The organism is Veillonella absiana, assembly GCF_032970865.1.
Classification (GTDB): Bacteria; Bacillota; Negativicutes; order Veillonellales; family Veillonellaceae; genus Veillonella; species Veillonella absiana.
Genome location: NZ_JAWJZB010000009.1, coordinates 57,672 through 114,459 on the forward strand (window position 1 = coordinate 57,672; position 56,788 = coordinate 114,459).

The 56,788-nt window shown below is 41.2% G+C and carries 67 protein-coding genes, 14 tRNA genes and 2 pseudogenes (2 of these 83 only partly in view); 8 read left to right on the plus strand and 75 right to left on the minus strand.

Going from position 1 to position 56,788, the window contains the following annotated elements:
* A protein-coding gene (rpsD, locus tag RVY80_RS08150; protein ID WP_295193762.1) for a 30S ribosomal protein S4 crosses the window boundary here: on the plus strand, positions 1-426 show its 3' portion. The gene continues 162 nt to the left of window position 1, outside the view; only the last 426 of its 588 coding nucleotides appear in the window; its start codon lies beyond the left edge, outside the window; it ends in the stop codon at positions 424-426.
* Between the two features lie 141 nt (positions 427-567).
* On the opposite strand, the gene RVY80_RS08155 is transcribed toward rpsD, so the two are convergent.
* On the minus strand, positions 568-714 hold the full coding sequence (locus RVY80_RS08155; RefSeq protein ID WP_295193760.1) for a hypothetical protein: 147 nt from the start codon (positions 712-714) through the stop codon (positions 568-570).
* Between the two features lie 43 nt (positions 715-757).
* On the opposite strand from RVY80_RS08155, the pseudogene RVY80_RS08160 reads away from it, so the two are divergent.
* Positions 758-871: pseudogene (locus RVY80_RS08160) on the plus strand (YnfA family protein); the annotation flags it as partial.
* A 170-nt stretch (positions 872-1,041) separates the two neighbouring features.
* Here the strand turns inward: RVY80_RS08160 and panB are convergent.
* From panB to RVY80_RS08225, 13 genes are all read right to left on the minus strand, one after another.
* The gene (panB, locus tag RVY80_RS08165; protein ID WP_295187702.1) at positions 1,042-1,866 is read right to left on the minus strand and encodes a 3-methyl-2-oxobutanoate hydroxymethyltransferase; all 825 of its coding nucleotides are present in this window, start codon (positions 1,864-1,866) and stop codon (positions 1,042-1,044) included.
* A 395-nt stretch (positions 1,867-2,261) separates the two neighbouring features.
* Positions 2,262-2,337: transfer RNA gene (locus RVY80_RS08170), tRNA-Val, on the minus strand.
* Between the two features lie 4 nt (positions 2,338-2,341).
* Positions 2,342-2,416 (minus strand) — tRNA-Glu (locus tag RVY80_RS08175).
* A gap of 7 nt (positions 2,417-2,423) precedes the next feature.
* Positions 2,424-2,499, minus strand: a tRNA-Lys gene (locus RVY80_RS08180).
* Positions 2,500-2,504: 5 nt separating this feature from the next.
* Positions 2,505-2,579, minus strand: a tRNA-Gln gene (locus tag RVY80_RS08185).
* A gap of 34 nt (positions 2,580-2,613) precedes the next feature.
* A tRNA-Asn gene (locus RVY80_RS08190) sits at positions 2,614-2,689 on the minus strand.
* Between the two features lie 5 nt (positions 2,690-2,694).
* Positions 2,695-2,769 (minus strand) — tRNA-Gly (locus RVY80_RS08195).
* 300 nt (positions 2,770-3,069) lie between these two features.
* Positions 3,070-3,957 (minus strand): nickel pincer cofactor biosynthesis protein LarC, encoded by an 888-nt coding sequence (gene larC / locus RVY80_RS08200; RefSeq protein ID WP_317330197.1) that lies wholly within the window; start codon positions 3,955-3,957, stop codon positions 3,070-3,072.
* Positions 3,958-4,089: 132 nt separating this feature from the next.
* Positions 4,090-5,157, minus strand: a complete 1,068-nt coding sequence (locus RVY80_RS08205) for a nicotinate-nucleotide--dimethylbenzimidazole phosphoribosyltransferase (RefSeq protein WP_295187696.1) — start codon at positions 5,155-5,157, stop codon at positions 4,090-4,092.
* On the minus strand, positions 5,154-6,191 hold the full coding sequence (locus RVY80_RS08210) for a nicotinate-nucleotide--dimethylbenzimidazole phosphoribosyltransferase (RefSeq protein ID WP_317330198.1): 1,038 nt from the start codon (positions 6,189-6,191) through the stop codon (positions 5,154-5,156). The genes RVY80_RS08205 and RVY80_RS08210 overlap by 4 nt, the downstream gene beginning before the upstream one ends.
* Before the next feature lie 186 nt (positions 6,192-6,377).
* Complete coding sequence (locus tag RVY80_RS08215) at positions 6,378-7,274, minus strand: prephenate dehydrogenase (RefSeq protein ID WP_317330199.1); 897 nt, start codon at positions 7,272-7,274, stop codon at positions 6,378-6,380.
* Between the two features lie 28 nt (positions 7,275-7,302).
* A complete protein-coding gene (locus RVY80_RS08220; RefSeq protein ID WP_317330200.1) occupies positions 7,303-8,646 on the minus strand; it encodes an MATE family efflux transporter in 1,344 nt (447 codons plus the stop codon).
* 235 nt (positions 8,647-8,881) lie between these two features.
* Positions 8,882-9,388, minus strand: coding sequence for a hypothetical protein (locus RVY80_RS08225; protein WP_317330201.1), 507 nt, complete (start codon positions 9,386-9,388; stop codon positions 8,882-8,884).
* 279 nt (positions 9,389-9,667) lie between these two features.
* On the opposite strand from RVY80_RS08225, the gene RVY80_RS08230 reads away from it, so the two are divergent.
* Positions 9,668-10,615: a LysR family transcriptional regulator gene (locus RVY80_RS08230; protein ID WP_317330202.1), complete on the plus strand. Its 948-nt coding sequence runs from the start codon at positions 9,668-9,670 to the stop codon at positions 10,613-10,615.
* Between the two features lie 94 nt (positions 10,616-10,709).
* Here the strand turns inward: RVY80_RS08230 and RVY80_RS08235 are convergent, their stop codons facing one another.
* The 53 genes and pseudogenes from RVY80_RS08235 to hcp form a co-directional block, all read right to left on the minus strand.
* Positions 10,710-11,582: a 2-oxoacid:ferredoxin oxidoreductase subunit beta gene (locus RVY80_RS08235; protein WP_317330203.1), complete on the minus strand. Its 873-nt coding sequence runs from the start codon at positions 11,580-11,582 to the stop codon at positions 10,710-10,712.
* A 1-nt stretch (position 11,583) separates the two neighbouring features.
* Entirely contained in the window at positions 11,584-13,335 is a 1,752-nt protein-coding gene (locus RVY80_RS08240; protein WP_317330204.1) for a 2-oxoacid:acceptor oxidoreductase subunit alpha, read from the minus strand.
* Between the two features lie 345 nt (positions 13,336-13,680).
* Entirely contained in the window at positions 13,681-14,466 is a 786-nt protein-coding gene (truA, locus tag RVY80_RS08245; RefSeq protein ID WP_295187672.1) for a tRNA pseudouridine(38-40) synthase TruA, read from the minus strand.
* Entirely contained in the window at positions 14,463-15,263 is an 801-nt protein-coding gene (locus RVY80_RS08250) for an energy-coupling factor transporter transmembrane component T family protein (RefSeq protein ID WP_295187669.1), read from the minus strand. The genes truA and RVY80_RS08250 overlap by 4 nt, the downstream gene beginning before the upstream one ends.
* Positions 15,264-15,420: 157 nt before the next feature.
* Positions 15,421-16,260 (minus strand): annotated as a pseudogene (locus tag RVY80_RS08255) (energy-coupling factor transporter ATPase); the annotation flags it as partial.
* Positions 16,251-17,093: an energy-coupling factor transporter ATPase gene (locus RVY80_RS08260; protein ID WP_317330205.1), complete on the minus strand. Its 843-nt coding sequence runs from the start codon at positions 17,091-17,093 to the stop codon at positions 16,251-16,253. The pseudogene RVY80_RS08255 and the gene RVY80_RS08260, both read right to left, overlap by 10 nt.
* 656 nt (positions 17,094-17,749) lie before the next feature.
* Entirely contained in the window at positions 17,750-18,085 is a 336-nt protein-coding gene (gene rplQ / locus RVY80_RS08265; protein WP_295187663.1) for a 50S ribosomal protein L17, read from the minus strand.
* Between the two features lie 12 nt (positions 18,086-18,097).
* A complete protein-coding gene (locus RVY80_RS08270) occupies positions 18,098-19,090 on the minus strand; it encodes a DNA-directed RNA polymerase subunit alpha (protein WP_317330206.1) in 993 nt (330 codons plus the stop codon).
* A gap of 80 nt (positions 19,091-19,170) precedes the next feature.
* Complete coding sequence (gene rpsK / locus RVY80_RS08275; RefSeq protein WP_295187657.1) at positions 19,171-19,560, minus strand: 30S ribosomal protein S11; 390 nt, start codon at positions 19,558-19,560, stop codon at positions 19,171-19,173.
* Between the two features lie 19 nt (positions 19,561-19,579).
* The gene (rpsM, locus tag RVY80_RS08280) at positions 19,580-19,948 is read right to left on the minus strand and encodes a 30S ribosomal protein S13 (RefSeq protein ID WP_295187655.1); all 369 of its coding nucleotides are present in this window, start codon (positions 19,946-19,948) and stop codon (positions 19,580-19,582) included.
* Positions 19,949-19,970: 22 nt separating this feature from the next.
* Positions 19,971-20,084, minus strand: a complete 114-nt coding sequence (rpmJ, locus tag RVY80_RS08285) for a 50S ribosomal protein L36 (RefSeq protein WP_007391661.1) — start codon at positions 20,082-20,084, stop codon at positions 19,971-19,973.
* Between the two features lie 26 nt (positions 20,085-20,110).
* Positions 20,111-20,329: a translation initiation factor IF-1 gene (gene infA / locus RVY80_RS08290; RefSeq protein WP_295187652.1), complete on the minus strand. Its 219-nt coding sequence runs from the start codon at positions 20,327-20,329 to the stop codon at positions 20,111-20,113.
* Positions 20,330-20,351: 22 nt separating this feature from the next.
* Entirely contained in the window at positions 20,352-21,122 is a 771-nt protein-coding gene (gene map, locus RVY80_RS08295) for a type I methionyl aminopeptidase (protein ID WP_317330208.1), read from the minus strand.
* Between the two features lie 2 nt (positions 21,123-21,124).
* Positions 21,125-21,688 (minus strand): adenylate kinase, encoded by a 564-nt coding sequence (locus RVY80_RS08300; protein WP_295187648.1) that lies wholly within the window; start codon positions 21,686-21,688, stop codon positions 21,125-21,127.
* Positions 21,689-21,699: 11 nt separating this feature from the next.
* Positions 21,700-22,962: a preprotein translocase subunit SecY gene (gene secY, locus RVY80_RS08305; protein ID WP_317330210.1), complete on the minus strand. Its 1,263-nt coding sequence runs from the start codon at positions 22,960-22,962 to the stop codon at positions 21,700-21,702.
* 1 nt (position 22,963) lies between these two features.
* Positions 22,964-23,407, minus strand: a complete 444-nt coding sequence (gene rplO, locus RVY80_RS08310) for a 50S ribosomal protein L15 (protein ID WP_317330211.1) — start codon at positions 23,405-23,407, stop codon at positions 22,964-22,966.
* A gap of 22 nt (positions 23,408-23,429) precedes the next feature.
* A complete protein-coding gene (gene rpmD / locus RVY80_RS08315; protein WP_295187641.1) occupies positions 23,430-23,609 on the minus strand; it encodes a 50S ribosomal protein L30 in 180 nt (59 codons plus the stop codon).
* Between the two features lie 14 nt (positions 23,610-23,623).
* Complete coding sequence (rpsE, locus tag RVY80_RS08320) at positions 23,624-24,127, minus strand: 30S ribosomal protein S5 (protein ID WP_295187638.1); 504 nt, start codon at positions 24,125-24,127, stop codon at positions 23,624-23,626.
* A gap of 18 nt (positions 24,128-24,145) precedes the next feature.
* Positions 24,146-24,526: a 50S ribosomal protein L18 gene (gene rplR, locus RVY80_RS08325; protein WP_295187635.1), complete on the minus strand. Its 381-nt coding sequence runs from the start codon at positions 24,524-24,526 to the stop codon at positions 24,146-24,148.
* 17 nt (positions 24,527-24,543) lie between these two features.
* Positions 24,544-25,089 carry a 50S ribosomal protein L6 gene (gene rplF / locus RVY80_RS08330; protein ID WP_295187633.1) on the minus strand — a complete coding sequence of 182 codons (546 nt, stop codon included), beginning with the start codon at positions 25,087-25,089 and terminating at the stop codon, positions 24,544-24,546.
* Between the two features lie 24 nt (positions 25,090-25,113).
* A complete protein-coding gene (gene rpsH / locus RVY80_RS08335) occupies positions 25,114-25,500 on the minus strand; it encodes a 30S ribosomal protein S8 (RefSeq protein WP_295187630.1) in 387 nt (128 codons plus the stop codon).
* Between the two features lie 32 nt (positions 25,501-25,532).
* Positions 25,533-25,802: a 30S ribosomal protein S14 gene (gene rpsN, locus RVY80_RS08340; RefSeq protein WP_295187628.1), complete on the minus strand. Its 270-nt coding sequence runs from the start codon at positions 25,800-25,802 to the stop codon at positions 25,533-25,535.
* Positions 25,803-25,818: 16 nt separating this feature from the next.
* Positions 25,819-26,358: a 50S ribosomal protein L5 gene (gene rplE, locus RVY80_RS08345; protein WP_295187625.1), complete on the minus strand. Its 540-nt coding sequence runs from the start codon at positions 26,356-26,358 to the stop codon at positions 25,819-25,821.
* Between the two features lie 24 nt (positions 26,359-26,382).
* Positions 26,383-26,703 (minus strand): 50S ribosomal protein L24, encoded by a 321-nt coding sequence (gene rplX / locus RVY80_RS08350; RefSeq protein ID WP_295187622.1) that lies wholly within the window; start codon positions 26,701-26,703, stop codon positions 26,383-26,385.
* Between the two features lie 21 nt (positions 26,704-26,724).
* Positions 26,725-27,093 carry a 50S ribosomal protein L14 gene (gene rplN / locus RVY80_RS08355; protein ID WP_295187619.1) on the minus strand — a complete coding sequence of 123 codons (369 nt, stop codon included), beginning with the start codon at positions 27,091-27,093 and terminating at the stop codon, positions 26,725-26,727.
* Positions 27,094-27,116: 23 nt separating this feature from the next.
* Complete coding sequence (rpsQ, locus tag RVY80_RS08360) at positions 27,117-27,377, minus strand: 30S ribosomal protein S17 (RefSeq protein WP_295187616.1); 261 nt, start codon at positions 27,375-27,377, stop codon at positions 27,117-27,119.
* A gap of 39 nt (positions 27,378-27,416) precedes the next feature.
* Positions 27,417-27,620, minus strand: coding sequence for a 50S ribosomal protein L29 (gene rpmC / locus RVY80_RS08365; RefSeq protein ID WP_295187613.1), 204 nt, complete (start codon positions 27,618-27,620; stop codon positions 27,417-27,419).
* Positions 27,610-28,047 carry a 50S ribosomal protein L16 gene (gene rplP / locus RVY80_RS08370; RefSeq protein ID WP_295187610.1) on the minus strand — a complete coding sequence of 146 codons (438 nt, stop codon included), beginning with the start codon at positions 28,045-28,047 and terminating at the stop codon, positions 27,610-27,612. Before rplP ends, rpmC begins: the two co-directional genes overlap by 11 nt.
* Positions 28,047-28,715, minus strand: coding sequence for a 30S ribosomal protein S3 (gene rpsC, locus RVY80_RS08375; RefSeq protein WP_295187607.1), 669 nt, complete (start codon positions 28,713-28,715; stop codon positions 28,047-28,049). Before rpsC ends, rplP begins: the two co-directional genes overlap by 1 nt.
* A gap of 18 nt (positions 28,716-28,733) precedes the next feature.
* A complete protein-coding gene (gene rplV / locus RVY80_RS08380) occupies positions 28,734-29,069 on the minus strand; it encodes a 50S ribosomal protein L22 (protein ID WP_295187604.1) in 336 nt (111 codons plus the stop codon).
* Positions 29,070-29,082: 13 nt separating this feature from the next.
* Entirely contained in the window at positions 29,083-29,364 is a 282-nt protein-coding gene (rpsS, locus tag RVY80_RS08385; RefSeq protein WP_295187601.1) for a 30S ribosomal protein S19, read from the minus strand.
* 23 nt (positions 29,365-29,387) lie between these two features.
* A complete protein-coding gene (rplB, locus tag RVY80_RS08390; protein ID WP_295187599.1) occupies positions 29,388-30,218 on the minus strand; it encodes a 50S ribosomal protein L2 in 831 nt (276 codons plus the stop codon).
* 26 nt (positions 30,219-30,244) lie between these two features.
* Entirely contained in the window at positions 30,245-30,529 is a 285-nt protein-coding gene (gene rplW, locus RVY80_RS08395) for a 50S ribosomal protein L23 (RefSeq protein WP_295187596.1), read from the minus strand.
* Positions 30,529-31,152: a 50S ribosomal protein L4 gene (gene rplD, locus RVY80_RS08400; protein ID WP_317330213.1), complete on the minus strand. Its 624-nt coding sequence runs from the start codon at positions 31,150-31,152 to the stop codon at positions 30,529-30,531. The genes rplW and rplD overlap by 1 nt, the downstream gene beginning before the upstream one ends.
* A 29-nt stretch (positions 31,153-31,181) precedes the next feature.
* Positions 31,182-31,823 (minus strand): 50S ribosomal protein L3, encoded by a 642-nt coding sequence (rplC, locus tag RVY80_RS08405; protein WP_295193445.1) that lies wholly within the window; start codon positions 31,821-31,823, stop codon positions 31,182-31,184.
* A gap of 12 nt (positions 31,824-31,835) precedes the next feature.
* Complete coding sequence (gene rpsJ / locus RVY80_RS08410; RefSeq protein ID WP_004695100.1) at positions 31,836-32,147, minus strand: 30S ribosomal protein S10; 312 nt, start codon at positions 32,145-32,147, stop codon at positions 31,836-31,838.
* A gap of 181 nt (positions 32,148-32,328) precedes the next feature.
* Positions 32,329-33,519: an elongation factor Tu gene (gene tuf / locus RVY80_RS08415; RefSeq protein WP_317330224.1), complete on the minus strand. Its 1,191-nt coding sequence runs from the start codon at positions 33,517-33,519 to the stop codon at positions 32,329-32,331.
* A 294-nt stretch (positions 33,520-33,813) separates the two neighbouring features.
* Positions 33,814-33,890: transfer RNA gene (locus RVY80_RS08420), tRNA-Met, on the minus strand.
* Positions 33,891-33,897: 7 nt separating this feature from the next.
* A tRNA-Thr gene (locus RVY80_RS08425) sits at positions 33,898-33,973 on the minus strand.
* 29 nt (positions 33,974-34,002) lie between these two features.
* Positions 34,003-34,078, minus strand: a tRNA-Met gene (locus tag RVY80_RS08430).
* Between the two features lie 6 nt (positions 34,079-34,084).
* Positions 34,085-34,169: transfer RNA gene (locus RVY80_RS08435), tRNA-Tyr, on the minus strand.
* Between the two features lie 8 nt (positions 34,170-34,177).
* Positions 34,178-34,253, minus strand: a tRNA-Thr gene (locus tag RVY80_RS08440).
* A 364-nt stretch (positions 34,254-34,617) separates the two neighbouring features.
* Positions 34,618-35,412: an undecaprenyl-diphosphate phosphatase gene (locus RVY80_RS08445; RefSeq protein ID WP_295187533.1), complete on the minus strand. Its 795-nt coding sequence runs from the start codon at positions 35,410-35,412 to the stop codon at positions 34,618-34,620.
* Between the two features lie 174 nt (positions 35,413-35,586).
* Positions 35,587-36,051, minus strand: a complete 465-nt coding sequence (gene brxF / locus RVY80_RS08450) for a BREX-3 system P-loop-containing protein BrxF (RefSeq protein ID WP_295187530.1) — start codon at positions 36,049-36,051, stop codon at positions 35,587-35,589.
* A gap of 23 nt (positions 36,052-36,074) precedes the next feature.
* Entirely contained in the window at positions 36,075-37,463 is a 1,389-nt protein-coding gene (locus RVY80_RS08455; protein ID WP_317330228.1) for a hypothetical protein, read from the minus strand.
* Positions 37,463-38,113: a hydrogenase nickel incorporation protein HypB gene (gene hypB, locus RVY80_RS08460; protein ID WP_295187526.1), complete on the minus strand. Its 651-nt coding sequence runs from the start codon at positions 38,111-38,113 to the stop codon at positions 37,463-37,465. Before hypB ends, RVY80_RS08455 begins: the two co-directional genes overlap by 1 nt.
* Positions 38,114-38,230: 117 nt before the next feature.
* Positions 38,231-38,572: a hydrogenase maturation nickel metallochaperone HypA gene (gene hypA / locus RVY80_RS08465; protein ID WP_317330230.1), complete on the minus strand. Its 342-nt coding sequence runs from the start codon at positions 38,570-38,572 to the stop codon at positions 38,231-38,233.
* Positions 38,550-39,398, minus strand: coding sequence for a bifunctional 5,10-methylenetetrahydrofolate dehydrogenase/5,10-methenyltetrahydrofolate cyclohydrolase (locus tag RVY80_RS08470; protein WP_295187737.1), 849 nt, complete (start codon positions 39,396-39,398; stop codon positions 38,550-38,552). Before RVY80_RS08470 ends, hypA begins: the two co-directional genes overlap by 23 nt.
* 143 nt (positions 39,399-39,541) lie before the next feature.
* Positions 39,542-41,500: a penicillin-binding transpeptidase domain-containing protein gene (locus RVY80_RS08475; RefSeq protein WP_317330232.1), complete on the minus strand. Its 1,959-nt coding sequence runs from the start codon at positions 41,498-41,500 to the stop codon at positions 39,542-39,544.
* A 46-nt stretch (positions 41,501-41,546) separates the two neighbouring features.
* Positions 41,547-42,968 (minus strand): CCA tRNA nucleotidyltransferase, encoded by a 1,422-nt coding sequence (locus tag RVY80_RS08480; RefSeq protein WP_310746170.1) that lies wholly within the window; start codon positions 42,966-42,968, stop codon positions 41,547-41,549.
* A 183-nt stretch (positions 42,969-43,151) separates the two neighbouring features.
* Positions 43,152-44,027 (minus strand): L-serine ammonia-lyase, iron-sulfur-dependent, subunit alpha, encoded by an 876-nt coding sequence (gene sdaAA / locus RVY80_RS08485; protein WP_295187519.1) that lies wholly within the window; start codon positions 44,025-44,027, stop codon positions 43,152-43,154.
* Between the two features lie 8 nt (positions 44,028-44,035).
* Positions 44,036-44,698 carry an L-serine ammonia-lyase, iron-sulfur-dependent subunit beta gene (sdaAB, locus tag RVY80_RS08490; RefSeq protein ID WP_295193430.1) on the minus strand — a complete coding sequence of 221 codons (663 nt, stop codon included), beginning with the start codon at positions 44,696-44,698 and terminating at the stop codon, positions 44,036-44,038.
* A gap of 217 nt (positions 44,699-44,915) precedes the next feature.
* Entirely contained in the window at positions 44,916-46,481 is a 1,566-nt protein-coding gene (hcp, locus tag RVY80_RS08495; RefSeq protein WP_317330242.1) for a hydroxylamine reductase, read from the minus strand.
* Positions 46,482-47,009: 528 nt separating this feature from the next.
* On the opposite strand from hcp, the gene RVY80_RS08500 reads away from it, so the two are divergent.
* Entirely contained in the window at positions 47,010-47,735 is a 726-nt protein-coding gene (locus RVY80_RS08500; protein WP_317330243.1) for a Crp/Fnr family transcriptional regulator, read from the plus strand.
* A gap of 131 nt (positions 47,736-47,866) precedes the next feature.
* Here the strand turns inward: RVY80_RS08500 and RVY80_RS08505 are convergent, their stop codons facing one another.
* From RVY80_RS08505 to RVY80_RS08520, 4 genes are all read right to left on the minus strand, one after another.
* Entirely contained in the window at positions 47,867-49,585 is a 1,719-nt protein-coding gene (locus RVY80_RS08505) for an LPO_1073/Vpar_1526 family protein (protein ID WP_317330245.1), read from the minus strand.
* 12 nt (positions 49,586-49,597) lie between these two features.
* Positions 49,598-50,149 (minus strand): TIGR01440 family protein, encoded by a 552-nt coding sequence (locus RVY80_RS08510; protein WP_317330247.1) that lies wholly within the window; start codon positions 50,147-50,149, stop codon positions 49,598-49,600.
* A gap of 167 nt (positions 50,150-50,316) precedes the next feature.
* Entirely contained in the window at positions 50,317-50,874 is a 558-nt protein-coding gene (locus tag RVY80_RS08515) for a Fe-S-containing hydro-lyase (RefSeq protein ID WP_317330249.1), read from the minus strand.
* Between the two features lie 23 nt (positions 50,875-50,897).
* On the minus strand, positions 50,898-51,740 hold the full coding sequence (locus tag RVY80_RS08520) for a fumarate hydratase (RefSeq protein ID WP_295187503.1): 843 nt from the start codon (positions 51,738-51,740) through the stop codon (positions 50,898-50,900).
* 598 nt (positions 51,741-52,338) lie between these two features.
* On the opposite strand from RVY80_RS08520, the gene RVY80_RS08525 reads away from it, so the two are divergent.
* From RVY80_RS08525 to RVY80_RS08540, 4 genes are all read left to right on the plus strand, one after another.
* Positions 52,339-52,414 (plus strand) — tRNA-Asn (locus RVY80_RS08525).
* Between the two features lie 7 nt (positions 52,415-52,421).
* Positions 52,422-52,496, plus strand: a tRNA-Glu gene (locus tag RVY80_RS08530).
* A 3-nt stretch (positions 52,497-52,499) separates the two neighbouring features.
* Positions 52,500-52,575: transfer RNA gene (locus RVY80_RS08535), tRNA-Val, on the plus strand.
* A 209-nt stretch (positions 52,576-52,784) separates the two neighbouring features.
* Positions 52,785-53,645 carry a hypothetical protein gene (locus tag RVY80_RS08540; protein ID WP_295187500.1) on the plus strand — a complete coding sequence of 287 codons (861 nt, stop codon included), beginning with the start codon at positions 52,785-52,787 and terminating at the stop codon, positions 53,643-53,645.
* Between the two features lie 202 nt (positions 53,646-53,847).
* Here RVY80_RS08540 and atpC read toward each other — a convergent pair whose 3' ends face one another.
* The 4 genes in view from atpC to atpA are tightly spaced (at most 16 nt apart) and all read right to left on the minus strand, a layout consistent with a single transcriptional unit that may run on beyond the window.
* On the minus strand, positions 53,848-54,255 hold the full coding sequence (gene atpC / locus RVY80_RS08545; protein WP_317330252.1) for an ATP synthase F1 subunit epsilon: 408 nt from the start codon (positions 54,253-54,255) through the stop codon (positions 53,848-53,850).
* A gap of 3 nt (positions 54,256-54,258) precedes the next feature.
* Positions 54,259-55,683, minus strand: a complete 1,425-nt coding sequence (gene atpD / locus RVY80_RS08550; protein ID WP_310746254.1) for a F0F1 ATP synthase subunit beta — start codon at positions 55,681-55,683, stop codon at positions 54,259-54,261.
* Positions 55,684-55,699: 16 nt separating this feature from the next.
* A complete protein-coding gene (atpG, locus tag RVY80_RS08555) occupies positions 55,700-56,554 on the minus strand; it encodes an ATP synthase F1 subunit gamma (protein ID WP_295187494.1) in 855 nt (284 codons plus the stop codon).
* Between the two features lie 3 nt (positions 56,555-56,557).
* A protein-coding gene (gene atpA, locus RVY80_RS08560; protein WP_295193873.1) for a F0F1 ATP synthase subunit alpha crosses the window boundary here: on the minus strand, positions 56,558-56,788 show its end. The gene runs 1,308 nt beyond the window's last position; the window shows 231 of its 1,539 coding nt (coding positions 1,309-1,539); its start codon lies beyond the right edge, outside the window; the stop codon is at positions 56,558-56,560.

A 56,788-nucleotide genomic window follows, 5' to 3' on the forward strand; every position in this document is an offset into this window, starting at 1 on the left:
TACAACTTGCTAGAACGCCAGTTCGTACGCTACTATGATAAAGCGAAAAAAATGCAAGGCATCACTGGTCAAAACATGTTGATTCTTTTAGAATCCCGTCTTGACAACCTTGTATACCGCATCGGCTTCGGTAACTCCATTCGTCAATCCCGTCAAATGGTAAACCATGGTCACGTTTTGGTTAACGGCCGTCGTGTAGATATTCCTTCCTACAGCTGCAAACCAGGCGATGTAATCGAACTTCGTGAAGCTTCCCGCGACAACGAAATGTTCAAAGTGAACTTCCAAGAACTTCGTTCTTTCGAACTTCCTTACATCGAAAAAGATCTTGAAAACTTCAAAGGTACATTCACTCGCCTTCCAGCTCGTGAAGAACTTCCAATTGAAGTTAACGAAACACTTATCGTCGAATTGTACTCCAAATAATTCGAGATACTACGGAGAACACGTATTTTATACGGTTCTCCGTTTTTTATTTGCCTTAAAATGTAGCCACCGCAAAATATAAACACTACTAAGCACGAATCAGCAATGAAATCCATATGCCCATGACTTCAGCTCGTAGGTTTATCTTATTATCCCTCGTTTCATTAATATCCATACCAGAGCAGCACCAGTAACAAAGGCCTTAATCGCCTCTTTATCAAACTCTATTAAACTTATTATGCATATAGCTAATATTACAATTACTATATCTTTCCACATTACTTTCATATCTGTATCTCCTTTGTTATAATGAAAGTATCAGAAAAGCCCGCTCTCCATCCTTTGGGGTTGGCTCATCGATGGCATTCACCCCGATACCTACGACATCATCGGTGGCATCGTATCACTAATCGGTGTCTATATCATCATGTACGCTCCAAGATAAAATAATTGACCAAAGACATCCTTAAAAGGAATTCTTTCAATGTCAGATCTAGCAAGTCTAATATCAAAGAATTCCTATTCATGGATGTCTTTTGTATTTTCAAGTCTATATTTGTTTTAATTTAGTCTACACATCTATAGTACACACGACTACAGGCCTTATGTATATCATTAATATAAGCGCTCTAATTCCTGACTACCCTTAAAACTATGTTCTATCGTCGGAAATTCATTTGCTTTCACCGCATCACAATAATCCATAATCCCATTCTTGATTTGCGTACCAATGTCACCAAAACGTTTTACAAATTTTGGTTGAAACCCTTCAAACATACCTAACGCATCTTGATACACTAGTACCTGTCCATCGGTATCAACTCCAGCACCAATACCTATCGTCGGTATAGCAATTTCATCCGTAATCCTCTTGGCTAAACCACGTGGTACACATTCTAAGACAAGAGCAAATGCACCGGCCTCTTCTAAGGCATTCGCATCAGCCAGTATTTGTTCTGCTTGCTCAACTGTGTTTCCCTGTACTTTAAAACCGCCAAAGGCGTGTACTGATTGTGGCGTTAATCCAAGATGACCCATCACTGGAATTCCTGAGTTCACAATAGCGCGAACTTGATTAAGAACACTAGATCCACCTTCCAATTTTACCGCTTGAGCGTGAGCCTCTCGCATCAATCGCCCCGCATTTCTCACAGCCTCCTCAACAGAAATGTGATAACTCAAAAATGGCATGTCCACCACTACCAAGGCATCTCGCGTCCCTTTAGCGACAGCTGCACCATGATGAATCATATCCTCCATGGTCACCGACACCGTGTCTTCATACCCTAGCATCACCATTCCTAGCGAATCACCTACGAGTAGGCAATTAACTCCGGTCTGATCAAGCAGCTTGGCCATTGAATAATCATAGGCCGTAATCATGGTGATTTTCTCACCACGTCGTTTCTGATCTTGCAATGTTACAATTGTGTTTTTCATACAGTATCCTCCTATTTGGTAGAATCCGTTGAATACGACAAAGCTCGCATTCCACCACATATTTTAGAACACTCGATACTAACTGTCTATACCCCTTATAATGAAAGTTTGACATAACTCATCTCGCCTGTGGGCCACCCCACAGGCTGTCCGGCAAGCCCCTCGATGGGGCCTGCCGGGCCCCGCGTGCCTCAAACACTTTTTAGTAAATAACCCCATCCATATAGTTTTTCAGTGACATTCGGCACTGCCGTCAGGAACAAAAAACTATATGGATGGGGTTTTAGTAAAATCTCCTAGCAAAAACATTCGGCTTTGCCGTCCGGAGCAAGGGAACCTAGTGGGCCTTTCACACAACAAAAAAAGAGAACATCTTGAAGATGTTCTCTTAAATCTGGTGGACGATGACAGGATCGAACTGCCGACATCCTGCTTGTAAGGCAGGCGCTCTCCCAGCTGAGCTAATCGTCCATGTTGGTGACCCGTCCGGGAATCGAACCCGGGATACCGCCGTGAAAGGGCGGTGTCTTAACCGCTTGACCAACGGGCCGTGTAATTGGTGACTCACCCGCGACTCGAACGCGGGACACCCTGATTAAAAGTCAGGTGCTCTGCCAACTGAGCTAGTGAGTCATGTTTGGCAGGGGTAAAAGGATTCGAACCTTTGAATGACGGAGTCAGAGTCCGTTGCCTTACCGCTTGGCGACACCCCTATGAAGGAGTAGCCGTTTGGCCGCAAATAAAAAATGGCTCCTCGAGTAGGACTCGAACCTACGACCGATCGGTTAACAGCCGATTGCTCTACCAACTGAGCTATCGAGGAATGTATGGAGCGGGAAACGAGATTCGAACTCGCGACCCCCGCCTTGGCAAGGCGGTGCTCTACCGCTGAGCTATTCCCGCATACACAACTGTTTAATAGTGTAGCACCATTTCCAGTCACTGTCAAGGCCTTTGTTATTTGCTCCCGACTGCTTTATTATAATAACAAATCATACATGTAGTGTCAACACTTTTTTACAAACTTTTTGCATAAATTACACATAAACAGAAAATAGTGCGGTATAACTGATGTAATTATACAAATTCATCTGTATACCAGCACTATATTCATTTAGAAAATTATTTTTTCTATTATGCCCAGATATATGATTCTAGATTACCAATAGATATTCAATCAGAAATCTATATGTCTTACTTGTATTATACTTCTTCAATGGCAACAGCCAATACATTTGGAATTTCTAGTTCCATAGAACCAACGCCAATACCAAACTTCTGGCTCTCCATAATTTTAGAACGCACTTCTTCTAGCTCCATAAATGGATCAGACCATGCGCCTACTGTTTTTACAATGGTAGCACCTGTCGGGGTAACTAGTTCGCCTTCAATATCCGTTTGAAAATACGGAATTTCAGCCAATAACGCTTCCGTAGCAGGTGTCGGGATATCCATGATACCATGAGCGCATTGAACCTTGCCCTGGCCCACATGTAGTGGCGAAAATACCACTTCATCAATACCATGGAACTCAAGACCGATCATAGTACCTACGATATCTATGATGCAATCAATGGCCCCTACTTCGTGAAAGTGCACTTCTTCCAAGTTGGAATTATGTACCTTCGCCTCTGCTAGGCCCAAATTCAAGAATGCTTCAATAGATTTTTCTTTCACCCAAGGAGACAATTTACTCTTTTCAATAATTTCTTTAATTTCTGTAAAACCGCGATGTTCATGATGATGCTCATGTGTATCATGGTCAGCATGTGTATCGTGTTCATCATTATCTCTGTGCTCGGCACCATCAACATGGTGTCCATGCTCTTCACTTCCATCATGTTGGTCGTCATGTTCACCCACATGATGTTCGTCATGGTGATGATGATCGTAGTGCAGTAATTCTACATTAAAATACGTTCCAGGGATACCATTTTTCACCTGTTGTTCATCGATGAGTTTGTACCCATCAAGGTTCAATTTTGCCAAATGAGCACGTAGGTAAGACGGCGACATGCCCAAATTAATAAGAGCCCCCACCATCATGTTACCGCTGATACCAGATGCACATAATCCATATAATCGTTTCATAATTATCCTTTCAACAGATTGGCCGGTCGAGCCGAGCCACTTAATCCAATAGAGTGGTGTTAGAATATCCGCACAAAACGGAATTTCAACACCACTCTAATTATAACATGCATACCAGCCTGTTTAATGTACTTAATTTTTATTCACCTGACGCTCGTTGCCAGGACCATTTTCAGCAGCATGTACATCTGCCTCAACAAATGTTTTCATATCGTTTAACATATGCATAGATGCATCGATGAGTGAAAGCCCCATCGTAGCACCAAGGCCTTCGTCAATATTGAGACCATAATGCAAATATGGTTTCACACCTAAATAACGGCATTGTGCTTGATGAATGAGTTCATCATACACAGACGATGGAAACACATACTCCCGCACTAGTGGATTAACGGCTTGTGCGGCCAGCACAGCTGCACCCGTTATAGCATTATCAAATACGACAACCATACGATGGCTAGCAGCACCTAACACAAAGCCTGTTAATACAGAAATATCAATACCACCTGCAACATGCAAGAGATGCTCAATATTATCTGTGCTCACGTCAAAAGGATCCACAAAGGAATGGATATGTGTGGCACGTTGTGCCACCGTCGGACCACAATCGGTTTCCGCCAAGACACTCTCGTACGTATCGCCAGTAATGGTCGCTGTTACCACGAGAGCATCTAGGAGAGACCGTTCCCCTACATTACCAAGGGCTACTGCTTGTACTCCCTCTTCGTGCATTTTGTCCGCATAGGCAAAGCCTAATTCAATAGCTCGAGCGGTTGCTTCCTCAGATAACGTTGGTGCTACGCCAAAGAAATGGGAACCATTACGAATTTTCGCTTGTTCAATGTATTCCAAATGAGATGTATCAGATTCAAGTCCCGCATCAACAACATGAACGGTAGCATTCAACTTAAATCCTGCCCCCTGTGTGGCTGTGGTACCTGCATTAAAACGTTCGATGATAGGGAAACTTTCACTACCGTGTTGGAAATTTTGAGGACCATCCACCAAATGATCAGCGCCCACAACGAATATACCATATTTCAAATTCGCTGGCTGTGGCGTTTCCAAAATACCCGCAATACGTTCAGCCATCGCCTCTAGCTGTGCCAAGCTGTAAATTGGTTTCGTTAAATTATCGATACGAAGTCGGCAAGCCTCCATGGCCTCCTTGTCTAATGGTGCAATGTTAAATTGTCTCATTGTTGACCTCCTCGTAATGCGATGTACATATGAACAGCTAAGTCGAGCATCCCCATTTGAACGGAGCCACCAGAGGCTTCACCAAGACATAGTCCTAAGTCCACATACGCAGACAGGCCTAGATTTTCTAGAGAGGCCTTAGCTGCTTTTTCAGCCGACAAATGCGAGGCCATCACATACTCTAAGCTGGCCGGCACAAGATTTTTCGCTACCAATGCGCAAGCACTCGTATTGAACCCATCGATGATAACTAAAGATTTTGTCGCTGCCGCACCTAAAATTACTCCTACGATACAAGCAAATTCAAAGCCCCCTACAGAGGCCAAAATACCCAAACCATCATTTTTATCGATGTGTTCATATTTTACCAACGTATCATGAATGATGCGTTGTTTTACTTTCAATCGTTCGTCGGAAATATTACTGCCTCGGCCAGTTGCTTCCTCAGCAGTGAGGCCTGCAAATTTAGCCGTCATTAACGCGCTAGATGTCGTATTGGCAATACCCATTTCGCCAACGAGGAACACATTATATCCTTGTGCCACCTTTTCTTGGACCAATGCAATACCTACCTCGATACCTTCAATGGCCTGTTCACGCGTCATAGCCGGTTCTTCTAGGAAATTCTTTGTCGCCATACCTAGTTTATGAGATCGCAAACCAGGCACCCAAGACATATCGGCGGCAATGCCCATGTCTAGGATTTCCATGTCGGCACCACAATAGTTAGCCAATGCATTTGCACCGGCACCTTTGGGAATCAAATAGTTCTGCGTCATCCCCACCGTTGTTTCCATTGGGTATGCACTAACCCCCATGCGCGCCACCCCATGGTCTGCAGAGGCAATGACCATACAAGGTTTTGGAATGGATACCTCCACCTGCTCCGTCGCTGCCGCATATTGTGCCACTACAGACACCAAACGACCGTAACCACTAGCCGAACTAGCCTCATCCCAGCGTTCTGCAACTATATGTTCAATCTCTTTATTTCTCTCTACAATGGACTGACAGGTATCTTGAAATAATTCCATGTGACCTCCTTAATGTATCGAATTAACGACAAGAATAATGGTGAAAGTCTCGTCTCTCACCGAATCGTTCAACTAATCTATCAACCTAATATATACTACTTGGCCCTAGCGTAACAGCATCGGGCCCAGTCTTTCAATTATGAATTTTCGGCAGTTATAAATCTAATAAAGTCAGACATCGATATTCTATTCTAGATTAGCATCATTAACCTGACCAGTCAAATATGGCAAGCGCTCGCGTATCTGTTTAGCACGGCCAAGATATTCCTCTATAGCTGCCCCATCATCATCACGAGCTAATAGTTGACGAACGTGGTTCACCTCTTGTTCCATCAACTCGAGAGACTGTAATACATTTTTGCGATTTCCAAAAATAATCTCCTTCCACATACTTGGCAAACCACCTGCGGTACGTGTGCTATCACGGAATCCGCCAGCAGATAAACGCATGCGGAACTCACCTAACTCATCGCCACCAACCACTACGGTCATAATAGAGGCCATCAAATGTGGCATATGACTCACCATGGCTAAAAATGCATCGTGATCTTTCATTTGTACTCGTTCAATACGAGAGCCAATGGATTGCCCCATATTGGCTAATTCATCAGCCACTGCCGCATCATAGCATGATGCCTCAGGATCATCGAGAACAATCCATCCCATCTTTTGGAATAAATCCTTCGTAACCACCTCATAGCCGCCCTTTTCAGAGCCCGCCATGGGATGGGTAGATACAAAAATAACCCCGTCTGGAATATGCTGATATACAGATGCCACAAAATCATCCTTCGCACTAGACACATCGGTTACAATTTGTCCTGATGTAAATAAATGCGCCTTTTCAGCAAAAAATTTTGCATTCGTTTCTGGTGGTAATGCAAATACTACGATGTCAGATTCACGAATCACGTCATCTACATTTGTCCACGCTTTACTGACTGCTTTATCAGCTAAAGCCATATCACAAATTTCTTGACGCCTCGCATACCCTACTACCTCATAGTCTGTGTAGGCCTTTAATGCCAACGCTAGCGAACCGCCTAATAAACCTAACCCTATGATGCCTACAGTTTTACTCATGTTCTTCTCTTTCCTCTATAAAAATTTATTACTCAATAAGTCGTTTATTTTTCCATTTGCCACTTTGCCAACGATAAATAAATAATAATCCTCGTAAAATTTCATCTGTCGCCATGGCAATCCAAATACCTATTAACCCCCACCCCCAATGGATGCCCAATAGGTAGGAAAACGGAACTGCGCAGAGCCACATTCCAAAGATGCCAACTAGCATTGGTGTGCGTATATCGCCAGCAGCCTGCAAACAGCCAACCATAACGATGTTTACGGCTCGGCCTAATTCGAGGAATATTTCCACAAATAACACCTTATGTGCTAGCTCTAGCACTTCTGAATCCGTTGTAAATATGGATAGCACTGGCGTGCTGAATATGTAGAAAAATATGGCTAGCCCCACGTTGATGCAGATAGCCAGCACCATAGATTCCCACACGCGCTTGGTGACCTCCTCTTGGCGTTTGGCGCCCATGAGGAATCCTACGATAACTTGCGATGCATTGCTAAGCGCAATCGTATATACATAGCACAACATGGCAATGATATACACATAGACCTTCGTGTTGATAACGGCAAGGCCCAATATATTGACCATCTTCATAATCGTCGTCTGTGAAAGCTGATATGATAGCGTTTCCCCGCCCGATGGTACACTGATATTCAAGATTTGTTTCAATGTAGATTTTGGGAACGGACGTAGATAGGAAGTATTTGCTTTCACCGTCAACAATGTTCTAAACAAGTAAATAATGATGCCTAGGCCCACCAGTTTGCTGAGCCAAGTGGATATGGATACACCAAATACGCCAAGGCTCGGGATTGGGCCGGCACCGAAGATGAATACATAGTTCGTCGCGATATGAATGATGTTCATCACTAACGCCACATACATGGTGACACGCGTCAACGAATGTCCACGGAAAACGGCCACAAATGTGTAATACAATGCCTGTATGGGCAATCCAGCGGCCACGATGGACGTATAGAGCGTCGTATCATGCATGATTTCCGGCGGTACACCAAGCCAAGTGAATATCCATTGATCACAAGTGATATAAAATACGGAGGCCACCGAACTGAACACAAAGCTGAACGCCAGTGCGACGGAGCACACCTCGGATAATTTTGATTGATTACGAGCGCCTAAATATTGAGCTATCAATATGGTCGTTGCCGTACTCATCACGATGATAAGCATAATAAATATATTTAAAATTTGATTGGCATTAGCCACAGCGGCCACAGACTCAGATGAATAATGACTCATCATGAGCTGATCAATATTACCGACCAGCATTTGTAAAAATACCTCGATAAATATGGGCCAACTAAGGGTCCAAATGGACAAGCTAATGCCCTTTTCATGTTGATGCATAGAGGCTCCTTAGTTTTACTACAATGGTTTAATTATAGCACATTAGGAGTATTTATGTAGGGTTATAGGGGGGTAATGCCAATTTGCTATCCTAAGTTATTTATACATACCTTCAGCAAAAAGGTACTATATAGTATTAAACAGCTAATATATACGTCAGAAAGGCCAGCTAGCAAACTAGCTGACCTTCCAGGACTACTTTATTATATAGAAACTTTTACAAGTTACTACCACATTATGCAACTTTTCGTTTTGTACGGAACACCGTCAAACCAACACCTAGGGCCACTAGCATAATCGCTGCACCAACACCTACAGTGAGAGACATACCAGTCATCAACCACAACGGTGTCAAACCTACAAAGGCATCTTTCCAAGACATCAATGTGGAGTATACACCATGAGTATCACCTGCATGGGATTGAGAATCTGGATCTACTGCACGAACTAGGGCTAAGCCTGTAGATGTATTACCAGTAGCTGCACCGAAAGCCATAACTGCTTTTTCAAACCATTCATCTTTACAGAAACGGCTAGCACAGAATAGGATCAATGGTACAGTTAATACTACTAATACAACAGAGTAGATAGCAATCGCTACTGCGTAAGAAGAAATAAATTCGATGTCAATTGTTGCCATAGCAGAGAAAATTACTAGTTCAAGTAAGAAACCACTTATTAAACTAATCATTTTCAAATCTACATATTTTTCCCATTTCATGAGTTGGATAAATTTCAACATAATGGCACCACCCACAACGCCATGAAGTACGCTAAGCCATTGTATCTGCAATATTAGAGGCTGGGATTTTGCTGAAAGCCTCAACTAATTTGGGATCTGGTAAATTACGTTTTAAATACACTCGATTTCCTACTGACATAATTACATCTCCTTAACATTTATGATTTTTCAGAATGTCACATTTGCGTTTTACTTATGATTGAATTGTAATATCCCTATAATAACAAAACAACGTCGTTTTTATTTAATTTTTAACAAAATATTTTTGTGAGGAAAATTATGAATCTACAAAGTTTATATTATTTCAGCGAACTTGCAAAAACGCTTCATATGACACAAACAGCAGAACGCTTATTTATTTCACAACAAAATCTGAGTAACCATATTCAACGACTAGAAAACTATTATGGGGTAAAACTATTTGAACGAAAACCTCGTCTACAGTTGACCTATGCTGGTGAACAAGTATTAGAATTTGCTAATATGATTAATCGTGAAAGCATCAACTTAACTAATATACTTTCAGAAATAAAAAACGAGGCTACCGGAACCATTCGATTCGGTGGTAGCCCTCTTAGAATCAACGCGATATTACCTCATTTATTATCTGAGTTTACACAACAATTCCCTCATGTAGAAATTCGAATTTCAGATGTACTTTCAAAAGAGCTAGAAAATAAAGTATTGAATTATGAAGTTGATTTTGCCGTAGTTACAGGTCATGAACCTCACCCAGAGTTAATCGATGTACCATTAATGGAGGAACCATTATATCTCTGCGTATCTAAAAAATTATTAGAAAAACATTTACCTGATACGTATGAAATGATAATTAAAAAATCTGCTAATGGCACTGATTTAAAAGATTTTGCAGACATACCATTTTGTATTTTAGAAAATCGTTTGGGTAAAATGATCGACCAAGTATTTAAGGATGCTAGCGTAATGCCAAAAGTATACAGCACCAGTATTCTCACCCAAATATCCACCGCTATTGGATTAAAAGGCGATGCTGCCTGTTTTGTTCCCCACCTAGGTCTTGCTAATATTATTGATCGACTACCACCAGATATGTACATCTTCCCTGTACTTTATAAAGGAAAGGTACTCGTACAAACTGTCAATCTAATTTGTCGTGCAAATCAGTATCATCCTGCCTTTGAAAAATTATTTATGGAACTGTTGAAAAAGCGCTACCAAGAAATTGCAGAATTAAAAATGAAATAATCCTGATATAAAAAAGCTCAGCGCGAACGGTGCACTGAGCTTTTTATTATATAACTTGTCTGCTTAAGGATTCGTTATGTTAGATATTCAATTATTATTTGAATTCGTTGCAAAGTTTATTGAACAACTCTGCATCTGGTTTAACCACGTCGTGTACTAATGCACGAGGATGTGGACCGCCGTTAGCGTTCGCCATTGCTTTTTCGAAGGACAAACGAGTAGTGTCTTGATATAACAAACCTGTTACCAAGCCGTCAGTTTCGCCTAATACTTTCAAAGCAGCGGCACGATCATGATGATCGAAACCTTCTGGCAATGCTTGCAAAGCATCTTTGAAGTAGTCATAACCATTGCGTTTATTGTATGTTACGCATGGGCTGAATACATTGATGAAAGCAAAACCATCGTGGTCCATAGCTTGACCGATAAGATCAACTAATTCTTTACGATTTGTCATGTAGGATTGAGCTACGAATGTAGCACCTGCTGCGATAGCAGTTTCACAGATGGACAATGGAGTTTCGAAAGAACCATGTGGAGACGTTTTTGTTACGAAACCTACGTCGGAACGAGGAGATGTTTGGCCTTTAGTCAAACCATATACATGGTTATCCATTACGATATATACCATGTTTACGTTACGTTTGAAGGCATGAATAGTATGCCCCATACCAATAGCGTACGCATCGCCGTCACCAGAACATGCGATAACATTTAGATCTTGGTTCGCTAATTTTACGCCTTGTGCGTAAGGAAGTGCACGACCATGAGTTGTATGTGCACCATAAGCATAGAAGTAACCACCAATACGGCTAGAACAACCAATACCGGAAATTACGGCTAAATCTTCAGGTTTGATATTTTTAGCAACCACTGCATCGGTGATAGCAGCTTGGACACCATAATGGCCGCAGCCTGGACACCAGTTAGGTCGAATATCATTTCTGTAATCATTCGCTGTTGTCATCTTATAGTACCTCCTTGATTGCATTTTTCACATAACTTTTTGTGAATGGATTACCGTCGTATTTCAAGCAGCTAGAAATTTTGGATTTTTTGTGCATGTTGATTTTGAACAAGTTAGTCAATTGACCAGTTGCATTATGTTCTACGATAACAACTTTTTTCGCTGCATCCATGAATGGTTGTAATTGTTTTGCAGGGAAAGGTTTAATCAAACGTAATTGCAAGTGGTTAACTTTAACGCCTTCAGCATCAAACTCAGCAACTGCTTCTTCGATAGCGCCACGGCTAGATGCCATGCCGATTACCAATACGTCAGCTTCATCGTATTTTGCATTATTCAAGAATGGTTCATAGTTGTCAGCTACAGTTTCCAATTTGCGGAAACGTTTGTCAGTTTGCGCAACGTGCATGGAAGGTGCTTCAGCTGGTTTACCTTCTTCATTATGTTCAAGGCCTGTAGACAAGAATAGACCATTTTTCATACCAGGAATTGTACGAGGGGAAATACCATCTTCAGTGATTTCAAAACGTTTGAAGTAGTTTGGTCTTTCCAATTCAGGAAGATCTTCTTGTTTCATCATTTTACCGCGGTTAATTGGCACGCGATTCATGTCAAAGGAAGAAACAGATTGTTTGTTCAAACCTTGTTGTAAATCAGGCATGAAAATAACTGGGCATTGGTACATTTCAGCTAGGTTGAAAGCTTTTTGAATTTCGTAGAAGCATTCTTCGATGCTTGTTGGAGAAATTACGATACCGGAATAATCGCCATGAGCATTGTAAACAGCTGCGTCAATATCAGATTGTTCAACTTTTGTAGCCATACCAGTGGATGGGCCAGAACGTTGTACGTCGATAACCACCATTGGCAATTCAGCCATAGATGCCATGGACAAGGATTCAGCCATCAAGCTAAGACCAGGGCCAGATGTACAAGTGAAACCACGTACACCTGCATAAACACCACCCATAGCAGTCATACAAGCTGCAATTTCGTCTTCTGTTTGTACAATAGTAGCACCTAATTTGTCCATGTTCTTAATCATGTATTCCATTACTTCAGATGCTGGAGTAATAGGATAAGATGCCATGAAACGAGAACCTGCTGCAATCGCACCTAATGCACATGCTTCGTTACCAAGTAAGAACATTTGGTCAACTTTTTCAGGAGCTGGTAATGTATCAATTTCTACATCGCCTTTACCAGCCATAACAAGTGCATGACCTTCTTCGAAGGCTGCAATATTTTTATCTACTACGTCTTGAGATTTTTTAGCGAATTTAGCAGAGATAGCCGCATGGAATGGAGCTTTATCAAAGCCAAGTAATGCTACAGACATACCCAAAGATACGATATTACGCATCATCAAGGAGCCTTGTTTCATAGCAGTTTCGGAAATAGGAAGAGATAGGCAATGTACTTTGCCACCTTCGTATTTGGAGAAGTCTGGATTTACTTTGCTGTCACAGATAATGTAACCGCCATCACGAACTTCACCGCCATGCATGTCAACAGTTTCTTGGTCCAATGCTACCAAGAAGTCGATACTTTCACCAATGGACATGATTTGTTTAAGCGCAATACGCAATGCAAAAGTAGTGTGACCACCTTTGATACGGGATGCGAATAAACGTTGGCTATATAAAGAATAGCCTTCTTTAGCAAGGATCGTAGCCATGATTTCGCCGCAGCTCTCGATACCTTCACCTTGTTGTCCACCCATTTTCCAGATAAAATCTTTACGTTGTTGCAAGAGATTCACCCTCCTTAGGATAAAAAAGAATGCTGACAAGTTGTAAATCTATAATATACTTACATGAGTCGTTTAGACTTGTCTTCGTTGTCATTGTAACACTTATAAGAATAAGTTTACAATGACGTTTTTCTATATAATGCATATAACAATATGTTATATGCATTTTTCCCTTTAAATATATGATTCATGCATTTTAATCATAGTAAAAATATTTTCTATAGTATAAAAAAATCGGTAGAATCCTCACTGGTTCTACCGATTATTATGGTATAGATAACAATATATTTTTGTCCTATAAACCTATAATATCTAATCAGATACTGTTGCATCAGTTTTTTTACATTACAGATTACTAAAGTACTCCACCTGCTCCTGCATCCGCTCTTGTGTAAAGAAGATTTCCTCCAGACACAATCCTTGAGGTGGTGCGGTTTTACCGATGAGCTTTCGAGCCTTGGCCTCCAAATAACCTGGAATAGCACTTGGTTCACGTCGATGCAATCCTACATCTACCAATAGGCCCGCAATATTACGCACCATATGGTACAAAAATCCATCACCGATAACGGAAATAATGACCTTAGGGCCAACTTTCACAATGCCGATGGCATAAATCGTTTTCACCGGATTGGCAGGCGTCGAATTCGACCCCTGCAATGTAGTAAAATCATGAGTACCCAACAATTCATGGGCACCCCGTTTCATCGCCCCAATATCTAACGGTTTCTTCACGTGATAATGAAAGCGCTGTGTCAATGGATCATCGATTTCTTCGTTATGAATGGTATACGTATATTCCTTACCATGAATTTTCCAGCGAGGCTTCCAGTCCATAGGAATTTCCTCCGCCTTTGTGACCACAATAGATCTTGGCATATGAGCAATCATAGCACGGGGAATATTTTCTACAGGAATATTACCTTCTGTGAAAAAAGTAACAACTTGGAATTTCGCATGCACCCCAGAATCTGTACGAGAGGCGCCGTAAATCGTAATAGGTTCATTACAGATTTTTGTAAGCGCTGCTTCAAGAGCGCCTTGCACCGTTGTGCCCCTCTCCTCGGGCTGACGTTGATATCCTACTAAATCGGTACCATCATAGGCCACGATTAATCGAATATTTCTCATGCCTGCCACCACATAAATGCCAACACTGCTGTTACGATGAGCACTGCTAGCACGCCGATATAATCGTATTTTGTAATAGCTAATTCTTTCATGCGAGTACGATTCACACCGCCGCGATAACAACGAGCCTCCATAGCAATGGCAAGCTCATCAGCACGACGGAAGGCACTGATAAACAATGGCACCAGTAAAGGTACCATATTTTTGGCACGTTGGATAATACTGCCTGTGACGAAATCGGCACCACGAGCAGATTGGGCTTTCATAATACGATCAGTTTCGTCCAATAGAGTCGGAATAAAACGCAATGCAATAGTCATCATCATCGCCAATTCATGAGCAGGCACACCAAATCTGCGCAATGGATTAAGTAAATGCTCAATGCCATCGGTCAATCGAATTGGTGATGTCGTATACGTCAATAGTGACGAGAACAAGATTAAAAATACGAGACGCGCCGCCATTTGTAGGCCCATCGCAATCCCTTGCTCAGAAATATGAATAAATTCGTAATCAAAGAAACTATCGCCAGGAGTCGTAAAAATATGAATCCCCATAGTGAAAGCGATAATCACCCATAATGGTTTAATGGCGGACCACATGAGATGTAACGGCAATCTTGATACGAGCATTGTCCCAATGGTGAAAGCCGCCACTACGCCATAGGCAGCAGGCGTTTTCGCCAAGAAAATAGCGATAACAAATATAGTGGTAGCAATAATTTTAGCACGTGGATCCATACGATGTAGTAAAGAATCCCCTGGGAAGTATTGTCCAATGGTAATATTATTTAACATTGTTTTTACCTCCTTTATCGCGAGTCTTACGCGCTGCGCCCTTAAAGGCAACGGTTGTAGTATTCTTAGAGGCACTAGGTTCTGTCGGCGCAACTGCTTCATTTACAGTCGTAGATGGATTCGTCTTAGCATCCTGTCTTGTCGCCTGTCCGGTGCTTTCAAAAATAGCATTCACAGCATCATCTACGGTAAGTACGCGATTTGTCACGTTAAGCCCCCGTTCACGAAGAGATTCCATCATGACAGATACCGGTGGCACGTCGACGCCCACGTTTTGCAATGTTTGACGGTGATTATTGAATATATCTAGCGGCACACCATCGAGCACAGCTTGGCCCTTATCCATTACGATAAGGCGATTCGCCATGCGAGAGATATCCTCCATATTGTGGGACACAAGGATTACGGTAATGCCCTTTTGTTTATGAAGTTTGATGATTTCCTCAAAGATTTCCTCACGGCCGAACGGATCGAGGCCTGCAGACGGTTCATCGAGAACAAGGTAATCTGGATTCATCGCCACAACGCCAGCAATAGCAACGCGACGCATTTGACCACCTGACAAATGGAACGGAGAACGTTCCGCATAGGTATTGTAATCAAGGCCCACAAATTTCATAGCCTCACGAACCCGTTTGTCCACCTCGTCCTCAGATAGCCCTAGATTTTTAGGTCCAAAGGCAATATCTTGAGCAATGGTTTCCTCGAACAATTGATGCTCAGGATACTGGAACACCATGCCCACCTTATGGCGCATTTGTTTTGCTTCATCCGTTTTACCGCTAATATCCACGCCATTCACGGTCACAGTACCAGTTGTTGGATGTAATAACCCATTTAAATGTTGTACCAATGTGGATTTGCCGGACCCAGTATGGCCGATAATACCCACGAATTCACCTTCCTCAATAGTGAGGTTGATAGTTTTCAATGCAGTTTTTTCAAAAGGCGTACCTGCGCCATAGGTATAGGTCACCTGATCTAATACTATCGGCATAGGGCATCTCCTAACTCTTGGTTCGTAATGACTTGGGGTAGTAATTTTACACCTTTTTTAGCCAGTTTCACAGCCACCTCGGCTGCCACTGGCACATCGAGGCCAAGATCCTTTAATGTTTCTACTTGGCTGAAAATCGTGTGAGGATCGCCCTCTTGTAATTTTTTGCCATTTTTCATCACCACAATACGGTCCGCCGTTACAGCCTCCTCCATAAAGTGCGTAATATACACGATGGTGATACCTTCCTCGCGATTGAGTTTATGTACCGTCTCAAGTACCTCTTGGCGACCTTTTGGATCGAGCATCGCCGTTGGTTCATCCAATACGATACAATCTGGTTTCATCGCCAATACCCCAGCTATAGCAATACGTTGTTTCTGTCCCCCAGAAAGTAAATGAGGCGCATGTTCTGCATAATCAGTCATATTTACCGCAGCCAATGCTTCATCAACGCGCTGACGAATCTCTACACTAGGTACCCCAAGATTCTCTGGTCCAAACGCCACATCCTCTTCGACCACCGCGGCTACAATCTGATTATCTGGATTTTGAAATACCATCCCAATGTGTTGGCGAATATCCCACACATTATCCTCGTCGGACGTATCCAAACCACAAACAGTGATGGTCCCTTCCGATGGCGTTAACAACACATTAAAATGCTTCGCCAACGTACTCTTACCACTACCATTCGTCCCAATGATGCACACGAACTCGCCCTTGTGAATATCTACACTCACATCATCCAGGGCCTTTACATCATTGCCATTCTCATCCATGTACACATGACTCATACGGTCCACATGTATCATGATTTCATTATTCTCCATTACACGCCTCATATCTTTCCGGTCAATTTCAATTTTTCGCGCTAGTTATTGTCTGGTTGACAATAACTAGTGTGAAAGTATTGATAACTGCTAATTTCTACGATATTTTTACTAGATGATTATAACAAATCTACGTAACAATTACTATAGTTTAAGGTGCGCTGGGTTACATTTTCTAGATAACGGTGAGGGAGGGGTCAAAGGCCCCAATTCTCACCTAGAACCGTAAATTAGATTCATTGCTGAATAAATGATTATAATCATCACCACTATATACTCGGGGTAATATTCCAATTCACTTCTATGCTTCTTAGACATTCCCCTTGACCGAATGTCGGATCACTAGAGCGTATACTCCAATCATCATTTCTACACCAACGCATCTAACCCCTAACAGACAATCTTCATATTCATAGTCTAATGCCCCGCCTTCAGACAACACCATCAATAGGTGCTCTATGTCCTATACCTCTACCATTGACGCTGCATGCACACCCCCTCCACGGAGTCAAGGTGAGGATATGCGCCTCTGTAGCTATTATCGGGGGTGGTGCAAACAGCGAGCACGAAAAAATCCCACATATAGTTTTCTCGCGACATTACGCCGAAGGCGTTCCGGAGCGAAAAACTATATGTGGGATTTTTCTTTCACTATCTTACACTAGCTCGATAATAGCTAAAGGTGCAGCGTCACCTTTACGAAGACCTGTTTTGATTACACGAGTATAACCGCCTTGGCGTTCGTTGTATTTCGGTGCAATTGTGTCAAATAATTTTTTAGTTACATCTTTATCCATAAGGTATGATTCAACTTGACGACGTGCGTGTAAATCACCACGTTTAGCCAAAGTAACCATCTGATCAGCTAATTTGCGAAGTTCTTTCGCTTTAGCTTCAGTAGTCTCGATACGCTCATGTTGGAAGAAAGATGTTAGCATTCCACGGAACAACGCTTTACGAGCGGAGCTATCGCGGCCTAATTTTCTGTACATTCGTCTTCCTCCTTATTCGCCGTTTTGCTTAAGTTGAAATCCTGCAGGATGATTTGTGAGTTTTTCCACAATTTCATCGATGGATTTTTTACCCAAGTTGCGAACTTTTCCTAAGTCATCAATGGTTTTGTCTAGCAAGTCTGCAATTGTGTTGATACCAGCACGTTTCAAGCAGTTATATGCACGAACAGATAATTCCAATTCATCAATGGAAATCTTAGCTGGACCGTCATCTTCTTGAACCTCTTGAGGTTCAGAGTCGATCACTTCAACTGGAGTACCTTCCAATTCAACAACATCAGCAGAATGCGCTAATTTAGTGAAGTTTCCTAAGTAGCCAATCATGATTGCTGCAGATTTAGCTATTGCGTCAGCAGCGGTAATAGAACCATCTGTCCAAACTTCTAATGTAAGTTTGTCAAAGTCCATTTCATTACCTACGCGGACATCGCTAACTTCATATTTTGCACGAAGAATTGGAGAGAAAATGGAATCGATTGGAATGCAACCAATTACATCTGTATCTTTTTTATTCTTCGTGGACGGAACATAGCCTTTACCACGTTCAATGCATACGTCCATCACAAGATGAGCTGTCTCATCCATCGTTGCAATTACGAGTTCTGGATTCAATACTTCCACTTCTGGTGGGAATTGAGTAGCCAAATCACCAGCAGTAAGTACACCATCCTTTTGGAAGTCAAAATGAACTTCCAATGGTAATTCTGTGTCTTCTTCAATGCGAATACACAATTGCTTCAAGTTAAGGATAATATCCGTCACATCTTCGCGAATACCAGGGATAGTAGAGAATTCATGTAGAACTCCGTCAATCTTGATAGAGGTGATAGCTGCCCCATCCAAGGATGAAAGCAAAATTCGACGTAAGCTATTACCAAGAGTGATGCCATAACCACGGTCTAATGGTTCACATACGAATTTACCATAGCGACCACCATCGGCGATGTCAACCTTCTCGATTTTAAGTTTCTTTTCTTCGCTCATCAGGAATATCCTCCTATAAAACATGTCTTATATAGTAATTATAGCATGACTGACCCCTATGGGGGCAGTCAATCTACAAATTATACACGACGACGTTTTGGAGGGCGACAACCATTGTGAGGAATTGGAGTAACGTCCTTAATGGAACTTACTTCAAGACCAGCCGCTTGCAATGCACGGATTGCAGCTTCACGACCAGATCCAGGGCCTTTTACAAATACTTCTACTGTACGAAGACCATGTTCCATAGCAGCTTTTGCAGCTTGTTCTGCTGCCATTTGAGCTGCGAATGGAGTGCTCTTACGAGAACCACGGAAGCCTAAACCACCAGCGGAAGCCCAAGATAGAGCATTACCGTTTGTATCAGTAAGAGTTACGATTGTGTTATTGAAAGTGGAGCGAATATGAGCCGCACCAGATTCAATATGTTTCTTTTCTTTTCTTTTTGTTCTTACAACTTTTTTAGCCACGCTTTATCCCTCCTTTATCTTATTTCTTTTTGCCTGCAATTGCTTTTCTAGGACCTTTGCGAGTACGTGCATTCGTTTTTGTACGTTGACCACGAAGTGGTAAACCCATACGATGACGTTTTCCGCGATAGGAGTTGATTTCGATTAAGCGTTTGATGTTAAGAGCTTCTTCACGACGAAGGTCACCCTCTACTTTGTAATCTGCATCAAGAATTTCACGAATTTTCGCTACTTCATCTTCAGAAAGATCACGAACACGAGTATCTGGATTAATCCCAGTTTTTGCAAGAATTTCATCTGCAAGTGTAGGACCGATACCGTAAATATAAGTTAAACCAATTTCCACACGTTTGTCACGTGGTAAATCTACACCGGCTATACGTGCCATCTATTCATCCACCTCCTATCAATTACCCTTGTTTTTGTTTATGTTTTGGATTTTCGCAAATAACCATTACGCGGCCTTTACGTTTAATAATTTTGCATTTTTCGCATATCTTCTTTACTGATGGTTTAACCTTCATTAGTACCTCCTTTGTGGACCCTATACTTATTTAAAGCGATAGGTGATGCGACCACGTTTTAAGTCGTATGGTGTCAGTTCCATAGTAACTTTATCACCAGGAAGAATACGGATAAAATTCATACGCATTTTACCTGACACATGAGCTAACACGATATGACCATTTTCCAATTGAACTTGGAACATGGCATTCGGTAATGCTTCAACAACCGTACCTTCCACCTCAATAACGTCTTCTTTTGACATATCTTTTCCTCCGGTTACCTTACTATTTAATCAAACGTGGTTCAGCACGCATGGTTAAAATGTGAGGGCCGTTTTCTGTAACAACCACTGTATGTTCGAAATGAGCAGCAGCTTTACCATCTGTGGTAACCGCTGTCCAGTCATCCCCTAACACACGAACCTTATGAGTCCCTAGTGTAATCATTGGTTCAATACAAAGTACCATACCAGGTTTTAACAAAGGACCATGACCCGGTTCTCCATAATTTGGAATTTGCGGATCTTCGTGCATTTCGCGGCCTAACCCATGACCAACAAAGTCTCGAACAACTCCGTAGCCATATTTCTCACAGTACGATTGAACAGCGTGTGAGATATCGCCGATGCGATTGCCCACTTTCACTTGTTCAATTCCCTTAAACAAACTTTCTTCCGTCACTTTCAACAATTTCATTACGTCAGGTTTAACGTGACCTACTGGAACTGTGATTGCCGAATCACCATGGTATCCATCAACAGATGACACAAGGTCAATACTGATGACATCACCATTTTTAAGCTTACGCTTGGCACTCGGAATACCGTGAACGACTTCCTCATTAACTGAAGCGCAGATTGTTGCAGGGAAACCGCAGTACCCTTTACAACTTGGTATACCACCGTGGCTGCGAATATATTCTTCGGCAATTGTATCTAACTCAAGTGTCGTAACACCTGGTTTAACCATATCGGCTAACATAGTTAACGTGTCGGCTGTAAGCTGACTTGCCTTGCGGATACATTCTATCTCATGGGGCGATTTCAAAATAATCATTATTATTTCTCCAACGCTTTAGTGATATCAGCAAATACTGTGTCTACATCTTGTAAACCATCGATTTCTTGATACAAACCGCTATTGCGATAGTAATCAATCAAAGGTTTAGTAGATTCTTCGTAGACAGCGAGACGTTTCTGTACTGTTTCAGGGTTATCATCAGCACGATTTTCAAGTTTAGCGCGTTCGCTAATACGTTTAACCAATTCCTCGGAAGGAACGTTTAAATTAAGTACAGCGTCAAGCGTAATACCTTGCTCTTTTAGGATTGCATCCAAGGACACAGCTTGTGCTGTTGTACGAGGGAATCCATCAAGAATAAATCCAGATTTGCAGTCATCTTGTAGCAAACGATCACGCACGATACCAACAGTTACACTGTCAGGAACGAGTTGACCGGCATCGATATATTTCTTAGCCTCAACTCCAAGTGGTGTTTCGTTCTTAATCGCAGCGCGGAACATATCACCAGTTGAAATTTGGGGAATACCGTATTTTTCAATTAGACGGACCGCTTGAGTGCCTTTACCGGCACCTGGAGGTCCCATTAATAAAATATACATACTATTTCTCCCTACTTCACAAAGCCTTTGTAATGGCGTGTTACCATGAGCGACTCAATCTGTTGCATTGTATCGAGCGCTACACCTACAACGATCAAAAGTGCTGTACCACCAAAGTATACGCCTTGGATGCCCGTAATCATACCTAAGAAATTAGGCAAGATTGCGATGAAAGCTAAGAATGCTGCACCACCTGTAGTGATTTTGGTCATCACGCTATCCACATAATCAGCAGTCGGTTTACCCGCACGAATACCAGGGATAAAACCACCGTATTTTTTCATGTTATCTGCCATCTCAATGATGTTGAAAGAAATTGCAGTATAGAAATAAGTAAAACCAAAGATCAAAATTGCATACAATACTGTTTGTAATGGAGTACCCCATGTAAATGCATCAGCAATCGTTTTAACCCAAGGGATATCGATAAATTGAGCAATGGTAACAGGGAACATCAAAATAGATGATGCAAAGATAATTGGAATCACACCTGCTTGGTTTACTTTCAACGGCAAGAAGGTAGAGTGACCACCGTACATTTTACGACCCACAACGCGTTTTGCGTATTGAATCGGAATACGACGTTGGCCTTGAGTTGCTGCTACAACCATGACGATCATAAGAACAGCAATCAAAGCAAATAAAATTGCTTGGAATACATTAATTGTACCAGTTTGCAAGTATTGGTAAATTGTTTGAATACCATCTGGTAAACGAGCTACGATACCAGCAAAGATAATCAAGGAAATACCATTACCGATGCCATAGGCAGTGATGCGCTCGCCAATCCACATCAACAAGCATGTACCTGCTGTGAGGATAATAGCGATTACGAATACACTGAATAAGCTGTTATTAACTAATGCTTGATTAGCACGTAGTGCATAAGCCATACCAAATGCTTGGACAAAGCCTAAGACTACAGTACCATATCGAGTCACTTTCGCGATTTTTTTACGGCCATCTTCGCCATCTTTGCCCCATGCTTCAAACATTGGAACAACTGGTGTCAATAACTGCATTATGATAGAAGCATTGATGTATGGTGTAATACTCATTGCGAAAATGGAAAATTTACTTAATGCGCCGCCGGCGAACAAGTCTAGCAAGCCAAACAAGTTACCAGAGGTAAATAAACTTTCGATAACAGATGCGTCAACCCCGGGAACAGGAATGTGAATGCCCGCTCTGAACACTGCAAACATAAGCAGCGTATAAAGGATTTTATTGCGGAGCTCTGTTATTTTAAAGATGTTCGAGAGGCTATCTAGCACCCTAGATCACCTCAACTTTTCCGCCTGCTGCTGTAATTTTTTCTTCAGCAGTTTTAGTGAAGCCGTTAGCGATAACAGTCAAGTTTTTTGTTTCCAAAGTACCGTTACCAAGGATACGGATACCATCGCGTACATTTTTCAAAATGCCAGCTTCAATAAGAGCAACTGGATCAACAGTAGCACCGTCTTCGAAACGGTTCAATTGAGCTACGTTAACTTCAGCGTATTCTTTAGCGAAAATGTTGTTGAAACCACGTTTTGGCAAACGACGATAAAGAGGCATTTGGCCGCCTTCAAAACCGGGGCGAACGCCACCGCCACTACGGGAGTTTTGGCCTTTTTGACCACGACCTGCTGTTTTACCTAGACCGGAACCAAGACCACGACCACGACGAGTACTAGTTTGTTTGGAACCAGCAGCTGGTTGTAATTCATGAAGTTTCATTCAGTGCACCTCCTTATCTCTATTAAATTTCTTCTACAGTTACTAAATGTCTAACTTTGTGAAGCATACCTTCGATTTGAGGTGTCACTTCTTTTACGACTTGAGAATTAGTTTTTTTCAAGCCAAGAGCTTTTACTGTCGCACGTTGATCTTCAGGGCGACCGATCAAGCTGCGTGTTAATGTTACTTTAACTTGTGCCATGTCTGTCTTCTCCCTTATGCGTTGTAAATTTCTTCTACAGTTTTGCCACGAAGAGCTGCTACGTCTTGAGCGCGTTTCAATTCGGACAAACCTTGGATTGTTGCACGAACCATGTTGTTAGGGTTAGAGGAACCAAGGGATTTCGTAAGGATGTTACGAACACCTACTAATTCCAATACCGCACGAACTGGGCCACCAGCGATTACGCCAGTACCTTCAGCAGCTGGTTTCAAGAATACGCGGCCTGCGCCGAATACACCTGTTACAGTGTGAGGGATTGTACCATTTTTAATTGCAACGTTAACAATATTTTTCTTAGCATCATCAATGCCTTTACGGATTGCTTCAGGAACTTCCGCAGCTTTACCTAAACCAACGCCTACATGACCATTGCCGTCACCAACAACAACCAATGCGCTGAAGGAAAAACGACGGCCGCCTTTTACTACTTTGGCAACGCGATTGATGAATACTACTCTTTCTTTAAGATCGAGAGTTGTATAGTCGATTCTCGCCATGTCTAAATTTTCCTCCTTTTAGAATTTTAAGCCTGCTTCACGAGCACCTTCTGCAAGGGCCGCAACACGACCATGGTAAATGTAACCACCACGGTCAAATACTACAGTATCAATTCCTTTAGCGATAGCTTTTTTAGCAACAGCTTCACCAACAGCTTTCGCTGCAGCTACGTTACCACCATAGGATAAGTTTAAATCTTTATCTAAAGAGCTAGCAGCTACCAATGTAGTACCTGCTACGTCGTCGATTACTTGAGCGTAAATGTTGCTCAAGCTACGGTATACGTTTAAACGTGGACGTGCAGCCGTACCGGAAATGTGACGGCGAAGACGAAGATGACGTTTTGCTCGAGCGATGTTTCTACTAGATTTACGAGGCAAGATATTCACTCCTTTCATATATTATGACTGTATTACTATTTACCTTTTGCGCCAGCTTTACCTGCTTTACGACGAACAACTTCGCCTTCATAGCGGATACCTTTACCTTTGTAAGGTTCAGGTTTTCTCCATTTACGGATATCAGCTGCTACTGCACCAACAACTTCTTTGTCAGCACCAGAAACAACGATTTTGTTTGGAGCTGGAACTTCGATTGTAATACCAGCTGGGGCTTCCATTTCAACTGGGTGAGAGAAGCCAAGAGTAAGAGCTAATTTATTGCCCTGTTTTGCCGCTCTGTAACCAACACCGTTGATTTCAAGAGTTTTAGTGAATCCTTCAGATACGCCTGTTACCATGTTAGCAACAAGAGCGCGAGTCAAACCATGTAGGGCACGGTGTTCTTTTTGCTCGGATGGACGAGTTACAGTGATCACGTTACCTTCCACAGTAATATTCATATCTGGATGCAAATCGCGAGATAATTCACCTTTAGGACCTTTAACGTTCATATGATGATTTTCATAAGAAACTGTAACGCCTGCAGGGATCTCGATAGGCATTCTACCGATACGTGACATTATTTCTACCTCCTATTGCTCTGATTACCAAACGTATGCAATTACTTCGCCACCAAGACCTTCTTTACGAGCTTGTTTATCGCTCATAACGCCTTTGGATGTGGAGATAACCGCAATACCCAAACCACCAAGTACGCGAGGAAGTTCTTCCTTTTTCGCGTAAACACGTAAACCAGGTTTGGAAATACGTTTAATTCCAGTAATTACTTTTTCGCTATTGGAACCATATTTTAAAGTTACTTTTAAAGTATTTTCTACTAATTCAAAGTTCTTAATGAAACCTTCAGCTTGAAGGATATTAAGAACAGCTGCTTTCATTCTAGATGCAGGAATGTCTACCGTTTCATGAAGTGCAGCGTTTGCATTACGGATGCGCGTAAGCATATCCGCGATAGGATCGGTCATTACCATAATCTAAAAACCTCCTCTCGTATATCTATTAATTACCAACTGGCTTTTTTCACACCAGGAATTTGTCCTTTGTACGCCAATTCACGGAACGCAATACGGCTAATACCGAATTTGCGCATGTAACCATGAGGACGTCCAGTTAAGTTGCAACGATTGTGCAAGCGTGTTGGAGATGCATTAGCTGGTAATTTTGCCAATGCTTCATAGTCGCCTGCCGCTTTTAACGCTTCGCGTTTAGCTGCATATTTTTCAACGATTTTAGCGCGTTTCTTTTCGCGTTCGATCATAGACTTTTTAGCCATCTATTTGTTCCTCCTATTATTTTTCGAAAGGCATACCGAATTGAGTCAACAATTCACGAGCTTCTTCATCTGTATTAGCACTTGTTACCATGATGATATCCATACCAGTAACGCGTTCTACCTGATCATACTCGATTTCAGGGAAGATGAGCTGTTCTTTAAGACCCAACGCATAGTTGCCACGACCGTCAAACGCTTTAGCGCTAACACCGCGGAAGTCACGTACACGCGGTAATGCCGCATTGATCAATCTATCAAGGAACTCATACATGCGTTCGCCACGAAGAGTAACTTTTGTACCCAAAGGCATGCCTTCACGTACTTTAAAGTTTGCAATGGATTTTTTAGCTTTAGTAATTACAGGTTTTTGACCAGCAATAATTGTAAGGTCTTTTACTGCAGATTCCAAAGATTTAGCATTGCCTACTGCATCGCCAACGCCGATGTTGATAACGATTTTTTCCAATTTAGGAATTTCCATTACGTTGCCGTATTGGAATTTCTCTTGCATTGCTTTTTTGATTTCAGAATTGTATTGTTCTAATAAACGAGACATTGATTAAAGCTCCTCCTTTCCTGATTATTTTAATACTGTACCGCTTTTTACTGTAGCGCGTACGAATTTGCCGTCTTTACCTTCAACTTTTTTAATGCGGGAAGCAGTTTTAGTTTCAGGATCAAGGATCATTACGTTAGAAACATGGATACCAGCTTCTTTAGTAATAATGCCACCTTGTGGGTTAGCTTGAGAAGGTTTTGTATGACGTTTAACAGTGTTAACGCCTTCTACAAATACACGTTCTTTAGCTGGTTCTGTAGCAATTACAGTACCTTGTTTGCCTTTATCTTTACCGGAGATAACAACAACTGTATCGCCTTTTTTAATTTGAAGTTTAGCCATAATGTCGTGTGTCCCTCCTTCTTATAATACTTCTGGAGCTAAGGAAACAATTTTCATGAAATCTTTTTCACGAAGTTCTCTTGCTACAGGTCCGAAGATACGTGTACCACGAGGGGTTTTATCTTCTTTAATAACTACTGCTGCGTTTTCGTCGAAACGAATATAGGAACCGTCTGCACGGCGGATACCTTTTTTAGAACGAACAATAACGGCTTTAACTACGTCGCCCTTCTTGACAACGCCACCGGGTGATGCATCTTTTACAGAAGCAACGATTACGTCACCGATATTGCCGAATTTGCGGTAAGAACCACCCATAACCTGGATACACATAATGCGTTTAGCTCCAGTGTTGTCGGCAACATTCAAAATTGTTTGTTGCTGGATCATCGTCTTTTCCTCCTTACATCACTCTATTTTTGTCTTTCAATAATTTCAACAACTCTCCAACATTTATCTTTGGAAATTGGACGAGTTTCTACGATTTTAACTGTATCGCCGATTTGGCACTCATTATTTTCGTCATGAGCTTTAAAGCGTTTGTTGCTTACCAATGGCTTGCTATATAATGCGTGAGGTACTTTACGTTCTACAACAACAACAACAGTTTTATCCATTTTGTTGCTTACAACTTTACCTACGCGGACTTTACGTACATTTCTTTCTTCTGCCACGATTTTTAAGCCTCCTTTTCAATCCGTAACTTGCTGTTATTATGCGTTTTCAGATTTAATTTCAACTTCACGTTGTACTGTTTTAATACGAGCGATTGTCTTCTTAACTTCACGAATGCGCATAGGATTTTCTAATTGACCTGTTGCAAGCTGAAAACGGAGGTTAAACAACTCTTCCTTAAGACTTGAAACTTGTTGTTCCATATCGGCAGCGCTCATATTACGAATGTCATTAACCTTCATTTACGTCACCACCCAATTCTTTACCCTTAACAACGAATTTACATTTGATTGGAAGTTTGTGGCTTGCAAGACGCATAGCTTCACGAGCTACTTGTTCAGGAACGCCGTCCATTTCAAACATAACGCGACCTGGTTTAACTACTGCTACCCAGTATTCAGGAGAACCTTTACCGGACCCCATACGAGTACCAGCTGGTTTAGCTGTAATTGGTTTATCAGGGAAAATTTTGATCCAAACTTGACCACCACGTTTGATATAACGAGTCATAGCGATACGGGCAGCTTCGATTTGACGGTTTGTAATCCAAGATGGTTCGCATGCTACTAAGCCGAACTCACCATGTGCTACTTTATTACCACGCATTGCACGGCCTTTCATGCGACCGCGGAATTGCTTACGATGTTTTACGCGCTTTGGAATAAGCATTACTTGCCACCTTCTTCCTTCTTAGCTGGAGCTTGTTTTGATTCTGGCAAAACTTCACCTTTGTAAATCCATACTTTAATGCCGATACAACCATAAGTTGTATGAGCTTCTGCAGTACCGTAGTCGATGTTTGCACGAAGTGTATGCAAAGGAATAGAACCTTCACGGTAGGATTCGCTACGAGCGATTTCAGCGCCGCCAAGACGACCGCTTACCATGATTTTGATACCTTTAGCACCAAGACGCATTGTACGACCTACTGCTTGTTTCATTGCACGACGGAAACCGATACGGCGTTCCAATTGGCTTGCAATGTTTTCAGCTACAAGAACGGAGTCCATGTCAGCTTGTTTAATTTCTGCAATGTTAACGTCAACTTGTTTGTCAGTGAAACGAGTCATTGCTTTTTTGATATCTTCGATACCAGCACCACCACGACCGATAACCATACCAGGTTTTGCAGTGTGAATAGTCAATTTAATACGTTTATTTGTACGCTCGATTTCAATGCGGGAGATACCAGCAATGAACAATGTTTCTTTCAAGAAGTTACGAATTTTCACGTCTTCATGAAGATTTGCAGCGTAATCTTTATCAGCATACCATTTTGCGTCCCAATCTTTTACGATCCCGACACGCAAACCATGTGGATTAACTTTTTGACCCACTCTGTTTCCCTCCTTCTGTTAAGCTCTTTCTTTAACAACTACTGTTACGTGGCTAGTGCGTTTCAAAATTTTGAAAGCTTGTCCACGGGAACGAGGATGAATGCGTTTCAATGTTGGGCCTTGATCGATGAAGATTTCAGACACATATAGATTATCAACATTCATATCAAAATTGTGTTCTGCATTTGCGATTGCGGAACGCATTACTTTTTCTACTACATCAGCGCCAACTTTCGGAGTGAACTTCAAGATGGCAAATGCTTCGCCGATGTTTTTGCCACGAACTAAATCAGCAACAATGCGGATTTTACGAGGCGCGATTCGGATATGTCTAGCGATTGCTTTTGCTTCCATTAATTGTTACCTCCTATTTTTTGCCGGATGTTTTTTCGTTCTTAACGTGACCTTTATAAGTACGTGTTGGAGCGAATTCACCTAATTTGTGACCTACCATATCTTCTGTAATGAATACAGGAACGTGTTTGCGACCATCATGCACAGCAATTGTGTGGCCTACAAAACTAGGGATAATAGTAGAGGCACGGGACCAGGTTTTTACTACTTTCTTTTCGTTAGTTTCGTTTAAAGCGTCAACTTTCTTAAGCAAATGATCTGCTACGAAAGGGCCTTTTTTAATAGATCTGGACACTGTTATATCTCCTTTCCTTTATCCTATTTTGTACGACGTTTAATGATTAAGCTATTAGAAGCTTTTTTCTTGTCGCGAGTTTTAACACCATGTGCTGGTTTGCCCCAAGGTGTAACAGGATGTTTACGACCAACAGGAGATTTACCTTCACCACCACCATGTGGATGGTCACAAGGGTTCATTACAACACCACGGTTGCCTGGACGAACGCCCATCCAACGATGACGACCAGCTTTACCAATTACTAGGTTGCTGTGATCAGTGTTGCTTACAACACCAACAGTTGCACGGCATTCAACGCGTACACGACGCATTTCGCCAGATGGTAAACGAAGAATCGCATAGCCACCATCTTTACCCATCAATTGAGCAGATGTACCAGCGGAACGAACGATTTGACCACCTTTACCGATTTTCAATTCGATGTTGTGAATTTGAGTACCGTCTGGGATATTGGACAATGGTAAGCAGTTACCAGGTTTAATATCGGATTCAGGGCCGGAGAATACTACGTCGCCAACTTTCAAGCCATTTGGAGCAAGAATGTAGCGTTTTTCACCATCAGCATAATTTAACAACGCGATGCGAGAAGTTCTGTTAGGATCATACTCGATTGTTGCAACTTTAGCTGGGATATTATCTTTTGTACGTTTGAAGTCAATAATACGGTATTGACGTTTGTGACCGCCACCTTGGTGACGTACTGTCATTTTACCAGTATTGTTACGACCACCTTTTTGAGAAACTTTAGCGAGCAAGGATTTCTCTGGTTTGCTTGCTGTGATTTCGTCGAAGGCGGATACTGTCATAAACCGGCGACCAGCGGAGTACGGTTTAAATGATTTAATTGCCATTAGTGGGCCTCCTTACAACTAGACTCTTAGACACCTTCAAAGAATTCAATGGATTCGCCAGCTTTTAAAGTAACGATAGCTTTTTTGTAATCACTACGTTTACCTTGTGTACGACCCATGCGTTTAGTTTTTCCTAAAACGCGAATAGTAGCTACTTTTTCTACTTTTACATTGAAGATTTTTTCAACAGCTTGACGGATTTGAACTTTGTTAGCAGTCAATGGTACACGGAAAGTGTATTTGCCTTCTTCCATAAGCATTGTAGTTTTTTCGGTAATAACCGGACGAATAAGAACATCACGTAATTCCATTATCCAAGTACCTCCTCAATTTTTGCGACAGCACCCTTAGTAATGAAGAGTTTATCGTAATGAAGAAGATCGAAAATGTTAAGACCTTCGCAAGCTGCAGCTTTAACGCCTTGGATATTGCGAGCGGAACGTTCTACATTCAAATCACCTTCAGTGATGAACAATACTTTTGCATCACCAACGTTGAAGTTATTAAGAATGTTCAATACTTCTTTAGTTTTAGGAGCTGCTAATGTTAATTCTTCCAATACGAATAAATCGCTATTGTTTACTTTACCGCTAAGAGCAGATTTAACTGCCAAACGTCTAGCCTTACGAGGCATAGCTTTGTAATAGCTGCGAGGTTGTGGACCAAATGTCACACCACCGCCAACCCAAACTGGGCTACGAGAAGAACCTGCACGAGCACGGCCAGTACCTTTTTGTTTCCAAGGTTTACGACCACCACCACGTACCATAGCTCTTGTTTTTGTTGCATGTGTGCCGAGACGTTCGTTAGATAATTGACGAACTACGGCTTGATGCATTACGGCTTCGTTAACTTCAACGCCGAATACTGCATCGTTTAACTGTATTTCACCGACTTTAGCGCCGGATTGATTATATGTTGCTACTGTAGGCATTACATAATCCTCCTTTCGACAAATGTATATTATTTAACAGGTTTAACCGTGTTGCGAACCATAACCAAGCTGCCTTTGGCACCTGGGATACCACCTTTTACAAGTAAAAGATTACGTTCTGCATCAACTTTCACAACGGATAAGCGTTGAACGGTAACTCTGTAACCACCCATTTGTCCAGGAAGTTTTTTACCTTTGTATACCTTACCGCCGCCACCGGAGATCATAGGACCGATGGAACCAGGTTCACGATGAGATTTGGAACCGTGAGTAACAGGACCACAATGGAAGTTGTGGCGTTTAATTGTACCAGCAAACCCCTTACCTTTACCTGTTCCTACTACGTCAACCAATTCACCTTCTGCGAAGATATCAGCTGCCAGAGTTTGGCCCACTGTGTAATCAGTTGCTTCAGCAAGGCGAAGTTCACGAAGATATTTAACAGGGCTAACGCCTGCTTTATCGAACTGGCCTTTTACAGGTTTAGTTAAATGTTTTTCTTTAATGGAGCCATAGCCTAGTTGTACAGCGTTGTAACCGTCAGTTTCAACAGTTTTAACACGTACGATCACGCTAGGGGTAGCTTCCACTACAGTGACAGGAACTAGTTGGCCTTCAGCAGTGAAGACTTGAGTCATTCCTAACTTTTTACCCAAAATAGCTTTAGACATAATCGCACCTCCTTATAGTTTTATTTCAATAGATACACCAGCTGGCAAATCAAGACGAGTGATTGCATCCACTGTTTTCGAATTTGGTTCAAGAATATCGATTAAGCGTTTATGTGTACGCATTTCAAATTGTTCACGGGAATCTTTGTTAACGTGCACAGAACGAAGAATAGTGAAGATATTCTTTTCTGTTGGCAATGGAATCGGACCAGATACCATAGCGCCATTTCTTTTTGCTGTGTCTACGATCTTAGCTGCGCTTTGATCAAGAGCTTTGTGGTCGTATGCTTTTAAGCGAATACGAATTTTTTGCTGTTTAGCCATTTAAATAATTTCCTCCTGTCGTCCATTTCATGAATGAACTGCTCCATAGAAATTCTCCCCCGCAGAGGCAACCTTCTACTTCATAGTTTAAAACACAACACAAGAGCGGCATCATCTGCCGCTCATATGCTGCAATGTATATTGTATTGTTAGTGTGACCTAAACAATATAATACTAATAATTAGCCTTCAACGATAGCTGTTACAACGCCAGCGCCTACTGTGTGGCCACCTTCACGAATCGCGAAACGAAGACCTTCTTCAACCGCGATTGGAGTGATTAATTCGATGTCCATAGTTACGTTATCGCCAGGCATACACATTTCTACACCTTCTGGAAGGTTTACAACACCAGTTACGTCTGTTGTACGGAAGTAGAATTGTGGACGGTAGTTGGAGAAGAATGGAGTATGACGGCCACCTTCTTCTTTAGTCAAAACGTAAACTTCTGCTTTGAATTTTGTGTGTGGGTGAATGGAACCTGGTTTAGCCAATACTTGACCACGTTCGATGTCTTTACGTTCAACACCACGAAGCAATGCACCAACGTTGTCACCTGCTACTGCAGAATCCAAAGTTTTGCGGAACATTTCAAGGCCCGTTACTACATAAGATTTGGATTCTTCTGCAAGACCTACTACTTCGATTGTATCGCCAACGTTTACTTCACCACGTTCAACACGGCCAGTTGCTACTGTACCACGACCAGTGATTGTGAATACGTCTTCCACAGGCATCAAGAATTGTTTGTCAGTGTCACGAACTGGAGTTGGAATGTAGGAGTCAACAGCAGCCATCAATTCGTCGATTTTAGCTACGTATTGAGCGTCGCCTTCCAAAGCTTTCAAAGCGGAACCAACAACGATTGGCACGTCATCGCCAGGGAATTCGTAGGAGGAAAGAAGTTCACGAACTTCCATTTCTACTAATTCGATCAATTCTTCGTCGTCAACCATATCAGCTTTGTTCAAGAATACTACGATTGCAGGAACGCCTACTTGGCGAGCAAGCAAGATATGTTCGCGAGTTTGAGGCATAGGGCCGTCAGCTGCGGATACTACCAAGATAGCGCCGTCCATTTGAGCAGCACCAGTGATCATGTTTTTAACATAGTCAGCATGGCCTGGGCAGTCAACGTGTGCATAGTGACGAGTGTCTGTTTCATATTCAACGTGTGAAGTGTTGATTGTGATACCGCGTTCACGTTCTTCAGGAGCTTTATCAATGTTTGTATAATCTTGGAATTCAGCTTGACCTTTTTCAGCCAATACTTTTGTGATTGCTGCAGTTAATGTAGTTTTACCATGGTCAACGTGACCGATAGTACCAATGTTAACATGTGGTTTAGTACGTTCGAATTTTGCTTTTGCCATTTTAAGTAAATAGCCTCCTTCATGAAAACAAAAATACTTTTATATACACCATTATAATATAAAACAAAACTTTTATATACACCATTATAATATAAAACAAAAGAGAATAAAAATATTTATGGAAAAAATATTTTTATTCTCTGCTAGTTTTACAAGGTCTATACAATTCATAGAAAATAACTATATATAATACCCTATATATAATTATACATTCTACTATAAATAGTAAGCGCTAAGTAACGAGATAGAGCCTCTACCACAAATAAAAAGATCCTCCCTAAATAGGAAGGTATATGGTGGCGGCACACGGATTTGAACCGCGGACACACCGGGTATGAACCGATTGCTCTAGCCAACTGAGCTATGCCGCCATGTTTATGGAGCTAGTGACCGGGATTGAACCGGTGACCTTATCCTTACCAAGGATACGCTCTGCCGACTGAGCTACACCAGCGCGTTCAGGACACTAACTATGTTTACTTATGGTTGCGGGGACAGGACTTGAACCTGCGACCTTCGGGTTATGAGCCCGACGAGCTACCAACTGCTCCACCCCGCTATGAAATGGTGGAGGGAGAAGGATTCGAACCTTCGAAGTCGAAGACGGCAGATTTACAGTCTGCTCCCTTTGGCCGCTCGGGAATCCCTCCAAATAAAATGGAGCTGGCGATAGGAATTGAACCCACAACCTGCTGATTACAAGTCAGCTGCTCTACCAATTGAGCTACGCCAGCATCTTACGACAAAATGTATTATAACATTTGTCATTTACACTGTCAACACTTTTTTGAAATATTTTTTCGAGCCCGAGTAAACTCACTTATACATATCTCATGCGCCTTAGTGCTTATTAAATATATCATGAAATAAATATCCATGCAAGCTTTTTGTAAAATTTTTTCTATATTTTTTTCAAGTTCTTTCTTAGAACCTTCTTCTAAAGCAGAAAAAACCTATTCGTAACCTCTTTACCTATTACAAATCCGAAAATAATGCTGAGGCAACACAGTATGCTGTACACCCCAACATTTATTATAGAACAACAAAAAAATAACAGCCCACCAATCTCCTAACAGGATAGATGGGCTATTATACTATTTACATATAAAAATACCACGCTGCAATAACGGCCACTACAAATCGATAGTATGCAAAGGAGGCCAAAGATGATTTATTTAAGAACTTCAAGAACCACACAATGGACGCATAAGCCACTACAAAAGCTGTAACAAATCCAATGGCAAACATCACAAGATCATCCATACTAAGATCTGATGCTACTTTCAAGAAATCATAGGTACAAGCAATCAACATGATTGGCACCGCCATGATGAATGAAAAATCTGCCGCTGCCTTGCGACTCACACCAAGGATTAAACCACCGGCGATGGTAGAACCTGAACGGGAGAACCCTGGCCATAAGGACAACACTTGAAATAAACCGATTTTGAAACATTGCCAAATCGTTAATTCATCTACATCATCAATGAGTACTCGTTTATTGATTTTCTCTGCAAAGAGCATAAATAAACCACCTACGATGAGACCGATGATAACAGTGGCAGGGCCAAACAAATATGTTTTAATATAGGAATGCAACAAAAATCCAATCGCCATTGCTGGTAACATACCAGCTACAACATGTGCAACAGACGTTCCCTTGGGTTTTGCCCAATTCTCGCGTTTTAGCATGGCATGGAACTTATCTTTATAGAAGAAATATACTGCTAAAATAGCACCTAACTGAATGAATACTTCAAATACGCTAGCACGAGTACCTTCAAAGTTAAAGTAATTCCCTACAATAATCATATGCCCCGTACTAGAGACAGGTAGAAATTCTGTGGCCCCTTCAACGATACCAAGTATAAGGGCTATAAGATTCTGATCCATACAAACTCCTAATTAATCTATGTATAAGTGTAAATATGTCCTCCGTCATTGGCGGGGGACATATTTATTATATATCAAAACAATCTCTATGAATATATGAAATCGACGCAAATTCTAGAAACTATGAAATATACATCCCTCATAGTATATCTAAAAATATCGCCTACCATACAACTAATCAATTACGATAACATGTTTTGGATTTTGAATTGTTACTTCTGCAAATTTAGGATTATTATTGTGTTCTAAAAATAATTGATCTCCTTCTACATGACCACGCCAGCCCACAATCAAAGGATGCGCTTTACTTACAGTTTTTAATATTTCTAATGGTTCTAAATTCAAAATTGGTGCAAATAATACATTAATCCCATCAAGAAGAACTACTTCGGTATTGCTTCGACTCAATGCTGTACGGATAGTTTCCTCCGCTTTCTGAGGGCGTTCTTCATGAGGTACGAGCAAAAATTCCTCTTCAATTAAATGTTTAGCTTCTAAATACTTCCATCCATACTGTTCTGCTAACTCGCGAATAATCAAACTTTTACCAGAACCTGGACCGCCGACGATAAACAAAATTCGTTCATCATCATTTTGAATCTCATCCCAACGAGCTTTGACATCTTGTACTGTAACCATTTCCTTTGCCTCCTTCATTGCACCTACTTTAATTGTTTCGTAGGTCTGTCTGACAACATGATGCTCTTAATAAATTGATCCTTCGCATCAAGTGTAAACAATAAGTAACTATTACTTACTAATGGATTTTTGTATTCATATACCTTCAGCTTACCCTCCGTAGTTTGTTTTTCCTCCACATGAGTAGGCATCCCATATATAAATAGCAATAAATATCTCGTATCACCTACCGCTATACCACGACGAGTTGGCGCATAGGCACTGAGAAATACGCGATTGATGAGATGCTTTTTATCAAATCCCACCCCATAATCGGCATAACCAATGAAATCAGATCCGTACAAGGTTCCTTGAGATTTCCAGTCGCTATCCGCATCATTATTAAAATGCTCATTCAACCGCAAACCACGCAATACAAAATCTGCCTCTGTAAATTGACCTGGTACATAATCATGCATTTCTACTGCAGGCAAGGCATATCTTGTCCACACGGGGCCATCAATAAAATCAATAGCACTGATTTTGTTATCCCCAATGGTGAAAGCTATATACCGTTTCGTTTCTTGTCGAGCCTGTTGTGATTGGCTGTTATATTCAGTATTCTTTATTGATGTCTTATTTTCCTGCTTACTACTCCATACTTTATGGTCATAACCTGCGTATAGGTATACGTAATTTCCCGCTTTTATGTCTCGCCAAATCGCATTTGGGCTACCATAAGAAAATATCAATTCCCCACGAGTATTGCCAATTCCCATTTCTCGATTAGTCTTTTCGGTGCCACCGGTCATATGAATATTTGTAATAGTTCCTGGCTCATAGAAATATACTGCCCCTTCGCCACGCAATTGATGATCTATGAGACGGCTCTCATGAACACCTGAGTAGACAGTAACAGTCATATTCTTTAACGTATAAGACGTAAAAGTATCATTCGTTTCAACACGTGCAACATCATATTTACTAGGAATGAATATCTCACCTAGACCAATACCATCAACACGAAACTCTTCATCAGTTGATAAAGTAGGTAAATTAGAAGCAGTAAAGGATTTTCCAATATCCGCCATTGAATTAGGTGACTGATGCACACTAGCATCTACAGATTTATTATGCCAAGACTGAATTGAATTAGAAAATGCCTCTACAGCTTTTTCTTCTGCTTCCCATTCTTTAGTAGGTACACTTTGCTTTTCTAACCAGATTTCCGGATTAGAAGGCCCCTCAGCATTGTCCTTATCAGCAATAGTATTCTTAGACACTGCAGAAGAATCGCTACTTTGGCTGCTCTCAGCAGATACACTAGGATTCAACCTAATAACATCTGTAGCCCATGCCGAACAAGACACCCCCACGAACGACACCGCAAGAGCGGTAAGTACACTATATTTCAACATTCTATGTAGTATCATTAGCGACTCTCCAATTGTGTGCGTAGCCAATTTGTCCATTCTGTTAACCCATCTTTAGCAGTACAGCTAACTTCAAATACATGAGCATTAGGATTCAAATTATGAATATCTGCTAAAGCCTTATCCTTATCAAATGGAACATAGGGTAACAAATCAATTTTATTAAGCAGTACTGCTTTTGATTCTTTAAATATCAATGGGTATTTTAACGGTTTATCTTCACCTTCTGTGACGGATAGCACCGTAACTTTCATAGCCTCGCCAATATCAAATTCTGCAGGACACACTAAGTTACCTACATTCTCGATTATAATCATATCTAATTCATCAAGATCCAGATCATCTAGCGCAGATTCAATCATTTGCGCATCCAAATGACATCCTCCAACAGTATTAATTTGCAAAACTGGAATCCCCAACGCGTGAATTCGCTCCGCATCTTTAGATGTATATAAATCACCTTCAATGACGGCAAGTTTATAATCTTTCACTAAATCTTGTAGTGTAGCCTCTAACAAGGATGTTTTCCCCGCCCCTGGAGAACCCATCAAGTTAAATACAAATATATTCTTTTCCTTGAATTTTTGTTGTAGAGCCTCTGCAATAGCATCATTTTTTGCTAATACATTGGTCATTACTTTTACTTCCATAGGACTCCTTTCAAATCTATCTTCATATAGCAATAACGTTCATTATATTCCACCGAGCATTACTACGAACACTATGAAAACATTGCACGTTTGCCAACCAATACATAGTAGTCCAATTCAATCTATATCTATAGATGTGACCTGTAATTCTCGGCCACCCACTGTTTGTACCGTATGTCCCCCACAGGACTGACACACAAACACATACTCCTGGACTATAAATTCATGGTCACAATCTAAGCACTGCCCTTTTATAGGAATAGTATTAATATTCAGTGTAGCACCTTCAGCAGGTGTATCCTTTGTAATAGCATCAAAACAGAAATGCAATGCATCTGGTTCTACGCCACTCATAAGCCCTAAATTAAGTTGAATACTGTGAATCACAGTAGCATCATTCTGTTTCATCGTATCAAGGGCAATATCAAGAATCCCTTCAGCGATTGACATTTCGTGCATGATACGCCTCATAAACAGCTTCTAACATCATTGTAGTTGTAACGGATCCAACGCCACCTGGTACAGGGGTAATCGCACCAGCTACGTCTACGGCACTGTCATAATCCACATCACCAACAGTTTTGCCATCTAATTCATTAATGCCCACATCAAGAACAACGGCACCAGGTTTTAACATATCACCGGTAATCATGTGAGCACGACCAACCGCAGCTATGATAATATCGCCTTGTTTCACAAAACTTTCTAAGTTAGGTGTCTTGGAATGACAAATTGTAACTGTACCGTTTTCTGCTAATGTCATCAATGCAATTGGTTTTCCGATGACTTGACTGCGGCCAAGAACAACCACATGTTTTCCTTGAATCGGAATATTGTAATGTTCCAAAATAGCCATGCACGCCTTTGCCGTACAAGGCGGAAATCCACCTTTTCCAGATACCAACAAACCAGCATTATACATGGTAAGACCATCAATATCCTTAGTGGGATCCATCAACTCAAGGATAGTGGCACTTTTAACTTGTTTTGGCATGGGCAGCAATGGCAAAATCCCATTAACAGAATCATCATCATTCAAGGCTTGCATAGCTGCTGCCACTTCGTCATGTGTAGCCATTTCAGGCAGTTCTACACGAACAAAATCTAAACCGGCTGCGCGTGCAGTTTTCTCCATGAATGCCGCATACATTTTGGCACCATGGTCCCCTCCGACGAGAAGAACTGCCATTTTCAAGGTAATCCCTTGCGTTGCCAGGGTTTGTAATTTATCTTGTAGCGCTGCTTTATGCACATCTGCTACAGCTTTACCTCGTAATTCAATCATCATTTCCTCTTTATCTCTTTTATAATCAACCATGCTAATCCTCACTGTGAAAGATATACTTTACGATGAAAAATAACTTTACAATGAAAGATATACTTTCATCCTATCAACACAGGTGACGAAAATTATCAATTTTTCATAATCTATCTAACAAAATGTACCGTTATAGCATCCCCAGGGAATGCTGCAGAGCCTGGTGCCTCATCTTGAGATATAGCATTACCAGTTCCATCCGGTTTAAAATACAATCCGGCTTCATTGAGCCAGTCACGTACAGCACCATATGGGAAGCCTGCAAAATTAGGTAATGTCACTGAACCATCAGAATTTTTAGATGGATTTGGTAGTGTTTGTACTGTAGTAGCTCCTACTTTCACTTCTTCTTTTACAGAAGGAGAAATCTGATAGTAACGAACTAGTTGACTCATAATGTCCTTAAAAACTGGCGCTGCAATTTGACCACCATAAATGGAACCATTGCTTGGATCATCAATTGCAACTAGGACTACAAATTTTGGATCCTCTACAGGTCCAAAACCTATGAAGGACGCAATATAGCGGCCATCTAAATAACCACCGTATTCGGTATTTAATTTTTGAGCAGTACCTGTTTTACCGCCGAAATGATAACCTTCTACCATCGCCTTGTTACCGCCACCTTCAGATACTTCTTTTTCAAGAATATCTACAATAGTAGACGCTACATTTTCAGGAATTGCTTGTCCTTGGGATTCCGTCTGTGTTTCGCTAGCTACAGTTCCATCTGGATTGTTGTAGGCTTTCACAATATGCGGTTTCATCAAAATACCACCGTTAGCTATAGCCCCAAAGGCACGTACCATTTGAAGTGGCGTTACTGCAATACCTTGACCGATGGACATCGACGCTGTATCGATATCCGCCATTTCCTCAGGATTAAAAAGTAATCCCTCACCTTCACCAGGCAGTTCAATACCTGTAGGTTGACCAAAACCATATTTATGAACATATTCAGATAAAATTTCTGGTCCCGTTGTCAAACCGAGACGAGCCATGCCGGTATTAATGGAGAATTTTAAAATTTCTAGCAATCGAACCTTGCCATAACCTTCGCCATTCCAGTTTTGCATAACATGTCCACTGGCCATAATAGAACCAGTATCATTGTATACAGTATCAACGGTCCATTTGCCAGATGCTAAGGCCGCGGACGCAATGATCGGTTTAAATGTTGAGCCTGGTTCATACAAATTCGTTACTGCGATATTTTTAAAATCCTGTTCCTTACCCTTATCATAATGGTTTGGATCATACGTCGGACGGTTGGCCATCGCTAAAATTTCACCTGTTTTAGGATCCATAACGATAACACTAGCATGCGCCGGTTTTATATCCACCATGGCTTGTTCTAAGGCGCGCTCTGCAATAAATTGCACCGTCGCATCAATGGTCAAGGTAACAGATTTACCCTTATCCGGCAAATATTGGGCTAACACGGAACCAAAAATAGCATTCCCCTTACGGTCAGTCGCCACTACTTCTTTTGTTAGACCTCCTTTGAGTTCATCATCGAGAACCATTTCAAGACCATCTAACCCTTTATCTTCAGTACCAACGAATCCCAGTACTTGAGCCGCTAAGTTGCCATTTGGATAATAACGTTTACTTTCCTCGACAAAATTCAAGCCTTCGAGTTTTTCATCTTCTATAATTTTTTCAACGGCTTTAGACTTGTCCGGTTCCATCATGCGGTCTAGCCAAACGAAGGCCGTATCTTCTTTTAAATTCTCAACAATAGCTTCCTTCGAAATTGATACATAGGGAGCCACTAACTCAGCTATATCTTCAGGGTTTTTCTTAAGCATTTGCGGATCTGCATACAGTGATTTTGTAACCACACTCATGGCAAGGGGCGATCCGTGACGGTCATAAATCGTACCGCGCGGAGATTGCAATTTGCGATCCACCTGTACTTGACTAAGGTTTTTTGCTTCCAAATCCGATGTATCTACGATTTGTAAGAAAAACAATCGCAATACTAACACACCTGCCACCATGATTAAGACAGCGAGCAATCCAAACCCTCTATTATTAAAACGCTGGGGCCGTGATTTATTATCCATTCTAATCTCCAAACTGAATCCTAAGATTCATGTACCTCTGTTATCTCTATTTTTTCTTTTTTAAAAGTCTCTGTAGACGTCGTTCCGCAGCTATAAGCAATGCGTCTGGATTGTTTTCAATCCTGCCTTCTTGAACTTGCGCTAGCAAGAGCTTTAACATTTCACCTACATTAGGTGCCACTAATGTTAGCAATCGTTTATCATAATTTAGATCACTCGTATGGATAGGCATGTGATTACTAATATCTACCATACAATCTCCAAAGGCGAGAGTCCCATCTGTAGAGGCATGAGGTTTACCACATCCCATAACATCTGCTGCACATACTTGTGCTAACTGCTGCCAGGCTTCAGTTAGATTCGCCGCATATCGGAATGCACCACTACGAGCCTCTTGTCGAGCCCATTTAACGGCATCTGCTTCATTATGGGTGACAAAGTAATGGAACCTCATATGATTTCTCACAATCCATACAACACGATCCACAAAAGACTTAGAGTATTCCAAACGGGTCAGCAATTCTCGGGACATATCGGCACCCATTGTATCGTGACCACGATCGGTAAGTCGCCCATTAATTATCTCTCGTATTGTTGGCATTCCCTTTGCTACATCATGGAGTAATGCCCCCCAACGAAGAGTAAGATCCGGTTCTGTATGAGCTACCACGGCCAATGTATGATACCAACCATCAAAAGTGTGAAATGCTTTTTCCTGTGGCAAATTCACCAAGTGGTATAGTTCTGGCAGAATAGGTATTTGTTCTACCTTGCCATGGCGTATAGCACGGCAAGAACATTCTGCCAATCTAGATTGAACAAGAATATCTAGACCTTTTGCCACCGCAGGCTCCACCATGAGCTGATCCAGTTCTTGTCTCACTCGTTCAAGAGACAAACCTTCTACTCTATGAAAAGCGCTAGGCATGGCCTCTAACAAATCTTTATGCGGCAGAAAATCTAATTTTGCTACAAATCGACAAGCCCTAAATAAACGTAGTGCATCTTCTTGGAATCTATGTTGTGGATTTCCAATAGTGCGTAAAATCTTATGTTTAATATCATGGCACCCATCTACAAGATCAATAACATTGCCATCTACATCCATAGCCAAACCATTGACAGTAAAATCGCGGCGCAACACATCTTCCGCTAGTGTAGATGCATAGACTATAGTGTCTGGTCGATGACTGTCCTCACCATAAGTTTCTTTACGGTAAGTAGCGATCTCATAGCTTTTACCAAGCAAAGATGCAATCACAACACCAAAGGACTTGCCCACCATACCTGGCGTAGATATATTATGAGATTCTAATACTGCAATGACCTGTTCAGGGTGAGCAGATGTAACAATATCAAAATCATGAGGTTCTATATGCATCAAAATATCTCTGACCGCGCCACCTACGATGTACGCTTCATAACCTGCATCCAAAAGATATGACAATATTTGTTTCGCCCCGTCCATCGTAGTACCCCCATCTCATATTTATATCACTCTAATAGGCAATTATATTTCCAACATATTATACTACTTATTAACTAGACTATAACCACATAGTGGATATAATAAGTCCGAATTAGCATTCTTCTCTATTTTACTACAAATCGATAAAAGTAAAAAGAACGGATATACGCAAAAAGTCCGTTCCTATAAGGAACGAACTCGTTTTGCAATCTTTTCACCGGTCAATGTTTTTGCTAACCCTCCATCACTTGTTTCACGAAGTGCTGCTGGCATAGCTCGACCTACTATATTCATTGTTTCAATAACTTCATCTGGTGGTATTTGACTTTCAATCCCGGCCATGGCCATTTCCGCTGCAGTTAAAGCATGGGCAGTATACACACCATTACGTTTAATACATGGTACTTCTACAAGGCCTGCCACTGGATCGCAGACAAGACCTAATAGATTTTTCATGCAAATAGCCAATGCATTACCTACCTGACGAGGTGTGCCCCCCATCATTTCAACAATAGCTCCTGCCGCCATAGCAGAGGCAGTGCCAACTTCGGCTTGACATCCGCCAACAGCACCCGCTACACAAGCGCGATTTGTCACTACATTGCCAATACCGGCACCTGTAAGAAATCCACGTACATAATCATCATGGCTCAGATTATAATGCTCACCAACAGCTTTCACACAGCCCGGCATGACACCGCAAGAACCAGCCGTTGGACAGGCAACGACTTTAAACATTTTTGCATTAGCTTCATTAACGGCAATAGCATAAGTCATAGACTTGTACATTAAATCGCTCATAAATCGCGGTTGACCTTGTGCTAACAATTGCGCCCCTTGTCCACCAGACATCTCAGATGGTGTCTTACCCGTATTTAGTAGGCCAGCTTGAATGGATTTTTCAAACACTTGTAATCGAGTATCGATGGCGGCCATAACAGTTTCTACATCATTTTCATAATTTTCTAATTCCGCCTGCAATACTACGTCAGAGAAGGAAATAGAATGTTCTTCCGCCAAACGGATAATATCCTCAATGGTTTCATACGAATAACTCATAACTCCTCCTACAACACATCAAAGGTCATTAAATCACGTACCCCTGGACATTTGCGCATATTATCTACTAATTCTGCATCTACAATACTATCAGTAGAAATCACCATTACCGCATCCTTGTGCTTAGCTTTTCTAAACACTCGCATGCCCGCAATATTAATGTTCGATTCCCCTAATACTTGGGTAACAAGAGAAATCACACCAGGCCTATCCTCATGGAATACAACCACAGTGAACTCATCACCAGTAATCTCCATATCTACCCCATCCACCTGGGTAATCATAATACGGCCACCACCAAGCGATCGGCCTACAACAGTCATGTGCCGATGGCCTGTATCATACATATCAAATTTCACTACATTTGGATGATCCACCTCAAGAGGAGACTCAATAAATTCATAATCCATGTTATCTCTTTTAGCTAATTCATCAGCCACCCGTATACGGGCATCATCTTCTTGAAAGCCTAGTAATCCAGCTAATAGGGCCTTATCTGTACCATGCCCTTTGTAGGTTTTTGCAAAAGATCCATATAGGGTTAACTCCACACGAGACGGTACACCCCGAAAAATACAATGTGCCATTTTTCCAAGTCTAGCAGCTCCGGCTGTATGTGAGCTAGAGGGACCAATCATAATAGGTCCGATAATGTCAAAAATTGTGTTCATAACTACCTCAAATCAACATATTAATCAACATACATCATGTCGCAATATAGGCATTTTGAAAGAGCCTAACGCCTGCTATATAGCTTTCTTGCTTATAGTATATCAACGAATATATATCTTGTATATATGCACATATGCAGTATATTTGTTCTTGTAGATTATACACGTCAACATATAAAAAAGCGGCATGCAAATTGCTTTGCACACCGCCTAATAATTAACCCAAGATAGCTTTCAAGTCAGCTTCAGGAGTAGTGATTGGGTGTAATTGGAATTTGTCTACCAAAATGCTCAACACATTGCTGGAGAAGAATTTTGGCAAAGAAGGTCCGATGTAGATGTTGCGGATACCCAATGCTAACAATGTTAACAAGATACATACCGCTTTTTGTTCGTACCAAGACAATACCAATGTCAATGGAAGATCGTTTACGTCACATTCGAATGCGCCAGCCAATGCTACTGCTACTTGAATAGCGGAGTAAGCATCGTTACATTGACCCATATCAAGGATACGAGGAATACCGCCGATTTCGCCGATGTTAAGGTCGTTGAAACGGAATTTACCGCAAGCTAATGTCAATACAACTGTATCTTGTGGAGTTTGTTTTACGAAATCTGTGTAGTAGTTACGGCCTACTTTAGCACCGTCGCAACCGCCCACCAAGAAGAAGTGTTTAATAGCGCCAGCTTTTACAGCATCGATTACTGTATCAGCGATACCCAATACTGTACCATGACCGAAACCAGTAGTTACTTCATGACCACCATTGATGCCAGTGAATTCTTGAGCTTCGGAGAAACCGCCCAATTCAAGAGCACGGTTGATAACTGCACTGAAATCTTTTGTGCCATCATCATTAGTTTCTACATGTGTACAACCATCGAAACCTACCATATCTGTAGTGAAGATATTTGCTTTGTAGTTTTCTTTAGGTGGCATGATGCAGTTTGTAGTGAACAAGAATGCGCCAGGAACGTCAACGAATTCTTTTTGTTGGTTTTGCCATGCAGTACCAAAGTTACCTTTTAATTGAGGGTGTTTTTTCAATTCAGGGTAAGCGTGGCAAGGTAACATTTCACCATGAGTATAGATGTTTACGCCTTTGCCGTCAGTTTGCTCCAAGAGCATTTTCAAATCGTGAAGGTCATGACCAGTTACTACGATGAAAGGACCTGGTTCTACAGTCAAAGGAACTGTTGTAGGTACTGGAGTGCCATAAGTTTCAGTGTTAGCAGCGTCAAGTAATGCCATGCATTTCAAGTTAACATGACCAAATTCCATCAACAAATTCAACCATTCTTCTGCACTGTGATCTTTAGCCATTTCAACAAGGCCTTTTACGAACCAAGCATCAACGTCTGCATCATCATAGCCGATAACAGCTGCATGCCAAGCATACGCAGCCATACCACGCATACCTAATAATAATGTGGAACGAAGGGATACGATATCTTCTTCACCTTTCCAAAGTTGTTCCCAATCAAAGTTTTGTTGAGTTGGATCGATGCTAGCGTGGCAAGCATTTACTTCATCGATAAATTCTTGTACACGATCTTCAGAGAAGTTTACGTTAGTTACGCACATGAACAAGCCTTTTTTCAAGTATTTGATTGCTTCTTTTGTAGTACCTTTAGCTTCACAAGCACGTGCTAACCCAACCAAAGCAGCTGTTAATTCATCTTGCAAGTTAGCAACTGGAGCAGTTTTACCGCAAACGCCTTGTACAGTACAGCCCGCTGGTGCTGCAGATTGTTCACATTGATAACAGAACATACTCATTTTAAATCCTCCTTCGCGAGACTTTCTCGCCTTCAAGCTTTCGCTTAACCATCATACTATTCATATACTGACAACTAAAATCACATTTAGTTATTGTCCTTTTTACAAGTATGAGTATACAATAGTGATGTATTAATTTCTGTAGCTTGAGCAACAAAATAAAAAACTTTTTTCTTTTTTACAGATAAATTTGGTTGGCATCAAGTATAACTTATATAAATTTTATATTGAGAATTATTCTCTCCGTTAAATTCTCCGTTAAATGAAAGTTAGCCTCTACATACCTACCATCATCGATTAAACAAAAATGAAAATAGATAGAGTTTTATCTATCTATATTATACTCATTCAATTAGTAAAATTCAATTAGTAAAATTGAAATACTTTTTATACATTTATCATTGCATTTTCTGAAGGCAACAAACATACAGCTATATTCTGTTGACATTCTATTGATATGCTCTTGATATACTAGCACCATACAGCAAACGTAACAGTTTATTGTTACACACTAACAAGGAGGCTCTGATGCAACAACTATTATCTGAAGAGATCATCAAAAAATATTTCAAAACTATCGTGAAATGCCCTCTATTTCAAAATCTTGGTGAGAGTGAATTACTGGGATACCTCCACAATGCCAGAGTCATTGTGAAAGAATACAGGAAAAATGATTTTATCGCCCTCTCTGGTGATCCTATGGAAGGCATCGGCGTTATCCTCGAAGGTAGCGCTCTATTAACTCGCGAAAATGTCATGGGCCAACGCGTTATCATGGCGAACTTAGAGGCATCAGCCATGTTCGGCGAAGCATTACTTTTCAGCAAGCAAGCCCTATGGCCTGCCACTATCAAAGCCATGAAGGCCAGTAAAATCATGTTCATCCCGCTAGAAACATTTATCCAAACATTACCAGATTGCCAACAATGCCAAACCAAAATCCTCTCCAATCTATTGGAGGATTTATCCGAAAAGGCCATGATTCTCACAAAGAAGGTTCATTACCTCACCTTAAAAGGCATGCGTGAGAAAATCTTCGCCTACCTTACAGACATTTACACCGTGCAACATAGCGAAGAATTAAAATTGCCACACAACCGCGAACAAATGGCCGAGGTCCTCAACGTATCCCGTACAGCCCTCAGCCGCGAGCTAGGACGATTACGCGACGAAGGCATTATTGATATCCAAGGTCGGTCTGTGTCGTTATTGGATTTATCGGTAATCACGGAATTCGGATTTAATAACAACTAAATTTTCTGCAAATAATAAAACGGACTTAGATGGCTGATACATCAACGGTATCAAACATCTAAGTCCGTTTTTTTTAATTGCTATAGCTATTCATCCAACTAGCTTTCACCAGTCAACAGTCGATTACCCTATTAGAACCAGCGAGACAAATCAAATTCCTCGCCAATGGTTGCTTTCACATGGGCACGGCCAAGGTATAGGCCTAGCAATGTGAGACTCATGGCAGACATTGGGCCGTTGTCGAATAGGTCGGCAAGGTCGAGCAATACTGGGGAAATGTCGTCCATGATATTGCGCGCCTCCGCACCGCTGAAGGACGTTGGTTTGCTACGCATCAAGGCAAGCAAATCTCGTTGCATAGATGCATCGGTGATGTGCGCTTGACGGAAGAAACGCGGTGCCATGGAATCGTCCACCATCGCCAATTTGTACAAACTAGAGTTCATACTCTTGACAATATAGTTTGGATCAATGCCATCTCGGCCTGTGATGTATTCTAATTCCTCACGGCTAAAGCCACGGAAGTTAAATACGAATGGATAGGAATTACCAAGCAATTGTGCCAATGTAATGGATTCACGTTCTTGAATCGTACAACGAAGGTAATCTAGTTGTCGGAAGAAGGAACTATCATGTGGTACATCGGAGATAAATGGTTCGATATATTTTTCCACATAATGTTGGAAGTTGGATAATGTATAGTTGTTGGAATTTCTAGAATATTGTAACAATAGGGACAATGCCATGATTTGGAAATGACCTAATGTCATATGTGGCAACACGCGAAGTGCATCGAAGGCCACCAAGTACGGTGTACTGGACTTTGGTTGTTGTACCACATCAAAGAATGCCTCTAACGCAACGGCACGCATGCTATCTGTCGGATTCGCTGCATAAGCCTTTTGCATACACATAATCGCTTCTTGAACTACAATATTTTCTAGCAAATAGCGAACTTCGCTAATTTTTGTGATTTGCAATGCAGCTAATGCTTCACGAGTAATAGATTCAACATTTGCTTTTGTAGATTCCCCAACAAGGCCAAAGGATTGAATAAATGGCTTGATTGCTAAATCAACCATTTCTTGTTCTTGCGCCTCTTGCGTCCAAGGGCTAACCGTTTGTTTAGGTTTCCCATCATCTTCGGCAAGGGCTTTATTGATTTCATCTACATTGATGAGGCGAGTTTCTTCCAATACAGATAAATTATTATTATCTGCTGAATTCGCCACAGCACCTACGGCTCCTGAAACGGCTGCCGCTTGAGCACTAACGCTACCTGCACCAGCTGCACTCGCCATACTTGCTGCACCTACAACGCCTGCACTCGCAGCTGCAGCACCAGTAACGGCGCCAATAAGTTGTGTCGCTTCCATATCAGAAGATGGTGTACTTTTCAATTCATCAACTTTTGCAATATCGTTCACATTACCAACGAACTGTGTTTCCTCAATATTCCGAACGGCTGGAATAACGGCGGTGTGTTCGATTTGTTCAGCCACTTTTGGAATAGCTTGAGTATGTTCGATTTTAAAATTAGCGGTATTTTCAGCTACTACAGCATTAGAGGACTTATCTTGTGCATTTTCTTGTACCGCTGCGTGTTTGGCTGTCACATCTACGCCATCTTCGATAACTCTAAATGTTTGTTTACTTTCACTCGCATCGTCGCGATTCACATTGCTGTAGTATGTGGACCCATAATCCTTGATACTATGATGCTCTGTTTGTTTCGGCGCCACCGGTTCATGTTCTTGTTTTTTATCCGGTTTATTGAATAATGCATAACACAACCCAAAGAACACGATGACCACACCAGCGATAACTAAATAAGGAATGAAGGCTTCCATTCATACCTCCTATTACATTAATGACTCATTATATACGGCACGAATGCCACCAATACTTTTTGGGCGAACGCGCGCCGCTGTTACATGGGCACAACCAATTTCTTTCACCCCGAGGCGAACTGGCACTGCCACATGTTTCAAATGCATACCGATGAAAGTATCACCAATATCGATGCCTGCATCTGCTTTGATAAATTCAACGACCACTGGATTGTCTAGCCGTTTATAGGCTGTTGTCGCCATAGCACCACCAGCGTGTTGCTGAGGTACCACATTGCAAAGCTCCTCTGTTGTCACATAGGATTGTTCCACCACGATGGCGCGATTTAAATGTTCACAGCATTGGAATGCTAGATTAATTTGGTGTTCCTTAGCCACTGTATAAAGTTCCTCAAACACAGCCTCTGCCAGTTCCATATGAGAATCATGTCCTATGACACCTCCCGCCATTTCACTGCTAGAACAACCAACAATCACTAACTGCCCCGGCGTTAACCGAGCAGCATCTATTAATTCAATAATAGCTTTACGCGCTTCTTCACGAATGTCCTGTATGGATTTCATATAACCGCCTCGCTCTTAATACTCTATACTAGTTTGTCTAACTTCTATACTATCATAAAATGCATAGATTCGGTAGATAAAAGAAGATTCGGTAGATAAAAGAAAAAAACACCCCTCAGTCAAAGCCAAGGGGTGTTTGAATGCACGGGGAACAACCATGCAAGATTTTATAGTTTACGGTAAGGTTTTTGACCGATTTCGTAGAAATCGTTACCTTCACTATCAATAACTACGATAGCTGGGAAATCTTCTACAGTCAATTCAGCTAATGCTTCTGGGCCTAAGTCACCATATGCAATAACTTCATATTTTTTGACGGATTTTGCAATTAATGCAGCAGCGCCACCAACAGCTGCGAAGTAAGTTACACCATTTTTCTTCATAGATTCGATAACTTCTGGTTTACGGGAACCTTTACCAATCATACCTTTGATACCTTGATCCAACATTGTTGGAGTATAAGCATCCATACGACCGGAAGTTGTAGGGCCAGCGGAACCAATTGGGTCACCAGGTTTTGCAGGTGTTGGTCCTAAATAGTAAACCATTTTGTCATGCCAATCGATAGGCAATTCTTCGCCACGTGCTAATGCTTCTGTCATAACTTTATGAGCAGCGTCACGTGCGGAATAAATTTTACCAGTGATTAAAACGCTGTCACCAGCTTTTAATTTTCTGGACATTTCTTCAGTGAAAGGTGTTTGAATGCGAATTGTTTCAGCCATTACTATGTCTCCTCCTGTTTCTATTAAAGAACAACTTCAGCGTGACGAGCTGCATGACAGCAGATAGTTACAGCCACTGGAAGACCAGCAATGTGAGTTGGACCCCATTCGATGCTAACTGCTAATGCAGTAGTGGAACCACCTAATTGAGCACCGATACCTGTTTTGTTGATGTTTTCACAGATTTCAGCTTCCAATTGAGCATATTCAGGCATTGGATTGCGTTCTGTAGTAGAACGAAGAAGAGCTTTTTTGGAAAGTAAAGCTGCTTGGTCCATAGTACCACCGATACCTACGCCAACTACCATTGGTGGGCATGGGTTAGGGCCAGCTTTTTTAACGATTTCCAATACAGCATCTTTAACGCCTTGTACACCATCAGCAGGTACAAGCATTTTAACGCCAGATTTGTTTTCAGAACCAAAACCTTTTAATTCAACGTCAATTTTGATTTTGTCGCCAGGAACAATTTCAGTGTAGATGATAGCAGGAGTATTGTTTTGAGTATTTTTACGGTTAAACAAAGGTTCTGCTACAACAGATTTTCTCAAGTAACCATCGATATAACCAGCTGCAACACCAGCATTGATAGCTTCTTTAAGATCGCCACCAACGAAGTGAACATCTTGGCCTACTTCTAAGAATACAATTGTCATACCAGTATCTTGGCAAATTGGACGATCTTCATCTTTTGCAATTTCTGCATTTTTGATGATTTGATCAAGAACAACTGCGCCTACTGGAGACTCTTCTGTTTCACGACCAGCTTTTAAAGATTCATAAACATCATTTGGTAAGTAGTAAGCAGCGTCCATACATAATTTTTTGACTGCTTCTGTGATTGTTGATACTTGGATCTCGCGCAAAATAATCCCTCCTCAGGAACAAATATTGAGATTAACTCTATACGTAAATGGTAGCACACTGAGAAAGTCTATTCAACAGCTTAGCTATACCGTTTTCTCAACATTTTTTCGTTTAATGAGAGTTTTTATCATTGGTTAAATATACTCTTTTTATACACTATCAAAATATAGAATATTTTAGATGAAACACTATTAAACGGCATCAATCAACATAATTTCTACAGTATACAAATGTACATTCCCAAACATCCTCTACGCATCTTTTAGGAATATTTACAATAATTGAAAATCTATATCATTTAAATCATTATTTTTTTCTTGAAAATTATTCTTCACCAATTTTATTCAATATACTTTTTTCGATAGTATAAGTATAACACAATCAACATATACCTCAACTATATAGGTTATACCTGCATTTATCCTTATCCTCATTTATATAAATATTTACTTTATATATATCATTTTTTTCAATAAATATAAATTTACACATAGTCTATGTCATTTAGTTATAGATATTGAGCTTTTATCATTTATATTTTTATAAAAAAACACTTGCATAAATTCTATATCTATCATATAATTACTCTTGTATTATTCCTCGATAGCTCAGTTGGTAGAGCAATCGGCTGTTAACCGATCGGTCGTAGGTTCGAGTCCTACTCGAGGAGCCATACTTTTGGCCCGTTGGTCAAGCGGTTAAGACACCGCCCTTTCACGGCGGTATCCCGGGTTCGATTCCCGGACGGGTCACCATATGGACGATTAGCTCAGCTGGGAGAGCGCCTGCCTTACAAGCAGGATGTCGGCAGTTCGATCCTGTCATCGTCCACCACTAAGGAGAGCAAGCAGTATGCTTGCTCTTTTTTTATATCCTAGGCTCTTCAATGAATGTCAAATACAGGGTATACTAATAGTATATGTATTATACAACTATTATAAGCAGCGAATTAATGTTTACTCTACTACATACATGTAGATAGTTATATAATACTATACATAATGTTATTAATTTTGAATTATCCCATACCAAGGAGACTCACTATGAATACCAAACGTTTCTCTACTTTCATCAAAAAACTAGCTACAGTAGCTGTAATGTCTTGCATGACAGCATTCATCGCAACCCCAACTACCTTTGCAGCTGACAATATTTTTGCCAGTGCCTATTTAAAACAAGTACAACCTGTTGAGCAAGATACAACATCTAATAACTTTAAAACGCGTGTCGCTAATGATACAACTAACACCAATAATGCTATTATCTCCAATACTGAAAGCATCGACCTTAGCGGCGACTTGAAAAATTTCCCTAGCCGTAATGTGGTTATCGTAAACCCTAGCAGCAACACTCGTAAAGATCGCGCTGAAATGGCACAATTTATGCGTACAGCTATTACAAACGAACTGAAATACCCATACTATAGTGCTGTAACAACAAATCGCCCTACTAGTGCTTCATTAGCTACGGCGAATTCCCTTGCAACCATTGCAGAAGAAACTGGTGCAGATATCGTACTATTGCCAATCGCTGTTGAAAACGATTATGTGCAATATCGTCCAACTCGTACCTTCCGTTTCGATAGCACTGGTGATGAAATCTACACACGAGTAGCTATCAGCGCCAAATTATATTACTACGATGCTAACAAACAAGAATTCAAAGGCTTAGATAAAACATACTACAAAGATGCAGAGTATCTATCCGTACCAACACAACGAGAAATTTGGAATAAGGTCATGACAGATCTCATGAATAAGCTTCCATACAAACGTGTACCTACAGACATCAATCGTTATACAACACAAACTAAAATTGATACATCTAGTACTGCGCAAAACTTTAATCAAGTAGAGCAACCTATTTCTACTACTTATTCCTTAGCTGGAGTATCTGAATTATAATTATATATATGTTATTACCACCTATAGCCTATAGCCAAAGCGACTCATAGGAGTCGCTTTTGTCTTGTATGATTATAACAAAACGCCGATGATGAAATAATTAACTTTCACCATCGGCGTTTATAGTTTGCAACAAATTATACAGTCCACAACGAGTGTCTATCACACAAATCATATGACTTGCATAATTCATAGCATAGATTTATACATATTTCGCCACATGCAATCGAAGTAGAGCTCTTGCTAACGCATGTTCTGCACGTTCTACATCAATGTCAGGGCTCTTGGAAACCAATCGTTCCTCTGCACGTTGTTTAGCACGTTGTGCCCGGTCTACATCAATAGAATCTGGCAATTGGCAATCAAGGGTCACAATACTCACCTGATTATGCTCAATTTCACAGAAACCACCAAAAACAGCTAAATAATGTTTTTGACCATCTGGTGCATCCAACCGTAAAGGCGCAATATCAAGAGCGACAATCATCGGTGCATGATTAGGCAAGATACCAAATTCGCCATCTATAGCCTTGCCAACTAAGAAGCTAGCTTCACCTGTATAGGCGATTTCATCAGGAGTGATGATTTGTAGGGTCATGGGTTCTGCCATGGTTTATTCCCCCTTCTCTTGCATTCCCTTTGCTTTTTCCACAGCTTCGTCGATATTACCAACCATATAGAATGCTGCTTCAGGAAGCTCATCGTGTTTACCTTCAAGAATTTCTTTAAAGCCACGCAAAGTTTCGGATAATGGCACGTATTTACCTGGAGAACCTGTAAATACTTCTGCTACGAAGAATGGTTGACTCAAGAAACGTTGAATTTTACGAGCACGAGATACTGTAAGTTTATCTTCATCAGATAACTCTTCCATACCCAAGATAGCAATGATATCTTGAAGATCACGATATTTTTGAAGTACTTCTTGTACGCCACGGGCAATGTTGTAATGTTCATCACCTAATACCAATGGATCCAAAATACGGCTAGTGGAATCCAATGGATCCACGGCTGGGTAAATACCAAGTTCCGCAATGGAACGGGACAATACTGTAGTAGCATCCAAATGGGCAAATGTTGCCGCTGGAGCCGGGTCAGTTAAGTCATCGGCAGGTACGTATACGGCTTGTACAGACGTAATAGAACCTTCTTTTGTAGAAGTAATACGTTCTTGCAATGCCCCAACATCATTTGCTAGTGTAGGTTGGTAACCTACAGCAGATGGCATACGGCCTAGCAAGGCGGATACTTCAGAGCCTGCTTGGATAAAACGGAAGATGTTGTCGATAAACAACAACACGTCTTGTTTTTTAACGTCACGGAAATATTCCGCCATAGTTAAGCCAGTCAAACCTACACGCATACGCGCTCCAGGTGGCTCATTCATTTGGCCATATACAAGAGCCGTCTTGTTAATAACGCCGGACTCTTTCATTTCATTCCACAAGTCATTACCTTCACGAGTACGTTCGCCTACGCCGGAGAATACGGAGTAACCACCATGCTCAGTAGCAACGTTGTGAATCAATTCCATGATTAATACGGTTTTACCTACACCGGCACCACCGAACAAACCGATTTTACCACCTTTTACATAAGGGGCAATCAAATCAACGACCTTGATACCAGTTTCCAAGATATTAGTTTCTGGTGCCAAATCATCATATTTCGGAGCTGGACGATGGATAGGCCATTTTTCATCAACTTTCACAGGTGTTGGATCATGATCCACTGGTTCACCAAGAACATTAAAGATACGGCCAAGTACACCTTCGCCAACTGGTACTGCAATAGCTGCACCAGTATCTTCGGCTTCCATACCGCGAGTCATACCATCAGTAGAGCTCATCGCAACGCAACGAACTGTGTCGTCGCCCAAATGTTGCATAACCTCTACTACAATTTTTTGTCTATCGTGGGCCTTATGGTCATGGTAGATGTGAATGGCGTTATAAATAGCAGGTAATTTGCCATTTTCAAAACGCACGTCAACAACTGGACCGATAACCTGGACCACTTTACCAATATAATTACTCATTAAGAGGTCTCCTTATCTATTGCAAGGCATTCGCACCGCCTACAATTTCAGAAATTTCATTTGTAATACTAGATTGACGAAGTTTATTGTATTCTAATCCAACTTTATCAATCAATTCACCTGCATTATCTGTAGCTGATGTCATAGCTGTCATACGAGCACCTAATTCACTAGCAGCTGATTGTAGCAAGCCATTATACATTGTAATCTCCAAATATTTTGGCAGTATTTGTTCACATACGGTAGTCACATCAGGCATAAAAATATAGTCTTGACCATCTTGCTCTGCCTGTGGTGTTTCGATTGGTAACAATTGATGTGCCTCTGCAACTTGCGTCATAGAATTCACAAAATGCGTATATACCATAATAACTTCATCCACTTCACCATTAAGGAATCGAGGGATGACCTCTTGGATTAACGCACGAGCATGTTCATAGCCAGGCTTGTCAGAGTAACCGCTAAAGTGTTTCTCTACATGATAGCCTCTAATTTTCATACAGTCTCTAGGTTTTCTACCAGATGTAATGATATCGTATTGATCCGGTGTTTTAGTACCGATTTGTTCAATCACAAACTTAGTTAGATTTGTGGAGAATGCACCAGCAAGACCTTTATCAGCACCAATCATCACATAGCACGTCCGTTTTACAGGGCGTACTTCTAATAGTGGACTAGAGAAGTTTTCAGGAATACTACTAGCAATATGACGCAAGATTTGACCCAATTTATCTGCATAAGGACCAGTCGCTTCCGCCTTACCTTGAGCACGACGAAGACGAGCAGATGCTACCATCTTCATTGCTTTTGTAATTTGTTGCGTATTGGTAACACTTTTTATGCGTTTTCGCAAATCTTGTGCACTAGCCATACATTACGCCTCCTTCGGAGTCACAAGTGTATGAGTAGTACCAAAATTCTCTACACATTCTGGAATTGCTTTTTTGAGCAATTCTTCAGTTGCTTCGTCAAGTTTTTTAGTTTCCTCAATCGTTGTAATGATTTCTTTGTAGTTAGCTTTGATATAACGAACTAATTCGTTTTCAAATTCCAATACATCATCTACTTCAATTTTAGAAAGATATCCTTTAGTACCGGCATACAA

Coding starts and splice junctions, on each gene's coding strand:
- RVY80_RS08155 (WP_295193760.1), bottom strand. CDS start 714: ATGAAAGTAATGTGGAAAGATATAGTAATTGTAATATTAGCTATATGC.
- panB (WP_295187702.1), bottom strand. CDS start 1,866: ATGAAAAACACAATTGTAACATTGCAAGATCAGAAACGACGTGGTGAG.
- larC (WP_317330197.1), bottom strand. CDS start 3,957: ATGAAACGATTATATGGATTATGTGCATCTGGTATCAGCGGTAACATG.
- RVY80_RS08205 (WP_295187696.1), bottom strand. CDS start 5,157: ATGAGACAATTTAACATTGCACCATTAGACAAGGAGGCCATGGAGGCT.
- RVY80_RS08210 (WP_317330198.1), bottom strand. CDS start 6,191: ATGGAATTATTTCAAGATACCTGTCAGTCCATTGTAGAGAGAAATAAA.
- RVY80_RS08215 (WP_317330199.1), bottom strand. CDS start 7,274: ATGAGTAAAACTGTAGGCATCATAGGGTTAGGTTTATTAGGCGGTTCG.
- RVY80_RS08220 (WP_317330200.1), bottom strand. CDS start 8,646: ATGCATCAACATGAAAAGGGCATTAGCTTGTCCATTTGGACCCTTAGT.
- RVY80_RS08225 (WP_317330201.1), bottom strand. CDS start 9,388: ATGTTGAAATTTATCCAACTCATGAAATGGGAAAAATATGTAGATTTG.
- RVY80_RS08230 (WP_317330202.1), top strand. CDS start 9,668: ATGAATCTACAAAGTTTATATTATTTCAGCGAACTTGCAAAAACGCTT.
- RVY80_RS08235 (WP_317330203.1), bottom strand. CDS start 11,582: ATGACAACAGCGAATGATTACAGAAATGATATTCGACCTAACTGGTGT.
- truA (WP_295187672.1), bottom strand. CDS start 14,466: ATGAGAAATATTCGATTAATCGTGGCCTATGATGGTACCGATTTAGTA.
- RVY80_RS08250 (WP_295187669.1), bottom strand. CDS start 15,263: ATGTTAAATAATATTACCATTGGACAATACTTCCCAGGGGATTCTTTA.
- RVY80_RS08260 (WP_317330205.1), bottom strand. CDS start 17,093: ATGGAGAATAATGAAATCATGATACATGTGGACCGTATGAGTCATGTG.
- rplQ (WP_295187663.1), bottom strand. CDS start 18,085: ATGTACAGAAAATTAGGCCGCGATAGCTCCGCTCGTAAAGCGTTGTTC.
- RVY80_RS08270 (WP_317330206.1), bottom strand. CDS start 19,090: ATGAGCGAAGAAAAGAAACTTAAAATCGAGAAGGTTGACATCGCCGAT.
- rpsM (WP_295187655.1), bottom strand. CDS start 19,948: ATGGCACGTATAGCCGGTGTAGATTTACCACGTGACAAACGTGTGGAA.
- rpmJ (WP_007391661.1), bottom strand. CDS start 20,084: ATGAAGGTTAAACCATCAGTAAAGAAGATATGCGAAAAATGCAAAATT.
- infA (WP_295187652.1), bottom strand. CDS start 20,329: ATGTCAAAAGAAGACGTTATTGAGGTGGAAGGTACGGTTGTTGAAGCA.
- map (WP_317330208.1), bottom strand. CDS start 21,122: ATGATTATTTTGAAATCGCCCCATGAGATAGAATGTATCCGCAAGGCA.
- RVY80_RS08300 (WP_295187648.1), bottom strand. CDS start 21,688: ATGTATATTTTATTAATGGGACCTCCAGGTGCCGGTAAAGGCACTCAA.
- rplO (WP_317330211.1), bottom strand. CDS start 23,407: ATGAAACTTCATGAATTACAACCAGCTGCTGGTTCCAAACAAACTAGT.
- rpmD (WP_295187641.1), bottom strand. CDS start 23,609: ATGGCACAAGTTAAAGTAACATTAACACGCAGCTTGATCGGTCGCCCT.
- rpsE (WP_295187638.1), bottom strand. CDS start 24,127: ATGGCGAGAATCGACTATACAACTCTCGATCTTAAAGAAAGAGTAGTA.
- rplR (WP_295187635.1), bottom strand. CDS start 24,526: ATGAAAGGAGTGAATATCTTGCCTCGTAAATCTAGTAGAAACATCGCT.
- rplF (WP_295187633.1), bottom strand. CDS start 25,089: ATGTCACGTATCGGTAGAATGCCTATCGAGATCCCTGCAGGCGTTACA.
- rpsH (WP_295187630.1), bottom strand. CDS start 25,500: ATGGTAATGACCGATCCTATCGCGGATATGCTTACGCGCATCCGTAAT.
- rpsN (WP_295187628.1), bottom strand. CDS start 25,802: ATGGCTAAAAAGTCTATGATCGAACGCGAAAAGAAACGCGCTAAAATC.
- rplE (WP_295187625.1), bottom strand. CDS start 26,358: ATGTCTCGTTTATTAGAACAATACAATTCTGAAATCAAAAAAGCAATG.
- rplX (WP_295187622.1), bottom strand. CDS start 26,703: ATGGCTAAACTTCAAATTAAAAAAGGCGATACAGTTGTTGTTATCTCC.
- rplN (WP_295187619.1), bottom strand. CDS start 27,093: ATGATCCAGCAACAAACAATTTTGAATGTTGCCGACAACACTGGAGCT.
- rpmC (WP_295187613.1), bottom strand. CDS start 27,620: ATGAAGGTTAATGACATTCGTAATATGAGCGCTGCCGATATGGAACAA.
- rplP (WP_295187610.1), bottom strand. CDS start 28,047: ATGCTTATTCCAAAGCGCGTAAAACATCGTAAGCAATTCCGCGGTCGC.
- rplV (WP_295187604.1), bottom strand. CDS start 29,069: ATGGAAGCAAAAGCAATCGCTAGACATATCCGAATCGCGCCTCGTAAA.
- rplB (WP_295187599.1), bottom strand. CDS start 30,218: ATGGCAATTAAATCATTTAAACCGTACTCCGCTGGTCGCCGGTTTATG.
- rplW (WP_295187596.1), bottom strand. CDS start 30,529: ATGGAATTACGTGATGTTCTTATTCGTCCGGTTATTACCGAAAAAACT.
- rplD (WP_317330213.1), bottom strand. CDS start 31,152: ATGCCTACAGTAGCAACATATAATCAATCCGGCGCTAAAGTCGGTGAA.
- rplC (WP_295193445.1), bottom strand. CDS start 31,823: ATGTCTAAAGCTATTTTGGGTAAAAAGTTAGGAATGACTCAAGTCTTC.
- rpsJ (WP_004695100.1), bottom strand. CDS start 32,147: ATGGCTAAACAGCAAAAAATTCGTATTCGCTTAAAAGCATACGACCAC.
- tuf (WP_317330224.1), bottom strand. CDS start 33,519: ATGGCAAAAGCAAAATTCGAACGTACTAAACCACATGTTAACATTGGT.
- RVY80_RS08445 (WP_295187533.1), bottom strand. CDS start 35,412: ATGGATCAGAATCTTATAGCCCTTATACTTGGTATCGTTGAAGGGGCC.
- brxF (WP_295187530.1), bottom strand. CDS start 36,051: ATGGTTACAGTACAAGATGTCAAAGCTCGTTGGGATGAGATTCAAAAT.
- RVY80_RS08455 (WP_317330228.1), bottom strand. CDS start 37,463: ATGATACTACATAGAATGTTGAAATATAGTGTACTTACCGCTCTTGCG.
- hypB (WP_295187526.1), bottom strand. CDS start 38,113: ATGGAAGTAAAAGTAATGACCAATGTATTAGCAAAAAATGATGCTATT.
- hypA (WP_317330230.1), bottom strand. CDS start 38,572: ATGCACGAAATGTCAATCGCTGAAGGGATTCTTGATATTGCCCTTGAT.
- RVY80_RS08470 (WP_295187737.1), bottom strand. CDS start 39,398: ATGATTGAATTACGAGGTAAAGCTGTAGCAGATGTGCATAAAGCAGCG.
- RVY80_RS08475 (WP_317330232.1), bottom strand. CDS start 41,500: ATGGATAATAAATCACGGCCCCAGCGTTTTAATAATAGAGGGTTTGGA.
- RVY80_RS08480 (WP_310746170.1), bottom strand. CDS start 42,968: ATGGACGGGGCGAAACAAATATTGTCATATCTTTTGGATGCAGGTTAT.
- sdaAA (WP_295187519.1), bottom strand. CDS start 44,027: ATGAGTTATTCGTATGAAACCATTGAGGATATTATCCGTTTGGCGGAA.
- sdaAB (WP_295193430.1), bottom strand. CDS start 44,698: ATGAACACAATTTTTGACATTATCGGACCTATTATGATTGGTCCCTCT.
- hcp (WP_317330242.1), bottom strand. CDS start 46,481: ATGAGTATGTTCTGTTATCAATGTGAACAATCTGCAGCACCAGCGGGC.
- RVY80_RS08500 (WP_317330243.1), top strand. CDS start 47,010: ATGCAACAACTATTATCTGAAGAGATCATCAAAAAATATTTCAAAACT.
- RVY80_RS08505 (WP_317330245.1), bottom strand. CDS start 49,585: ATGGAAGCCTTCATTCCTTATTTAGTTATCGCTGGTGTGGTCATCGTG.
- RVY80_RS08510 (WP_317330247.1), bottom strand. CDS start 50,149: ATGAAATCCATACAGGACATTCGTGAAGAAGCGCGTAAAGCTATTATT.
- RVY80_RS08515 (WP_317330249.1), bottom strand. CDS start 50,874: ATGGCTGAAACAATTCGCATTCAAACACCTTTCACTGAAGAAATGTCC.
- RVY80_RS08540 (WP_295187500.1), top strand. CDS start 52,785: ATGAATACCAAACGTTTCTCTACTTTCATCAAAAAACTAGCTACAGTA.
- atpC (WP_317330252.1), bottom strand. CDS start 54,255: ATGGCAGAACCCATGACCCTACAAATCATCACTCCTGATGAAATCGCC.
- atpD (WP_310746254.1), bottom strand. CDS start 55,683: ATGAGTAATTATATTGGTAAAGTGGTCCAGGTTATCGGTCCAGTTGTT.
- atpG (WP_295187494.1), bottom strand. CDS start 56,554: ATGGCTAGTGCACAAGATTTGCGAAAACGCATAAAAAGTGTTACCAAT.